This window comes from Aminobacter anthyllidis (assembly GCF_018555685.1).
Classification (GTDB): Bacteria; Pseudomonadota; Alphaproteobacteria; order Rhizobiales; family Rhizobiaceae; genus Aminobacter; species Aminobacter anthyllidis.
Genome location: NZ_JAFLWW010000001.1, coordinates 499,359 through 555,810, shown reverse-complemented (window position 1 = coordinate 555,810; position 56,452 = coordinate 499,359). Strand labels below are relative to the sequence as shown.

Genomic DNA, 56,452 nt, shown 5'->3' with positions numbered 1-56,452 from the left:
CGATATCGCGATCCGGGTCGGCAGCGCGAACGCCGAGTGCCGCCGGCAGCGTCCAACCCAACGGGCCGGCCTGGCCGCAATTGATCCAGTTGCGTGGCTTGTAGACGTGCAGGAACTGCGCGCCGGCGATCTGCGACAGGCCGATGGTGGTGACGTAGGTGGTGTCGCGTCCAAACGCCTTGTTCATTTCCTCGTAGACGCGCTGCGGCTTGAGCGGCACCTGCTCGAAATGGGTCTTGCGCTTCATCGTCTTCTTGCGCGCCTGGCACTCCTTGGCCCAGCCGGACCAGTCGCGCAGCTTGCCCGCCGTCTTCCACTCGGTGGCGACGTCGAGCAGCACCTTCAGCGCCGCACCGGCATCCGAGGTCACGCCCAGGTCAGGCGCAAAGACGCGGCCGATCTGGGTTGGCTCGATGTCGATGTGGATGAACTTGCGGCCTGCCGTGTACTTCTCGACCGAGCCGGTGTGGCGATTGGCCCAGCGGTTGCCGACGCCGAGAACGAAGTCCGAGGCCAGCATCGTCGCATTGCCGTAGCGATGCGAGGTCTGCAAGCCGCACATGCCGGCCATCAGGCGATGGTCGTCCGGGATCGAGCCCCAGCCCATCAGCGTGGGAACGACCGGAACGCCGGTGATTTCGGCGAACTCGATGAGCAGGTCCGAGGCATCGGCATTGATGATGCCGCCACCGGCAACGATAAGCGGCTTTTCCGCCTCGTTGAGCATCGACAGCGCCTTTTCGGCCTGGGCGCGCGTCATCGCCGGCTTATGGACCACGAGCGGCTCATAGGCGTCGATGTCGAATTCGATCTCGGCGAGCTGGACGTCGACAGGCAGATCGACAAGGACCGGTCCGGGACGGCCAGAGCGCATCAGGTGGAATGCCTTCTGCAGCGTCATCGGAACCAGATATGGCTCCATGACGGTGACGGCCCATTTGGTGACGGGGGCTGCGATCGCCGCGATGTCGACGGCCTGGAAATCTTCCTTGTTCAACCGTGCGCGCGGCGCCTGGCCGGTGATGCACAGGATCGGGATCGAGTCGGCCGATGCCGAATAGAGACCGGTGATCATATCGGTGCCAGCCGGACCCGAGGTGCCGATGCACAGGCCGATATTGCCGGCCTTGGTCCGCGTATAGCCTTCAGCCATATGTGACGCGCCCTCGACGTGACGGGCAAGCACGTGACGGATCGAACCGCGTGCCTTCAGCGCCGAGTAAAGCGGGTTGATGGCCGCACCCGGCACACCGAAAGCACACGAGATGCCTTCCTTCTCGAGAACGAGGACCGCTGCATCGACAGCGCGCATCCTGGCCATGGTCTTACCTCCAACTGGAAACTGATGTTGGGCAGATCGTGTCATCCCGGGTCGCATTTTGCAATTTTTTCAAAATATTTTTTCATTAGTTGATGACACCGCTTACCTCCTGATTTTACATCGCTTTTCATTTTTCGTTGCATCGCCGCCCAATATGGATGAAAAAGTTTTTTAAAAGCAATCTGGAGCGACGGCATGGCAACGATGGAAAAACGGCAGCGCGGGCGCCCTCGCGCATTCCAGCCCGCGCCGGATGCTGGATCCGTGCAATCGCTCGACCGCGCGCTTCGCATTCTCGCCATTGTCGCACACAGCGACGGCCTGTCGCTGAGCGAGATCTCGGCTGCTTCCGACCTTGCCGCCGCAACCGCCTACCGCATGCTGACGACCTTGCAGAACCACGGCATGGTCGAGTTCGATCCTGATGGCCAGTTATGGTCGATCGGGGTCGAAACCTATCGCATGGGCGCTGCCTTCCTGCGGCGGCGCAAGCTCGTCGACCGCGCCCGCACTGTCATGCAGGAACTGATGGAAAAGACCGGCGAAACCGCCAATCTCGGCGTTGCCGAGGACGATTGCGTGGTCTTCGTCAGCCAGGTCGAGACGCACCAGGCGATCCGGGCCTTCTTCCGGCCGGGAACGCGCAGTCCTTTCCATGCTTCGGGCATCGGCAAGGCAGTGCTTGCCCATCTCGACCGCGACCGCGTCAATGCCATCGTCCGCAAGGCCGGACTCGATGCCTACACGGAAAGGACGCTGTCGGAACCGGCGCTGCTTGCCCGCGACCTCGAGCAGATCCGCGCGCGCGGCTGGTCGGTGGACGACGAAGAACGCTATCCCGGCATGCGCTGCATTGCCGCCGCCGTGTTCAACGAATTCGGCGAACCCATTGGCGGGGTTTCAGTTTCCGGGCCGACGGTGCGCGTGACATCGGAACGTCTCGGCGAAATCGGTCCGATCGTCAGGGATGCCGCTGCCGAACTGACCAGAATGATCGGTGGCTCGCCTGACGGCACGGTGCCTGGCCTTTGAAAACACAAGCGGGAGAAGGGCTGCCCCCTCTCCCGCGGTGCAGGTTCGTTCTGACTACAGGCGGCAGTAGCGCAGGCGTCCATCGTAGCCGACATAGGTGTCGGTGCGCGGATCGTAGCTACGGTAGCGCGCAAAGCAGCGCTGGACGTGGCTGTCATAAGGATCGGCCGGGTAATAGGCGTCATAGTAAGGTGCGGGTGCCGGGCGATGGCCGCCGGCAATGATCGCGCCGGCAATGAACCCGCCGGCGCCGGCGAGCGCTGCAGCTTCGGCTCTGGTCAGGCCGCCGGCCGAAGACTGCTGGACAGTGCCAATGAGGCCGGTGGTGACGACGGCGGCTGCGATAAGTCCCGAAATCATCTTGCTCTTGAAAGACATGGTGCTCTCCTTCGGTTGATCTGGGAGGCGATCCATCCGCCTCATATCGATCAGTCGCGGCAAGCGCGCAAAAGGTTCACGAGGCCAGAGAACTTTTTCATCAACTGTTCGAGGCGGCCAACCCGAGTGGGCCAAACGCCTGTGCTTGACAGCCGTGCGACAACGGCTGAAGTCAAAAGCCTCATTCGCAATGACCATCGCTGGAACGATCATGAGCCTGCAGTCAGTCAAAGCCTTCTTCGCCGAACACGCCCCCGACATCGAAGTCATCGTGACGCCGACAAGCTCGGCGACGGTGGCGCTCGCCGCCGAGGCGCATGGCGTCGAGCCCGCCCAGATCGCGAAGACCATCTGCATGCGCGTCGGAGATCGGGTGATCCTGGTTGTCGCGCGCGGCGACGCGCGCATCGACAACCGCAAATGCCGCGATGCCTTCGGCGCCAAGCCACGCATGCTCGATGTCGAGCAGGTCGCGGAACTGACTGGGCATCCCGTCGGCGGCGTCTGCCCCTTCGGCCTCGCAGCGCCGCTTAAGGTCTATTGCGACGTGTCGCTGCGCACCTATGACGAAGTCGTGCCGGCGGCAGGTGCCACTAACGCTGCGGTCAGAATCGGGATTGAGCGCATGGCAACGCTCGTCGGCGCGGAATGGTGCGACATATGCCAGGATGCCGTTGGCAAATCGGACACGGAAGCGGCTGAATAGGAAGGCTGGTGCCCCCGGCAGGAATCGAACCCGCGACCTTCGGTTTACAAAACCGCTGCTCTACCAGCTGAGCTACAAGGGCATTTTGCCCCGGTTAGCATATTTTGTGGCTCAGTAAAGACAATTTCGAGCGAGTATCGCAGCATCCCCAGGGTACGCAGACGCCCCGCGCCCTAAAACTGAAGCCATGTGCCCACTATATCCAGGTTGCTGGCCGGACGAGCGGCTGCGCTGGAGGTGATGGATGATCAGGTTCGTGATTATTGCCGTGGTGGTGATCGTCGCGTGGCTGCTGTTGCTCAAGCTGTTCCGCCAGATGAAAGAGGCGCGGGTCGATTGGACCGGCGTCGCCACTATCATCGGTTTCATCGTGCTCGCCGTGTATCTCCACTACGCCACCGGCATGGGCTGACCCAGGTACCTTCAAAACGGCGCTAGGCTGCCGACATCACTGCCTTGGCAAATACCACGCGATTGCGCCCCTGCTCCTTGGCTTCATAGAGGCCGCGGTCGGCGAGGCGCATGAGCTGCGATGTCGGTTGCTGCCCGGCTGAAACGACCGCCCCGACGCTGACGGTCAGGCGATGCGGGCGTCCGTCGACTGGATGGAAGGCGATTCGTTCGACCTCGGCGCGAATCCGCTCGGCGATCGAGGCTGCCTCGTCCTGATTTGTGGCCGGCAGGAACACGCAAAACTCCTCGCCACCAACACGCCCGACCAGGTCATGCTCGCGGATCGAGGCGCGTAACGCATTCGAGATCAGCTTGAGCGCCTCATCGCCGACAAGGTGGCCAAAGGTGTCATTGATGTTCTTGAAGTTATCGGCATCGATCAAAAGCAGCGCGCCAGAATCGCATTTTCGTCGAGCCTGCTTCGACTTCTCGAAGAACGCTTCCCGGTTCAGCAGCCCGGTCATCTGGTCATGCGTCGCTTTTGCCTTCAGCTGGGTATGCGCTTCTGACAGTTCGGCCAGTGCACGTTTCAGCTTTTCGTTCTGCCAGAAGATGAGGAAACCGGCAGGAAACGCCGTCAGGATCGGCAAGACCGAATTCATCGCAAAAACGAATGCGGTAAACGGCTGGCCGGCCGAATAGCGGATCGCGAAGGAAATGATCTGGCTTGCAACAATGACGGCAATTGTGACCAGGCAGGCCCTGAACGTTATCTTCCACACAGCGACGCACCCTTGCGAATTCCGATCCTGCTCCTGCAACGGTGCATAATGCTTGAAGCTTAACGTTTCCAACCCGAGTTGATTTGCGATCGCCACGCAATCTTATGCGCATTTCCTAATATAATGCACGCCAAGAAACCGGCGTCGCTTGTCGAGCCGCACACTTGACCTCAGTAACTTCGACATCCGATTATGCGCTCGAACAGAAAACAGGCTGCCTTGGAGTAGCAAATGCTAAAACACACCTTGCTGGCATCCATCTTCACACTGACTGGCATTTCACTCGCCCAGGCGCAGACCTGCGAGAAGAACTTCAAGGTTAGCGGCATTCCGCTGGTCACGGCGGTATCCTACAAGAGCTCGCAGTCCTTTCCCAAGGTCAAGCAGGCCGAGGCGCTGAAGCGTCTGGCGCAGGCGGTCGCCGCCGAAGGCTTTTCCGGCATTACCGTCGACAAGAACCTCGGCGCCATCGACGCCCACCAGGAAACGTCCGGCAGCGGGCGGCCACAAACGCTGCGGGTTGTTGCCCGCAGCCAGGGTGGCGGCACGCTGGTCAATGCCGTGTTCAACATCCAGCCAGGGCAAGTGACGACCAACGAGGTCGTGCGCAGCGGCATATGCACGATCATTCGCGCAGCCGCCGGCTGAGGCAGCCTGTCCGGGCAGCGCGCGCTGGTCATTCCGCTCCCTTTGCTTCGGCAAAACCACATGCTACCCCGTTGCCGGCGGCCGGCAGTGGCGTTCGGACCGCCGGCGGGGAGCACATGGACGCCAAGTCGCTGACATTTTCGTTCGTATCCTCCGGAACAGTGGAGGCGGATGCCGCCGCCAAGCGGCTTTCCCAGCGCTATGGCCAGATGTCTTATGACCAGGCCGACATCGTCGTGGCGCTTGGGGGCGACGGTTTTCTTCTGCAGACGCTGCGCGAGACGATGAGCACCGGCAAGCGCGTCTACGGTATGAACCGTGGCACGGTCGGCTTCCTGATGAACGAGTATCGCGAGAACGCCCTGCCCGCACGCCTGGCCGCGGCGGTGGCCGAAACCATCCGGCCGCTGGAGATGGTGACGGTCGACGACGCCGGAACATCGAGGGAAGCGCTGGCGATCAACGAAGTTTCACTGCTGCGCCAATCCTACCAGGCGGCAAGGGTTCGCATTTCCGTCGACGGCAAGGTCCGGCTCGAAGAGCTGATCTGCGACGGCGTGATGGTGGCGACGCCGGCTGGGTCCACAGCCTACAATCTGTCGGCCCACGGCCCGATCCTGCCGCTCGACGCACCACTTCTGGCCCTGACGCCGGTCAGCCCATTCAGGCCGCGGCGCTGGCGCGGCGCGCTCCTGCCCAAGACGGCTGTGGTTCGTTTCGATATCCTGGAAGAGCAGAAGCGCCCGGTGAACGCGGTTGCCGACCATACCGAAGTCAAGTCGGTGGTGTCAGTCGAGGTCCGGGAATCCGCAACCCACACCGCAACCCTGCTGTTCGACCCCGGCCATTCCTGGAGCGAACGCATCCTGGCCGAGCAATTCAAATACTGATCATTGGGCCACAGCTGGAAGTAATCAGCTGCAATCGCCGCGCGTGTGCCAGTTTGAGTTGACAAATCGCGCACTTACGCCTATCGCGTTGCGGCATATTGCAGGCGGTTTGCGCCTGTCGTGGCCAGTGTGCCGCGCCCTTGAACGAGCAAAGACAGCCAACAAACTTGTCCGAAGACACTCAGACCGCTCCAGAAGCGTTGACCTTCGCAGACCTCGGCCTTTCGCCGAAGGTCCTTTCCGCAGTCACCGACGCGGGCTACACCCAGCCCACGCCGATCCAGGCAGGTGCGATCCCGCACGCACTGCAGGGCAAGGACGTGCTTGGCATCGCCCAGACGGGTACCGGCAAGACGGCATCCTTCGTGCTGCCGATGCTGACGCGCCTTGAAAAAGGCCGTGCCCGTGCACGCATGCCTCGCACACTGATCCTCGAACCGACGCGCGAACTCGCGGCTCAGGTCGAAGAGAACTTCATCAAGTACGGCAAGAACCACCGGCTCAACATCGCCTTGCTGATCGGTGGCGTGTCGTTTGACGAGCAGGAAAAGAAGCTTGAGCGTGGCGCCGACGTCCTGATCGCGACGCCGGGCCGCATGCTCGACCATTTCGAGCGCGGCAAGCTTCTGCTGACCGGCGTCGAGATCCTTGTCATCGACGAAGCAGACCGCATGCTGGACATGGGCTTCATTCCGGACATCGAGCGCATCTGCAAGCTGATCCCGTTCACCCGGCAGACGCTGTTCTTCTCGGCAACGATGCCACCCGAGATCACCAAGCTGACCGAGCAGTTCCTGCACGCACCGATTCGCGTCGAGGTCTCGAAGGCTGCGTCGACCAGCACCAACATCACCCAGCGCCTCGTCAAGTCCGGCCCCAAGCCGTGGGACAAGCGCGAAACGCTGCGCAACCTCATCAATGCCGAAGGCGATGCGATCAAGAACGCGATCATCTTCTGCAACCGCAAGGTCGACGTGTCGGAACTGTTCCGCTCGCTGGTCAAGCACGACTTCGATGCCGGTGCGCTGCATGGCGACATGGACCAGCGCGCGCGCATGGCAATGCTCGCCGGATTCCGCGACGGCAAACTGAAGCTGCTTGTCGCCTCCGACGTCGCCGCGCGCGGTCTCGACATTCCCGAGGTCAGCCACGTCTTCAACTACGACGTGCCGATTCACGCGGAAGACTATGTCCACCGCATCGGCCGCACCGGCCGTGCCGGGCGCCTCGGCAAGGCCTTCACCATCGTCACCAAGTCCGACACCAAGTATGTCGACGCCATCGAGCGCCTGACCGGCCTGCCGGTGGAGTGGCACGATGGCGACCTGTCGACGGTCGTTGCCAGCGAAGGCGACGACGAGGCTCCACGCCGTGGCCGTGGCGCGCCGCGCCGCGCCGGCAAGGAAAAGCATGGCCGCGAACGCGAACGCAAGCCGCGTGAGGAAGCGCCTGTCGTCCAGGCTGCAGCGCCGATAAGCGAAGCTCCGGTCGACAATGTCGTGTCCGACATCGACGAGCGCCGCGTCCGCAAGGAAGCAATCAGGAACGGCAACGCCGATCGCAAGCCGCGCGAGCATGAAGACAAGCCACGTCGCGATGACAATCGCGGCAACCGCCGCCATCAACGCGAAGAAGACGACGACCGCACGATCGGTTTCGGCGACGACCTGCCCGCGTTCATGTTGATCACCACGAACATCTGAGCGCGCTGCGCCTCAACGAAAAATGGCCCCTTTCGGGGCCATTTTCTTTTGTCGGCACCTGTCTTTCATAAGGCTGGCTCGACCGCCTCCAGATCATGGACTTACCGAGCGCTCCAAATGAAAAACGGCCCCGCAAGGGGCCGTTTCATTAGCTTGCCTGGCTACTCGCCGCTCAGGTGAGCGGCGACAGCTGGATCTCGACACGACGGTTCTGGGCACGGCCTTCCGAGGTGGCGTTGGAAGCAATCGGACGGGTCGCGCCAAAGCCGGTGACGGCAAAGCGGCGCGAATCGACGCCCTGGGCTCCGAGGTAGTTGGCCACCGACAACGCACGGCGCTGCGACAGGTCGAAATTGTGCTGGTCGCCACCGGTCGAATCGGTGTGGCCGAACACATCGACGGTGGTCTGGTTGAATTTCTTCAACACCAGGGCAACCGAGTTGAGCGTGTCGTAGAAGCCCGACTTCACCGCGTCCTGGTCGGTGGCGAAAGTGATGTTGGACGGCATGTTCAGGATGATCTGGTCGCCGGCGCGGGTGACGCTGACGCCGCTGCCCTGGAGCTGGGCGCGCAGCTCGGATTCCTGCCTGTCCATGTAGCCGCCGGCGAGACCACCGGCGAGAGCGCCGACACCGGCACCGATCAGCGCGTTGCGGCGATCATTGCCGCCGGCGAGCAGGCCAAGGCCCGCCCCGGCAAGCGCGCCGATGCCAGCACCTGCTGCGGCGTTCGAAACCTTCTGCTGACCGGTGTAAGGATCGGTCGTGCAGGCGCCAACAAACATGCTGCCTGCCAGCGCGAAAATCACTGTCTTCTTCATAAGGAATGTCCCTCTCCGTACCGCGGAACGCAACGGCGCTCCGCGCAAAGCCCTTCACCGGCCTTGTAGCATGAAATACGGCGAAAAACGGAACGGAAGCAGTGACAAGAGCGCAAACTGCCGCCCGCCCGCATGACAAATTTTACCTGTCACCAGAGGTTCTTGCCGTCGATCACCACAACCTCGATCTTGTCGAGGTCGAAGTCGTCAAACAGGCGCGAATTGACGCTGACCCTGGGATTGTCGAAATCCGGCTCACCTGTCGACCAGTCGGGCGTCCTGGTAAAGGTGCCGCAGCCGCAGATGGCGCAGAAGCCATGCTTCACCGTCTTCGATCCCCACTCATAGACCGACACGTTTTCCGGCGGACTGGTGAGCTTGAACTGTGCGGGCGTGTAATAGGCCCATAACGAGCCGCGCTTGGAACAGAACGAACAGGTGCACGAAGTCACATTCTCCGGCACCTCGGACACCTCGAACGTGGTTGCCTTGCAGTGGCAGCTTCCCTTGATGACCATGACAAATCCCTCGTATGCCTGCCGCCCCTCCGGCGGATAGCACACAGTATCCGCAGGCTCCTGACAAGCTGGCGTCAGGAGCCTCGTCAGCAGGCCTGTTCAGTACGATTTTGGTGGCACGAACAGACAGATTGTCCGGCTGTCATCGGCGCCAGCTATGGAACACCAGTGGTACTGACCGTCAGGCGAGGTGTGAATGCGGGCGTCCTGATAAGTGACGACCTCACCCGTGCCTTCGATGACATATCCTTGCGGACGTTCGCTGATCGCCTTCTTCGGCACTTCGCGGCAGTCATAGCCGGAGCAGCAGGCAAAGGGATAAGTCCAGCCTTTCGGTGCGTCGTGCGAAGAGGCGGGTGGCGTGCTGAGCGCGATCAGCACAAGCGCGGACACTGCGAGGGCGTATCGGCGCAGGCGGAGATTTCCTGGGCGCATAGCTTCATCCCCTGAGATTACCTCCCAAGCGAAGCCTGCTCCCGCATGCTTAACGAAAAGTTACCCGAAATGTTCCGACGACAAGCAACCCGGTCATCACGCTTTGGGGATGACCGGGTGATAGATGCTGGAAAAAGCTAGTCGATGTCGGCGACGGCCTGCCCTGCCCCACCCTCGATGCGCTGCGACAGCGACGCTTCCATGAAGTCGTCGAGGTCGCCGTCGAGAACGTCGGACGGGCTGGTGCTTTCGACGCCGGTACGCAGGTCCTTGACCAGCTGATAGGGCTGAAGAACGTAGGAGCGGATCTGGTGCCCCCAGCCGATGTCGCTCTTGGACGACTCGGTCGCGTTGGCTACTGCCTCACGCTTCTTCAGTTCTTCTTCGTAAAGGCGCGAGCGCAGCATTTCCCAGGCCTTGGCCTTGTTCTTGTGCTGCGACCGCTCTGCCTGGCAGGCGACCGCAATGCCGGTGGCAAGGTGCGTGATGCGGACAGCCGAGTCGGTGGTGTTGACGTGCTGGCCGCCCGAGCCGGACGAACGATAGGTATCGATACGGACATCCGATTCCGAGACGTCGATTTCGATCGCGTCGTCAACGACCGGATAGACCCAGATGCTCGAAAACGACGTGTGCCGACGGGCATTGCTGTCATAGGGCGAAATGCGGACAAGGCGGTGCACGCCCGACTCCGTCTTCAGCCAGCCATAGGCATTGTGGCCCTTGATCAGCAGCGTAGCCGACTTGATGCCCGCCTCTTCGCCGTCATGGATTTCCAGGATCTCGACCTTGAAGCGACGACGCTCGGCCCAGCGGGTGTACATGCGCAAAAGCATGTTGGCCCAGTCCTGGCTCTCGGTGCCGCCGGCCCCCGCGTGGACCTCGAGATAGGTATCGTTCTGGTCGGCTTCGCCCGACAGCAGCGACTCGATCTGGCGCGCCCGGATCTCGCCGGCCATCGCACGAATGGCGGCTTCGGCTTCGCTGATAATGTCAGCGTCGCCTTCTTCCTCGCCCATCTCGATCAGGCCAATGTTGTCTTCGAGCGCCTGGCTCAGGCCCTTGATGCCATTGATGCCGTCATCAAGCGACTGGCGCTCGCGCATCAGCTTCTGCGCTTCCTGAGGGTCGTTCCAGAGGTTGGGGTCCTCCGAACGCATGTTCAGGTAATCAAGCCGTTTTACCGCTTGATCCCAGTCAAAGATGCCTCCTCAGCAGGGTTATGCCCTGCCTGATTTCGTCGACAAAGTTCTGCGTTTCCGCGCGCATGGAGATTGCTTCTTTTTGCTTGTTTCGCGCCCGAAGGCGGCTGTTGAATCCGCGCGGAACATAGGGATGAGGTCGCGCCCTGTAAAGCAAAATGGGCAGGCGCCACCAGCCCTGCCCACTCGCCTTGCGACAGCATCGATTGCCTAGCCGGCATACGCGGCTTCGAGTTTGGCTACATTGATCTTGGTCATCTGCAACATCGCCTGCATGACGCGGCCGGCCCTGGCGGCATCGGCATCGCCGAGCAACCGGGGCAAGGCTTCAGGGATGACCTGCCATGAGAGCCCGAACTTGTCCTTGAGCCAGCCGCATTGGCTGGGCTGGCCACCTTCCGAAAGCCTGCTCCAGAAGTAGTCGACCTCGGCCTGATCCTTGCAATCCACGCTCATCGAAATCGCTTCGGTGAACTTGAACATCGGGCCGCCGTTCAAGGCCGTGAAGTGCAGCCCCTCCAATTCGAACTCAGCCACCATGACGCTGCCGGCCGGCCCAGGCCCTGCCTCGCCATAGCGGGTCATCTTGCCGATCTTGGAATTCCTGAATACCGAAGTGTAGAATCTCACCGCCTCTTCTGCCTGGTTGTCGAACCACAGGAACGGGCTGATCTTCTGCATCACTTTCTCCTCGCTGAAATTCAACCGTCGCGCATGCGCTGCGCCAGGGACGCCTGGGCGGCGGACTTCTCCCCCACCCCAAGGATGTCGCCAAGCCAGCCGACATCTAATAACCAATAGGCTATATAACTAATTGGATATTTTCAAGCACCCGAGACTGACATTCGTGCAAACAAAAAATGCGCGCGGCCAGGGCCACGCGCATTTGTCAGTCCAATCGAGGATCCGGCGAATGCCGGGTTGATCTACGATCCTAGTAGAGGCCGCCGCCACCTTCGCTGATGGCCTTGCTGGCCTGCGGCGACAGCGCTTCGCCATAACCATTGGTACCGTCTTCGCCCATGCCGATGACCCAGTAGCTGTCGGCAGGCCCGGTTCCGGGCTTGAAGGCCTCCATGATCGTACCCGGCGCACCGGCAGCCGCCTGCATGCCGGTCTTGCGGTCGATCGAAATCAGCTTCATTCCGGCGGGCACGAGGAAGTCGACCTTGGGCGTGCCTTCGAGAGCAACCGTCATGAAGTCCTTGAACACCGGCGCCGCGAGACCACCGCCAGTGGTGCCCTTGCCGAGCCCCTGCGGCTTGTCGTAGCCCATATACAGTCCGACGACGAGGTTCGGCGTGTAGCCAACGAACCAGGCGTCCTTCTCGTCGTTGGTCGTTCCGGTCTTGCCGGCAATCGGACGGTTGAGCGACAGCAACGTCGTCGCCGTGCCGCGCTGTACCACGCCTTCCAGCATCGAAGTGATCTGGTAGGCGGTCATCGGATCGAGCACCTGCTCGGAGTTGTCGACAAGATCCGGCTCGGGCTGATTGGCCCATTCGGTGGCGACGCAGCCTTCACAGCCGCGCTCGTCATGCTTGAACACCGTCTTGCCGTAGCGGTCCTGGATGCGGTCGATCAGCGACGGCTTGATCTGGCGGCCGCCATTGGCCATCACGGCATAGGCCGAGACCATGCGCATCACGGTGGTCTCGCCCGCGCCAAGCGCCATCGGCAGATACGGTGCGAGCTTGTCGTAGACGCCGAAACGCTCGGCATACTCGGCAACCGTCTTCATGCCCATGTCGTTGGCCAGGCGCACCGTCATGAGATTGCGCGAGCGCTCGATGCCGGCGCGCAAGGTCGAGGGACCGGCGGCCTTGCCGTCGTAGTTCTTCGGCGTCCAGGTGGTATTGCCCGACTGGATGGTGATCGGGCCGTCCATGATCACCGATGCCGGCGTGTAGCCATTGTCGAGTGCAGCAGCATAAACGAACGGCTTGAACGCCGAGCCGGGCTGGCGCATCGCCTGCGTGGCGCGGTTGAACTCAGACTCGGCATAAGAGAAGCCACCAACCATGGCAAGCACGCGGCCGGTATGCGGATCCATGGCAACAAGGCCGCCCGACACTTCAGGCACCTGGCGCAGCGCATAGCCGCCGCCGTCGTTCTTCTCGACGTAGATCACGTCGCCGGACTTGAGAACTTCGGAGGGCGAATTGGCTTTCAGGCGCTTGCCGTCGGCGACGTAGCGCATGGCAAAGCTCATGTCGTCCTTCGACACCGTGCTCTGCTCGCGGTCCTTGGACAGCGCGCCGGAAATCTCGCGCTTGGGCTGCAGGCCGATATCGAGTCCGGTCTTGGAGCTGTCGAGCACGACTGCCAGACGCCATTCTGGAACGTCCGCCAAGCCTTTGACCTCGCCCAGCGCCGTGCCCCAATCTTTGGAGATGTCGATGTTCTTGACCGGTCCACGATAGCCGCGCAGGCGATCATATTTCTCCAGGCCCGACTGCATGGCCTTACGCGCCATGGCCTGGAGCTTTGGGTCGAGCGTGGTCCGAATCGACAGGCCGCCCTCATAGAGTGCATCCTGCCCGTAGCGCGCGATCAGTTCGCGGCGCACTTCTTCAGTGAAGTATTCGCCGGCGAAGACGTAGGTTCCGGTCCGGCGCGGCGTCACGCCGAGCGGCTCAGCCTTGGCCTTCTCGCTCTCTTCGCGTGAAATGTAACCGTTGGCGACCATCTGCTGGATCACCCAGTTGCGCCGTTCGACGGCACGGGCGGCGTATTTGAACGGATGATAGTTGGACGGGCCTTTCGGCAGCGCCGCGAGATAGGCGGCCTCAGCCACTGTCAGCTCGTTGACCGACTTGTCGAAATAGGTCAGCGCCGCACCGGCGATGCCATAGGCGCCGAGGCCAAAGAAGATCTCGTTGAGATAGAGTTCGAGGATACGATCCTTGGAATAGGCTTGCTCGATGCGGAACGAGAGGATGGCTTCCTTTGCCTTGCGGTCCATCGTCTGTTCGTTGGAGAGCAGGAAGTTCTTGGCGACCTGCTGCGTAATGGTCGAGCCGCCTTGCGTCGGCCCCCCGGTGACATAGGCGAGCGCGGCGCGCGAAAAGCCCATGATGTCAATGCCGGGATGGTTGTAGAAATTCTTGTCTTCGGCAGAGAGGAACGCCGCCTTGACGCGATCGGGAACGGCCTGGATCGGCAAATACAACCTGCGCTCACGCGCGAATTCGCCCATCAGCGCGCCATCGGAGGCGTGGATGCGGGTCGTTACCGGCGGCTCGTACTTGGCGAGCACCTCGTAGTCGGGGAGTTCCTTGGTGAGCTGGCCGAGATAGAGCGCCACACCTGCCGCAACGACGAGCGCAAGCGTCGTGCCTATGCCAAAGAAATAGCCGATAAGACGAATCATGCCCGCTCCAGTACAAGGTCCGGAGATTCCCTAAACCAACCCGCCATCATCGCAAGCTGCAGGTATCGTCCAGATCCGCATATCGGCCACCCATGTCGCGCGGTTGTGGACAAAATACGGCAACAGCCCGCAAGCATCAAAGATTCTGGCCGAAAACACCACAAATGCCCGTTCCGTGACCTGTCGGCAATGCCCATCACGAACACGGAACAGTCCATTTCAGCCGCCGGCACCACCCCTTTCGGCGACAAAGGCAGCCACTGCCTTGGATATGCTTGTAGCGGCCTTCTCGCGCCAATCGGCGCTGCGAAGCTGCTCTTCGTCCTGGGGATTTGAGAGATAGCCGAGTTCGACCAGCACCGACGGCACGTCAGGCGCCTTGAGCACCCGGAAACCGGCCGAACGATGCGGGTTGTTGATCATGCCAACCGTCGGCGACAGCTCACCGACCAAAGAGCGCGCAAAACGGGTCGAAAACCCGTGTGTCTCGCGCCGGATCAGATCGACAAGAATGTCCGAGACCGCGTGATTTTCTTCGGCAACATCGACGCCGGCAAGCTGGTCGGAGAGGTTTTCGCGATCGGCCAGTGCCTGCGCGTCGGCGTCGGATGCCTTGTCCGACACAGTATAGACAGTCGCGCCGCGGATACCTTTCAGCCTGATCGTGTCGGCATGGATCGAGATGAACAGATCGGCTTCTTGCTGGCGGGCAATGCGAACGCGGTCGTCCAGGCGCAGAAACTCATCGCCCTGGCGGGTCAGAACGACCTTGTAGGCGCTGTTGGAGGCAAGCTTGGCCTGCAGCTCCTTGGCAAAGGCCAGCGTGACCGTCTTCTCGACCGTGCCGTTCAGCCCCTCGGCACCGCCATCGATGCCGCCATGCCCGGGATCGAGCACGATCGTGAACGGCCGATCGCCGCGATGCGCGATCTTGCCGAGCCTGTCGGTCTTGGCCGTCGTCGAGCCGGTCGTTTCTGCCTGGACGGAGAGAGCCGCATCGAACTCGCGTTCCGAGGCGGCAGCGATGTCGGCAACCAGTCGATAACCCGAGCCATCCTCATTCTTGAGGATATCGACCTTCTCGACGTTGAATGGCCCCTTCGAGGTCACGATCAGCCGCGACGCGCCCTCGCCCGACGCACCATAGCGTACACTCTTGATGAGGCCACGTGGCTTGAGGTCCTTGGCATCGAGCGCGAGTGCGGCACCAGGCAGATCGATGACAAGACGATGCGGGTTGCGCAGCAAGAGCCATTTAGGTTCCGGTTCGCGGTCGAAGTTCATGACGATGCGCATGTGAGTCGCGTCACCCGCCATCTTGTAGTCGAGCGCCTTGACCGTCTCGGCAGCGCAAGCTGGCTGGCAGGTGATGCCGGCGAACACGATCATGAACGCCAAAAACCCGAACATCATGCGGCATGCCGCGCCGCCGGGCTGGATGCCCCCGAACGGGAAGCTCTTGCCAGTCAATGCCGCAGGCCCCATCTCAGTCTTGCCGCTCCAAAAAGCAGGCGCGCAATCGTTGCACACCGTTACCAATCGCGGGCCGAATACGCGGGCCCTTCGATTAACGAGTGGTAACCAGAGAAGGTTAACCGAGTCTTTGTCGGAATGCTCCCCCCAGGGTTGCCGCACCTGCCTTTGCCGGCATCGGAAATCGGGGTTGCGCTCAACCTCGCCAAATCATAAAAGCGACATTGGATCACTGCAATCCAGGGCCCGCGCCCTCAGCGCCTTCCGCTAGGGAACCACGCGACGAGCGATGGCCCGCCTCGCAATAGAGATAGATTTCAGTGATCGCGACGAGATTCGCAGGCGCGGCCCGTGGCGGGGTAGCGACTGCGTGAGAAAAACGGCCGGACACTATTCCGCGCCGGCTCTGTAAGAGCAAAGTAGCTGGTCCGGATTCCCGGGCTTAGATTTGAAACAAGGTTCCGCAAGGTCACGCATTGGCCACAGACGCAATCATGGACAGGTCCGCAGGTAACCGCGCCATCACGGCAGCGGGCGGTACCGCCATGGCGTTTTGGCTGCGACCGGCGGACGCAAAATCATCCGGCACCCCCTCATCAGCAAACTCACGGCGGCGGACGAGTTCCCGCAGGCCGCAGCTGACGGCTGCCGGGAGGACAAATAATGCCCAACAAGATGCTGATAGACGCCTCCCACCCGGAGGAAACACGGGTTGTCGTAGTTCGCGGTAACCGTATTGAAGAATTCGATTTCGAATCACAGGACAAGAAGCAGCTCAAAGGAAACATCTACCTCGCCCGCGTAACGCGGGTTGAGCCGTCTCTTCAGGCTGCCTTTGTCGAGTATGGCGGGAACCGTCACGGTTTCCTCGCCTTTAGCGAAATCCATCCCGACTACTACCAGATCCCGGTTGCCGATCGGCAGGCGCTGCTGCGCGCCGAAGCGGAGGAAGCCGAGGACGAAGAAGACGAAGACAACGAAGGCGACGAGAGCAAGGGCCAGGATCGCAATCGCGGGCGTCGCCGTCGCCGCGGCGGGAAGAACCGCCGCAACGACGAAAACAAGCCTGAGGGCTCAGGCGACGATGACGCCACCTCCTCCGAGGATGAGGGCGAATCGATTGCCGCCAGCGATGCCTCCGATGCCGGCGCCGACGAGTCGGCTGCGGAATCATCGGCCGATGAAGACAATGGCGGCTCCGACGAGCGTGAGCCGACTTCGATTGCCGCGTCGGTCGATGCAGACGTCGTGTCCGAGCGGGCACCCGCGCCGACTGTCACCGAAAACGAAAACGGTGGCGTGATCGAGGAAGTGCATTCGGTCCACCACGACGATCACGAGATCGAGTCGGTTGGCGCCGAAGATGCGCTCGAAGAGGTGCGCAACCGCCGCAAGCCGGTTCGCCGCCACTACAAGATCCAGGAAGTGATCAAGCGCCGCCAGATCCTTCTGGTCCAGGTGGTCAAGGAAGAACGCGGCAACAAGGGCGCTGCGCTGACGACCTATCTGTCGCTCGCGGGCCGCTATTCGGTGCTGATGCCCAATACGGCGCGAGGCGGCGGCATTTCGCGCAAGATCACCAACGCCCAGGACCGCAAGCGCCTGAAGGAAGTCGTTGCCGATCTCGAGGTGCCGAAGGGCATGGGCGTCATCCTGCGCACCGCAGGTGAGAGCCGCACCAAGGCCGAGATCAAGCGCGACTACGAATATCTGATGCGCCTGTGGGAGAACGTCCGCAGCCTGACGCTGCAGTCGACGGCACCCGCACTGGTCTATGAGGAAGGCAGCCTGATCAAGCGATCGGTGCGCGACCTCTACAACAAGGACATCGACGAGGTTCTCGTTGCCGGCGAAGACGGCTACCGCGAGGCCAAGGACTTCATGCGCATGCTGATGCCCAGCCATGCCAAGGTGGTCCAGCCTTACCGCGATATCACACCTATCTTCGTGCGCAGCGGCATCGAATCGCAGCTCGAGCGGATGGTCCAGCCGCAGGTGACGCTGAAGTCGGGTGGCTACATCATCATTAACCAGACCGAAGCGCTGGTTGCCATCGACGTCAACTCCGGCCGCTCCACCAAGGAGCACTCGATCGAAGAGACGGCACTTCACACCAACCTTGAAGCCGCCGAAGAAGTCGCTCGCCAGCTCAGGCTGCGCGACCTCGCCGGCCTGATCGTCATCGACTTCATCGACATGGAGGAGAACCGCAACAATCGTGCGGTCGAAAAGAAGCTCAAGGATTGCCTGAAGAACGACCGCGCCCGCATCCAGGTCGGACGCATCTCGCATTTCGGCCTGATGGAGATGTCGCGCCAGCGCATTCGCGCCAGCGTGCTCGAATCGACGATGAAGCCCTGCCCGCATTGCGGTGGCACCGGCCATGTGCGTTCGGACTCCTCGGTTGGACTGCAGGTCGTTCGCGCCATCGAAGAGTTCCTGCTCAAGGACTCGCGCAGCCACATCACGGTCAAGACGCCGATGGCGACCGCGCTCTACGTGCTCAACCACAAGCGCTCGACGCTGGTCGATCTCGAAGCCCGCTTCGGTGTGACGATCACGCTTGAGGCAGATGACAGCGTCGGATCGCAAAACCACGCCATCTTCCGCGGCGCCATTGCCGAGAAGCCGGCGAACTTCGCCCTGCCCGTCGCGGCCCCGGCCTATGAAGAGCCCGAGGAAATCGAAGACGAGATCGTCGAAGAGGAAGAAGAAGAGACCGTCGTGGTCGAGGCACAGCCTGCCCGCGCGCCGCAGCCTGCTTCCGCCGAAGGCGAGCAGCACGACCGCAAGCGGCGCAAGCGCCGGCGGCGCCGTGGCGGCCGCGATCGCGACCGCGAGCATGGCGCTCCGCAGGATGGCGCCGTCGTTGCTGGCGAGGCCAATGAGTCCGAAGATGGAGACGAGGACGTAGCCGCCGAAGCCGTCGCTTCCGAAGACGCGAGTGAAATCGCGACCGTGGACGCGACTGCGGCCGAAGATGCTGCGGCCAAGAAGCGGCGTCGCGGCAAGCGTGGTGGCAAGCGCAACCGCAAGGAAGACGAAGAGCAGTCGGCGGAAGGTGGCGAACAGGTCGCATCCGATGACGCACCCGTCGCCGAAGCGGTGGTGGTCGAAGCTGCCGTGGACGAGCCGGAGGCTGTCGTCGAAGCCAAGCCGAAAAAGGCGCCGCGCCGCTCGGCCAAGTCCAAGAAGGCGGAAGCCGAAGCTGTCGAGGCTCCCGCCGCCGAGGCCGTTGCCGAAGTTGCCGCGCCCGAAGCCGAAGCCAAGCCCGAGAAGAAGGCGGCAAAGCCGCGTGCGCCACGCCGCAAGGCTGCCGCCGCTCCGGCCGAAGACGACGTCGTCTCCGAGGCCCCCTCAGCACCCGTCGCGCCTGCGACACCGGTGGTCACTTCGGTGGTCGAGGCCGAGGCAGCGGCCTCCAACGAAGCTAAGCCGAAAAAAGGCGGCTGGTGGCAGCGCAAGGGCTTCTTTTAATCTTCAATCCACCTAATATGTAAGACCCCGGCCAGCATCTGCTGGCCGGGGTCTTCTTTTTTTGAGATTATTTTGCTTGCCGTCCGACACCATTTGCACCGATATACGGCGCAGCAAATGATTAGACTCATAATTTGCTTTAATACTGCCCGGAGAGACGGCCGATGACGAGTGATAGCAAGATCGACATCCTAGGACTGACTGCCCATATCGTCAGCGCGTATGTAGAGAACAACAAGGTTCCTGCAACTGGCCTGCCAGAGTTGATCGCCAGCATCAACGCATCGATCCTGTCGCTAGACCAGCCCGCCGAAGAGCCCGCCGAAGCCCAGCCGCCGGCGGTGAATCCGAAGCGCTCGGTTCACCCCGACTACATCATCTGCCTGGAAGACGGGAAAAAGTTCAAGTCGCTGAAGCGCCACCTCTCGGTGCATTTCGGACTGACGCCAGAGGAATACCGCGCCAAATGGGGCCTGCCGGCCGACTATCCGATGGTCGCGCCGAACTACGCCGCCGCACGCTCGCAACTGGCCAAGTCGCTTGGTCTCGGCCGCAAGGCAGCGGCAGTGTCGTCCAAGGTGGCCGCCACGCCCGCCAAGACACGCGGTCGCGCCAAGAAGGCATAAATTAATCTGGAATTTCAACGGAACGCGCTGCGGCCTTGCCGGAGCGCGTTTTTTATTGCGCGGCGACTACATCCGCCGAATAGCGCAGTTCACGCATCGGACGCACACGCTGGGTCGTCCGGTCATAGAGCGGATGGGCCTTGTAGGCGGCAAGTGCCGCCTGGTCGGCAAACTCGGCGTAGACGACGATGTCGATCTCATCCGAATACGGGTCGACCTTGGTGTTAACAGTCACTTCGAAGACCGTGGAATGCGGAATATTGCCAAGCGCCGACAATTCCTCGCGGATCATCTCGACGTCCTGTTTCTGCCGCGCACTGAAGAACACGATGTGCCGGATCAAGCCGCGATTCCTTCTGCTGCTCTTGCTGGCGCCTTTTGGGTCGGCTTTCGGCTCGCGTCAATCGGGCAAAAGGCAGCAGCACGGATCGGGCAGCAGATCCATCAGTCCGTGACCATCCGCACGATGCGATGTACCTCCCGCACGGCTTTGGCGGTCGCATCGCCCTGGTTGTACAAAATGTCCCAGATGAGGAACAAGGCGACGCACATTATCGCGATGACATAGCGAATTTGATGCCCTCCCCACGGTTGCGCCGGAAGCCCGAGAAACGGCCTGCGCCATAGGCCCACCTTAAGCATTAGCGACATCTAATAACAAAGAAATTCGCTCTGATGCCGGATCGCATTCGATCCGGCTCTGGGGCCGCGTCTGGCATATCAGCGCTTGCCAGATGTCACTTGAAGTTCGAGGTTTTGGCGGTGAAGATCACGACAGATTCACCGCTGCACGCGGAAGTCTTGGCGGCCCAAAGCCAAGTCCTTCGCGAGCTGGCAGGAGATGCGTTCGGCGGCGCGTTTCGGGAACGGCGACAGCGGTGCACAAGATTTGGAGCAACGGGCCCGACACGCCGTACCGGGCTGCAATATTGGGACGTCGAGATGGCCCAGCGGAATTCGGACGGTTTTACGAATCATGGCGTGACGAGGCTTCACGAGGGCAACGTCGCGGACATTGCCAGGGGCTTGCCGGCGCGTGTGCGCATGGCACTGTCGGCAGCACTTCACCTGCCGCGCGGTTCGCTCAAGGTGAAGATGCCGGACGGACGCAGCATCCTGGTCGGCGGCAAGGCGCCGGGACCTGAAGCCGAGATCGTGCTGCATAATTGGAAGCTGCCCTCGCGCGCCTTTAGTGGCGGTACCATCGGGGTTGCTGAATCCTACATCGACGGCGATTGGGACAGTCCTGACGTCACCAGCTTCCTCGAGCTGTTCGTGGTCAACAGCGAGGCGGGAGAAGGTGTCGCCGGCGGCGCCAACTGGCTGCTCTCCACCATCCAGCGCATTCGCCACTGGCTCAACGACAACACACGCACCGGCTCGAAGAGGAACATTTCCGCCCATTACGATCTAGGCAACGCCTTTTATAGCCAGTGGCTCGACCCGAGCATGACCTATTCATCGGGTCTCTATGCCACTGGCGCCAATGACCTAGCAGGCGCGCAGACCGAAAAATATCGGGCGCTGGCCCGTGACACCGGCATCGGCCCCAATGACCATGTGCTGGAGATCGGGTGCGGCTGGGGCGGCTTCGCCGAGTTTGCTGCGCGCGAGATCGGCTGCAAGGTGACGGGGCTGACGATCAGCCGCGAACAGTTCGATTTTGCCCAGAAGCGCATTCACAATGCCGGGCTTTCCGACAAGGTCGAGCTCAAGCTGCAGGATTATCGCGACGAGACCGGCCGCTACGACCGCATCGCCTCGATCGAGATGTTCGAGGCTGTCGGCGAAAAATACTGGCCGGCGTTCTTCGCCAAGATGAAACAGTGCCTGCCCTCGGGCGGCACCGCAGGCCTTCAGATCATCACCATCAACGAGGCAGCCTACCCACTGTACCGCAAGCGGCCCGACTTCATCCAGCGTTACGTATTCCCAGGCGGCATGCTGCCGACACCGACTTTGCTCAAGTCGCTCGGCGCCGAGCACGGGCTCGACTACCTGCGCGAGCGTGTCTTCCCGCAGGATTATGCCCGCACGCTGGCCGAATGGCGCACCCGCTTCTGGTCGTCCTGGGAGCGTATCGTGCCGCTTGGCTTCGACGATCGCTTCAAGAAGCTCTGGGAGTTCTACCTGCACTATTGCGAGGCAGGTTTTCGCGCCGAATACATCGACGTGCGCCAAGTGGTCTACAAGGCCTGACGGGCACGTTTCTGCGACATAGCCCGAAACAACTGATGCGTTGCCTGCAAAGGCGCCGTTGCGTCATCATTTCGTCTTCAAAACGCCGAATCCTTGGCCAGTCTCGTTTCGCGGGCTGGCCTCGGAGCGAATCAAGACATGCGCAAGCGAAACATCTTCCTTCTCGTTGCTCTGGCGTCGGCCGGGGCGATCTATCTCAACAACACGTCGCTGCTTTCCAACCGTCCTGACGGCAAGCCGGTCGTCCTTGCCCATCGCGGACTGGCGCAGGAATATGACCGCACCGGACTGACCGGCGACACCTGCACCGCCGAGCGCATGCTCCCGCCGCGGCACGACTACCTCGAAAACACCATCCGCTCGATGGACGCCGCCTTCGCACGCGGTGCAGACGTGCTGGAACTCGATGTGCATCCAACCACCGACGGCAAGTTCGCGGTCTTCCACGACTGGACGGTGGATTGCCGCACCGAGGGCAGCGGCGAGACGCGCAGCCATTCGATGGCGGATCTCAAGAATCTGGATGTCGGCTACGGCTATACCGCCGATGGCGGCAAGACTTATCCCTTTCGCGGCCAGGGCGTCGGACTGATGCCGTCGCTCGACGAGGTGATGGCGCGGTTCCCCGATCGGCGCTTCCACATCAATGTCAAAAGCAACGACGCCAGGGAGGGCGAAGCACTGGCGGCCTTCCTTTCGCCCCTGCCCGCGGAGCGCCGCGCTGCCCTCACTGTCGTTGGCGGCGACAAGCCGCTGCAAGCGGTCAAGGCCGCCCTGCCCGGCATGCGGACCCTCGGCAAGAAATCGCTGACCCGCTGCCTGTTGCGCTACGCAGGGCTCGGCTGGAGCGGCTATGTGCCGGAGGACTGCAGGGGCACGACACTCGGCATTCCAATCAACATTGCCCCCTGGCTATGGGGTTGGCCGAACCGTTTCCTTGACCGCATGGAAAATGCCGGCACCAATGTCTACCTGTTCGGGCCCTATCACGGCGGCGGTTTTTCCGACGGCATCGATGATCCAGCCATGATCGAAACACTGCCCGCTGGCTATTCCGGCGGCATTTCCACCGACGCGCTCGACCTGGTCATGCCGGCCATCCAACGCCGGGCCAACTGACCAGCCCTTGCGCGAACGAAAGGGCGGCCGGGTCTCTCCAGCCGCCCCCCTGATCTTCTAAATCTCAAAGCGTGATGCGGTACTTGGCGAAACCTTCCGCGCCATCGCCCGCCGGCTCGATCTTGACCGCCTTGACCTCTGCGATGTGGTCCTTGGCCTTGGGGCCGGTTTCGAAGATCACCGAAGCGCCCGCGACCGGAGCGAACGACCAGTTGGAGTCGGCCGACGGGTTGATCGTACCCTGGTCGACGATGTAGCGCACGATCACGTCGCGGTTGGTGTCAGGGGCTTCGAAGACCAGCTTCGACGCATTGATTTCGGGGAAATTGCCACCGCCGCCGGCGCGGTAGTTGTTCGACGCAACAACGAATTTCGCTGCCAGATCAATCGGCTTGCCCTCAAACATCAGATCGACGATGCGGTTTGAAGCAGCGTCCAGTACTGCCCCCTTGGGATCATATTTCGGCGGCTGCGCCAGGTCGATCTTGTAGGTCACGCCGTCGATGACGTCGAAATTGTAGGAGGGAAAATCGGGATTGATCAGCACCTGGTCTGCCTTGCCGGGCTCCACCTTGTTGAAGATGCCGGCGGACATCTCGAGCCATTCCTTGACCTGGGCGCCGGTCACCGCCACCGCCTGCACCGTATTGGGGTAGAGGTAGAGGTCGGCGACGTTCTTGATCGCGACGGCGCCGGCCGGAACGTCGGTGTAATAGTCCGGCCCGCCGCGGCCGCCCGACTTGAAGGGTGCCGCGGCCGATAGCACCGGCAGGTCCTTGTGCTCGGTGTCCTTGAGCATGTCCTTGATGTACCAGATCTGCGCCTGGCTCACGATCTGGACCGAGGGATCGTCGGCGACGAGCGCGAAGTAGGAGTAGAGTGGTGCCGAAGTCTTGCCGACGGGCGTGCGCACATAAGCGAGCGTCGCTTCGTGCTCTTCCTTGGCCGCAGCCTCGACCGCCGCCTTGCTCTCCACAGTCGGCACCACCTTCTTGTCGACGCGCTTAGAGATAGGCCGCGCCTCGCTGGTCGAACTGACCACTTTCCAAGTCTTGCCGTCGCGCTCGAGCAGCAGGTCGATCAGGCCGAGATGCGAGCCCCAGAAGCCGCCCATCACGCCCGGCTTGCCGTTGATCGTGCCCTTGGCGTTGTCGAGACCCTCGACCTTGTCGAACTTCGGCCCGGGGAAGTCGAGATGGCTGTGGCCGGTGACGATCGCATCGATGCCCTCGACACCGGCAAGCAGGATGGAGGCGTTTTCGAGGTTTTCCGCAGCCTGCGGCGTGCCCATGCCGGAATGCGAGAGTGCAATGACGATGTCGGCGCCCTGCTCGCGGATCTCGGGCACCCAGGCCTGGGCTGCCTTGACGATGTCGCGGGTCATGGCCTTGCCGTGCAGGTGGCGCGAATCCCAAGTCATCACCTGGGGTGGCACGAAGCCGATCAGACCGATACGGATCGGATGCTCGGCACCCGAACCATCCTTCACCTTCCTGTCGAGGATCACATAGGGCTTGAGGAACAGCTCGTCCTTGGTTGCGTCGGCAGCCAGTTCGCCTTTGGTCAGGTTGGAGCAGACAACGGGGAAGTTCGCGCCGGCCAGAACCTTGAACATGTAGTCGAGGCCGTAGTTGAATTCGTGGTTGCCCAGCGTCGAGCAATCATAGCCCAGTGTGTTCATCGCCTTGATGATCGGATGGACGTCGCCATCCTTCATGCCGCGCTGATAGGCCATGTAGTCGCCCATCGGGTTACCCTGCAGGAAGTCGCCATTGTCGACGAGGATCGAGTTGGTGGCCTCAGTGCGGATGGCGTCGATGATCGAGGCGGTGCGGGCAACGCCCATCGTGTCGTTCGGCTTGTCGGCATAGTAGTCGTAGGGAAACACATGGACGTGCAGGTCCGTGGTTTCCATGATGCGAAGATGCGCCTGGTTGGCCTGCGCACGTGCCGAAAAAGGGTGGAGCATTACAAGTGCACCCGCTGCAGCCGATCCCGCCAGGAAAGAACGGCGAGAAACAGGTTGATTCACGTTGGACATTTTCATTCTCCAGGAAATGAACTGACAGTATTTAGCCGGCGTCCCAAAGATCAAATGTCGCGCCAAAATTCATGCGAGTCCAGCCGACTCGCATGACAGCCTCGCGACATCGCGTGTAGAATGGATTGGTCCAGCGCGATGCTGGCCGTTGCAGCCAGCTTTGTACTGCTTCAGAGCAGTTCCGGCCTAATCCCCATCACCGTGCGATCGACGATCTCGCGCAGGGCGAAGGATGAATTGATCTTGGTGACATGCGGCATCGCCGACAGCCATTCCTTGTGGATGCGCTCGTAGTCGGGCAGATCGCGGGCAGCGATGCGCAGGATGTAGTCGTATTCGCCGGACATCAAATGGCAAGACAGGATGTTAGGGCAGCGCTTTACCGCGACCTCGAAATCCGAAAGCGTCTTTTCGAACTGCCCCGACAGCGAGATATGCACGATCACCGTCATCTGGTGACCGAGCGCGACATTCGAAAGGCGGGCGTGATAACCGCTGATGATGCCTGACTTCTCGAGATTATCGAGGCGCCGAGAGCAGGCCGATTGCGACAACCCGATCTTCTCGGCCAATGCTGCGTTGGGCATCCGCCCATCCTTCTGTAGCGCGTCCAGAATGGCGATATCGATCCTGTCCAACGGCATTCTTCGAATTTCCTTCGATGATACAGAGGATGCACGCAAAAAATATCGAACAACCCCTGGTAGCGCAACCATTTTCGCAAACATATTCGGAACGATTCATGATTGACTTCGTCATGAGGAAGAAAGCCAAAAATGGCTGCGGAGGAGCAGGAAGATGCGCGTAGGTTGCCCCAAGGAAATCAAGAATCATGAATACCGCGTCGGGCTGACGCCCGGCTCGGTTCGCGAATATGTCGCCCACGGCCACGAGGTCCTGGTCGAAACAGGCGCGGGTGCCGGGATCGGCGCCGACGACAATGCATATCGCGCGGCGGGCGCCCAGATCGCCAAGACCGCCGAGGAGGTCTTCACCCGCTCGGACATGATCGTCAAGGTCAAGGAGCCGCAGCCCAAGGAATGGGCGCAACTGCGCGAAGGCCAGATTCTCTACACATATCTGCATCTGGCGCCGGATCCGGAGCAGACCAAGGGGCTGCTTGCCTCTGGTGTGACGGCGGTCGCCTATGAAACGGTCACGGACGAGCGCGGCGGCCTGCCGCTGCTGGCGCCGATGTCGGAAGTTGCCGGCCGCCTGGCGATTCAGGCGGGCGCGACGGCGCTGCAGAAGGCCTATGGCGGCCGTGGCGTGCTGCTCGGCGGCGTGCCGGGCGTGCTGCCGGGCAAGGTCGCGGTGATCGGCGGCGGCGTCGTCGGCCTGCATGCCGCGCGCATGGCGGCCGGGCTCGGTGCCGATGTCAGCATCATCGACCGCTCCATCCCGCGCCTGCGCCAGCTCGACGACCTGTTCGCCGGCCGTGTCCACACGCGCTACTCGACTGTCGAGGCGCTTGAGGAAGAATGCTTTTCGGCCGACCTGATCATCGGCGCGGTGCTCATCCCCGGAGCCGCGGCGCCCAAGCTGGTCAGCCGCGAGATGCTGTCAGGCATGAAGAAGGGTGCGGTGCTTGTCGATGTCGCCATCGACCAGGGCGGCTGCTTCGAAACCTCGCATGCAACGACACACGCCGACCCGACCTACGAAGTCGACGGCATCATCCATTACTGCGTCGCCAACATGCCGGGTGCCGTTCCAGTGACCTCGGCGCATGCGCTCAACAACGCCACGCTGCAATATGGCCTGGCACTCGCCGATCGCGGCCTCAAGGCGCTCGCCGACGAGCCGCATTTGCGCAACGGCCTCAACGTGCATCGCGGACGGATAACCAGCCGCCCGGTCGCGGAAGCTCTCGGCTACGAGATGACGGAAGCAAAGTCGGCACTGGCCGCCTGATTCGTCCCGTGCCGCGATCAAGCGCCCGTCGCAGCGATGCGGCGGGCTTTTTTTGTCCGTTGATCCCTCGCCTTCGCCGCCTCCCCAAAAATACTACCAAAAATAGTCTGCGCTTTGGCACGGATTTGACGGCCCGTGACATCTTAGCTGCATCAAACGCAACGCAGGCGTGCCATGACTGCTTGGGGTCGCAACAATGGGCGTTCGCAAAGACCTTCGAAATGCTTCTCCCGGGCCAACCGGGCCGCGGCGATGGCTTTCGTCGGCAAAAGCCGCTGTAGAACAGCAGGTTTTGCTGCCAAGCCATTGGCGCACGAAGACATTTCCTGGTCCCGACGTTCATGCTGGCAATCTAATTTGCCTGTGAGTGTGACATTTTAGTTGCACCGCAAGCAACCTAGGCGTGCTAGCAAAGCGACATTGGGTAAGGTTGGGGTAGTAAACTATGACATTTGGTAAGACTTGGCAGGCGCTGTTGCTTGGCGCTGTGTCGGCTGTTGCAATCAACTCGGCATCCTTTGCCGCTGATTCAGTAGCGGAAGCACCGGCGGCAGGCTTCAACTGGAGCGGTGTCTATGTCGGCTTCGGTGGTGGCGTCGGCGCGAATGTCCACGAAGTGAGTTCGCCGCTTACAGCACCGGGATTTTCCTTCAATGGCATCGGTGGCGAAGGCGTTTTCGGAGAGCTGACGGTTGGCTACGACTATCTGGTGTCGCCGCGGTTCCTGGTCGGTGGCCTGGTTGACGCGCATTTCGGTAACATCGCGACCAAGATTGACGCCGCGCCTTTCGCCGACGCGTCGATCACCGAGAAGTATGGCTTTGATGTTGGCGTTCGCGCCGGCTACCTCGTGACACCGAGCACACTGGGCTACGTCCTGGGCGGTTACGCCTGGCAGAAATCTGAACTCGAATCGAGCGGCGGTTTCGGTGGCAGTGGCAGCTTTGACTGGGACAAGGACGGCTATTTCCTTGGAGTTGGCGTCGAAACGGTGGTCGCCAGCAACTGGACGCTCAAGACTGAGTATCGCTACACGCGCTTCAGCACCGCAAACATCCTGAGCGAACTCGGCGCTCCCGACGGCATCTTGGACACGGACACGTCGCGGCACACCTTCAGCGTCGCGGCCAACTATCGCTTCGGTGCCCAGAACGGCGGCGCGGCTGCATTCGAGTCGCCTGCCTATAGCTGGACCGGCTTCTACATCGGCGGCAATGTCGGTGCCGGTGCGGCCGTTCACGAACTGGGTTTCGGCGGCGTAGCCTCCTTCAACGGCGTCGGTGGCGAAGGCGCATTCGGCGAACTCAATGTCGGTTACGACCATGAATTCGGCGGCAATTGGGTTGCAGGCGTCCAGTTGGGCGGACGTTACTCGGGTGTAACCAGCGAAATCAATTTTGGTCCTGGCAAGCTGAACCTCGACGCCGACTACGGCTTTGACCTTCTTGCCAGGGTCGGCATGAAGCTCAATGAATCGACGCTGGCCTATGTGCTTGGCGGCTACAGCTGGCAGCATTTCGATCTCGTTGCCAGCAGCGGTGGCAATAGCCAGTCGCTGATCGACTGGAATGCAGGCGGCTTCTCCGTCGGCGGCGGTCTCGAAGCGGCCGTCACCAACAATATGACGGTCAACCTCGAATACCGCTACGCGCAGTACCAGTCGGAAGATTTCGACAGCAGCGGCTTCTTTGAAGTCACGCCGTCGTCGCACACCGTCCGCGTGGGCGCGAAGTACAAGTTCAACTGAGACCGTTTCAGGCAAACGGCCCCAACCCGCCGCAGCGATGCGGCGGGTTTTTTTGTTTGCAACTCAGTCAGGTAGCGGCGCCACTTGACGTCAGAGGTTCGTCCAGCTCGATCCGGCACTGGTAGCAATTGTTCTTTGCCGAACGCATATGCACGTAGGCCACGTCAGGCCGTTGGAGCAGTTGTTCGGCGCGATCAGGGATCTCGGGCGTCGGCGTCACCGCACCCGTGCCGTAGACGATGCGATCGTCGGCGCTGTAGCCACGCAGGATGTAGTCCTTGGTTCGCGTAAACAGTTCCGGCAGTTCGCCCGCCTCCGCCGCACGGGGGCATTCCCCGGCATGCAGGAAGATCGGCCCGGTTTCTGCATAAGGCTGCAGCGCCGGAAACGGCCGGTAGGCAAGAATGAGATAACCCTCTCCGGCAGCGACATTGGTCAGGCAGTGGCGGCATGGCACTCCGTCGCCATCGGAGATCTTGCGCTCCGGCTTCATGCCATAGGCGTCTGGCTCGCCGTGCTGTAGCGCCCTTACCACTTCGGTGGGCAGAGCCTGGAAACGAATGTTCATCGCGACAATCCTCGTTGATCGATTGCCGCAAGCTATGTGGGGCGCAGGCGCGCGCCCACCCGATTTCCTACACCGACAGCGTTTCGTCCATCAGCGCGTCGAGCACCCTGACCAGGCCGGTGAATTCGCGCACCCGGCGAATGGCAAGCAGGGTGCCGGCGACATAGGGCACAGCTGAGGTGCCGGCGTCGTGACGGATAGTCAGGCGCTCTTCGGGCAATCCAAAAACCGCCTCGCAGGACAGCTGATAGGACGGCAGGCGCAGCGAATGGACCTGCACCGCCGTGCCTTCGCCCAGGGTCGCGCCTCGGGCTTCCGGATGGCCGTAGATTTCGGAGGTCGGCAAAGCCGTGGGCGCGCCGCGAATCTCGGACAGCGTCTCGGCCAGTTCGAGCGCGGTACCCGAAGGGGCGTCCGCCTTTCTGGCGCTGGCATAGTCGATGATTTCGACGTCGGGCACGTACTGCGCCGCCATCAACGCGAACTTCTTCATCAAAGTTGCCGTGATCGAATAGTTGCCGGCGGCAACGACACCGACGCCATTGGCGCGGGCGGCGGCATTGATCTCGCGATAGTCGGCTGCTCTCAGGCCCGAAGTGCCGATGACGACATGTCGACCGCGCGAAATGGCGAGCATGGCGTGATCCCTGACCGCAACCGGCTTGGTGTAGTCGACGACCACGTCGCAAGTCGCAGACAAGGCCTCAGCAAGCGTGCCGCTGATCTTCTGGCCGTTAGGCTGACCTCCCGTGGCCACACCAACGTCATGTCCAGCTGCCCGGCGTGCAACCGCGCCGGTAAGCTGCATGTCGCCTTGCGCCAGTATGGCCGGGATGAGTGCCTTGCCAACCCAGCCGGTGGCGCCGGCCATCACCACTTTGATCGTCATCTTTCGCCCTCCATATTTTGGTATACTGTATACTACATAAGAGGGCGCAAATAAAGCCCGGCTCTCGCAAGCCAGGCTCCCTGGAATTCGTATTGCGCTTGGGGCTAGCGGATGAAGGCGTCGTAGCGGCGCAGCGTGACGCGGCGATTGCGCCAGTTCTCGTTCTGGGTGGGCACCAGCAGGAATTCTTCGCCGTAACCCACTGTTTCCAGCGCATAGCGCGGGATGCCGAACTCACGCACCAGGGTCTGCTTCAGCGAAGCGGCGCGGCGCTCCGACAGTGCCTGGTTGGAGCCGAACGAGCCCACCGCGTCGGTATGGCCTTCGATCAGCACGCGGGCATCGGGATCGCGACGCAAGATGCGGTCGAGGGCATTGGCGATGTTTTCCACCTTGCCATATTGCGAATATGGCACCTCGGCCGAACCGAAGGCGAAGTTGATCGACTGGATGTCGATCGACGGCGCCATGCGGCGCAGGTCGGGCCGGCGCTTGAATTCACGCACGGTGACGCGTTGGTTGGGCTTGAGCTTCGTCGTAGGTGCTGCCTGAAGCTGGCGCTCGATCTGCGACGCCGAAGGCGTCGTCGCCTGCGCGGCAGCGAGAGAAGGCGCGGCAAGCACGGCGATCAGCGCGGCAGCAAGCGTACGGCGGTTCAACATCTTCATTCTCCTTGCATAATTCGACCGTCAGGCCGGACCTGATGCGCGGAAAATGCCAGAACCAACCTGAAGAAGCGATGAACGGGCGGTTCAGCCGGGGTTGTACGCCATCACGGCCGCATAACGCTTGCCGAACGTTCGGCGAAGGTCATTGTCCGCACCGTCTCGGTTTTCTGCGCGACCGGCGAAAAGCCCATTTTCTGGTAGAGCGGCAGGGCTGCCGGATGGTCGAGCGTGCAGGTCTGCACCGTCACCTTGTTGGGCCTGTATGACCATGCGGCGGCAATGGCAGCACCCAGGAACCAGCGGCCGATGCCCTGCCCCATGGCGTGGTCCATCATGCCGAAATAGGCGAGTTCGACCTCATCGGGCAAATGCGGCTTGATGTCCATGAAACCTGCCGGTGCGCCATCGAGATACAGCACCCTGATGTCGCGATCCTCGCGATGGAGACCGGCGGCAAGCTCATCGTCATCGAGCCTGAGACTGTTGACCCAATGCCATTTGCGGCCAACGCGGTCGGCGAGGTAGCGATAATAATGCAGCGGAATGTCGCGCGTCCTGAGAAGGGCGATCTGGCGATTGACCGGCAGCGGCGGCGTGTAAACCGGCGGCACATGCATTTCCAGGAATGTGACCGTGACCTCGATGTTTTCGCTGCGGTCGACGGCCATGTTCATGCTTTCCCCGTCACGACAGGCGTGTCGGACAAGCCGCCCCATTCGGTCCAGGAGCCGTCATAAAGCCTGACGTCGCCATGCCCGAGAGACTGCAATGCGAGCGTGATGACGGCCGCGGTGACGCCCGAGCCGCAGGAGGTGACGATAGGCTTGGAGAGGTCGAGCCCCGCCGCCTCGAGCGTTGCCTTCAGGCGATCGAGCGGCAGAAGCTCGCCATTCTCCGACAGCGTTGCCGAAGGCACACTGCGCGCGCCAGGCATGTGGCCTGAACGCAGGCCGGCACGCGGTTCCGGATCAGTGCCTGCGAAGCGCCCGGCAGAGCGTGCATCGGCAATCTGGGCGCTGCCTGTGTCGACGATTGCTCGCATCTCGGCGAGCGAAACGACCTTGGAGGCGTCATAGTCGACATGGAACACGCCGGGTGCGGTCTTGGTTGGCTCGGCGGTGACCGGGCGGCCCGCTGCCTTCCAACGATCGAACCCGCCGTCGAGAATGTAGACCTGGAACACGCCCATGATGCGGAACATCCACCAGACACGGGGGGCCGACTGGAAGCCCGGGCCATCGTAGATGACGATTGTGTCGTCGGCGGAAATGCCCATCGAGCCGGCAAAGCGTGCGAACAACGATGGCGACGGCAGCGTGTGTGGCAAGGTCGAATCCGGATCGACGACCAGGTCCTGGTCGAAAAACACCGCACCGGGAATGTGAGCCGCATCATGTTCGGCGCGTGCATCACGCTTCTGCGCCGGCATGTACCAGGAGGCGTCGACAATCGACAGTCCGGGCGTTCCCAGCCGCTTTTCCAGCCAATCCGCATCGATGACGAAGGCGCTCTTGTCGCTCATGGCAATTTCTCCGGGGTTCAGTTGGCGGGCATCGCGCCGAAGCGGATGCGGAAGCGGCGGTTCTCGCGCCCCTTCTTTTCGATCTTGCCGATATGGATCTCGCCGATTTCGCCCGTGCTGGCGACATGGGTCCCGCCACAGGGCTGGCTGTCGATCGAGGCATTGTCGCCGATGCAGACGAGCCTGATCTTGCCAGTGCCGGATGGCGGACGCACGTTCTTAGACTTCACGAGCGTCGGATTGGCGACAAGCTCGGCGTCGGAAATCCAGCTGTTGTAAATCGGATGGTTGGCGCGGACGAGTTCCATCAACTGGGCCGTCACGTCCTCCTTGGTGAAGCCAGCATCTGGAATGTCGAAATCGACCCGCGAATCCTCTTCATGCACCGACGCTCCAGTGATCGGGTATGGACAAACCACCGTCAGCAGATGGCAGGCAGCATGCATGCGCATCAACAGAAGCCGCCGCGGCCAGTCGATAGCCAGCCTCAGCCGCTCGCCGACCTCGGGTATCGCCTGATGCAGCGCCGGCACATGAATGATCTCGTCCTTGCTTTCGCCGGTGATCGTTGCAGCAACGGCGATCTGGCTGCCGTCGTCGCGCACCATCAAGCCGGTGTCGCCAGGCTGGCCGCCCGACGTGGCATAAAAGATCGTCCGGTCGAGGATGATGCCGCCGCGTTCGTTGACGCCAACGACTTTGGCCTCGGTCTCGCGCAGATAGGAATCCTCGCGAAAGACCGCCTCGGTCGAAAATGCCATCACGCCACCTGCTCGAACGGCACCGAAATGCTGGGTTCGGTCTCCATCCATTCGGGCACCGGCAGGCTCTTGCTGCGCAGGAAGTCCGGATTGAACAGCTTTGACTGATAGCGCGTTCCGAAATCGGCAAGCACCGTCACGATGGTGTGGCCGGGGCCGAGCTGGCGCGCGAGCCGGATCGCGCCGGCGATGTTGATTCCGGTCGAGCCGCCGACGCAGATGCCCTCTTCCTGAATCAGTCCGAAGACGATCGGCAGCGCCTCCTCGTCGGGGATCTGGTAGGAGAAATCGGGCGTGAAGCCGTCCAGATTGGCGGTGATGCGGCCCTGGCCGATGCCTTCGGTGATCGAACTGCCCTCGGCGTTGAGTTCGCCTGAAGTATAATAGCTGTAGAGTGCAGCGCCGAGCGGATCGGCAAGCGCGATCTTGACCGCAGCGCTCTTTGCCTTCAGCCCGATAGCCACACCGGCGAGTGTGCCACCGGTGCCGACCGCCGACACGAAACCGTCGACCTTGCCGCCAGTCTGCTGCCAGATCTCCTCGGCAGTCGTGCGGATATGGCCCTCGCGATTGGCGACATTGTCGAACTGGTTGGCCCAGATGGCGCCGTTCGGCTCGGACTTCGCCAGTTGCTCGGCCAGGCGGCCGGAAACCTTCACGTAGTTGTTCGGGTTCTTGTAGGGAACAGCCGGAACCTCGATCAGTTCGGCGCCAAGCAGGCGAAGCGCGTCCTTCTTCTCCTGGCTCTGCGTGTCGGGAATGACGATCACGGTGCGGTAGCCGAGCGCTTTGGCGACAACAGTCAGGCCGATGCCGGTATTGCCGGCAGTGCCCTCGACGATGACCCCGCCGGGCCTGAGCAGCCCGCGCTTTTCGGCATCGCGGATGATGAACAGGCCGGCGCGATCCTTGACCGATTGCCCCGGGTTCATGAACTCGGCCTTGCCGAGTATCTCGCAGCCGGTTTCCTCCGAGGCCCGCTTGAGCCGGATGAGAGGCGTGTTGCCGATGGCATCGATCACCGAGCGCATGAAGATTCCTTCCTAATTCGCCTGAGAACCCTAGAAATGTGAGCCCGCGCTTTCAAGGGATGAAATTCTCTGGACCAGTCGCATCTGCGCGTCAACGCACGCAAGCTCCCTCCCCGGTCAGCCGATGCGCCATCAACATGGCATTCCCTAAAACAGCCTTTCCATATCCATGCCACCCCGTTAGAGCTACGCGAGAAACTACTGCCCAGAGGTTTTAAGTGAGCACATACCGGGCCGACCCGGAACACGGGGTCGCGTGGATTACCGGCGGCAGCACCGGTATCGGACGTTGCGTTGCCCGATTGCTGGCAAGCCAAGGCTACACCGTTGCCGTTACAGTCCGCCCCAACGATCCGATCGATACGTTGATCGAGGAAACCCGCGGCATGGCCGGCCAAGTGCTGTCGTTTCCGTCCGACGTCACCGACGAAGCCGGCATGGCCGCTGCCGTCGCTGCCATCGAGGCACAGGCCGGCCCGATCGTGCTCGCGATCTTCAATGCCGGATCCTACATGCCCGTCACTGGCGAAAACCTGCGCATGGAAGCCTTCCGCCAAAGCTTTGCGGTCAATGTGTTCGGCGTCATCAACGGCCTGGTGCCGGTCATCGAACGGATGCGCAATCGCGGCCGTGGACATATCGTGTTCATGGGATCGATCAGCTGCTATTTCGGCTGGCCGACAACGGCTGCCTATGGCGCCACAAAGGCTGCCATCAACATCATCGCCGAGGCGCTGAAGTTCGACTTCGACAAGATGAACATCCGCACGCAGGTGATGAACCCCGGCTTCATCGACACGCCGCTAACCGAGAAGAGTGCCTATTACATGCCGGCGATGATGCCGGTCGAAGCTGCTGCCGAGCGTATCTGCAAGGCGATACGCAAGAGCGGTTTCGAGGTCACCTTCCCGCGTCGCCTGACCTGGGTCATGAAGCTGTTGTTCCTGTTGCCGCGACCGCTACGGGAAAGGGCGCTTCGCATCGCTACGCGTTGGAAGGCAGAGCCAATGATCTACCTCAGGCGCTCGAGCTTCGACTGAGCCTCCGTGGTGGCCGCGGCCTCCGGTTTTGCGTCGCGCGCCCAGAGGTAGATGACGATCGCCACCCCGAGCATCAGCACGTAGAACCAGAACAGTGCCGAATAGGCTGCGGTCGGGTCGCCCGGCACCACATTGGCCGTAACCACTGCGCCTGTTGCAAACTGCATCAGACCCACACCGCCGATAGCAAAAAAGTTCATCAGCGTCACGCCGCGCCCGATCAGGTGCGGCGGCAGGAAGGCACGCGCATGCGCCATCAGCAGGCCATAGCTGCCGCCGGTCACGCCGATGACGACGAAGACGATCGTGATGGTGGTTATGTCCGACACGACATTCAGCGCGAGGTACAGGATCGCCGCGAGGCCGATGGTGTTGCCGACGACCGCAACCCATTTCCGGGTACGAAACATCGTATCGAGCGGGCCATAGACGAAGGCACCAGCCACCATGGCGAACGCCATGAAGAACGTCACCTGCCCGATCAGCAGCGCGTCAGCACCGTAGACATCGGCAAGATAAGGGCCCGACCAAAGACCTCTTATGCCTGTCGTTGGAGCATAGTTGATCGCGGTAAGCGGAATGATCGGCCACAACACGCGCATTCGAAGCAGTTCGAGATAACCGCCAAATCCGGCATTGCCGCTTTCCATGCCCTCTGGCGATTTCGGATCGCGCACAACGACCAAGACGGCAAGTGCCGCAGCAATGGTGATCACGCCCAGTCCAGCCATGACCGGTCGCCAGCCGAACGCCTCGGCGGCTTGCGCCAACGGTGCCGCGCCGATGACGTTTCCGGCGGTGCCAAAAGCGACCATCCAGGAGGCCAGAACGGAGAATCGGGCGATGGAAAATGTGCGCGCGAAGATGAACAGCGATGACATCAACACGGGCGCGCAGCCGATCCCGATCATCGCCATGGCCACGGTGACCATCCAGGGGGCCGTAGCCGAGGCGAAAACGAAAGCCCCGCCTCCGCCACCAAGCAAAAGCAGCGTCGAGGCGGTGCGTCGTGGGCCAAATCGATCGAGCGAAACACCGATGGCAAATTGCGCCAGCGCAAAGGCGATGAAGAAGGCGCCGGAGGCGAAGGACAATTGCGCCTTGGTGGCGCCGAGTTCAGCGGTGAGTGCCGGCGTCAGCACCGCCATGAACGAGCGGTAGAATTGCGACAGCACGTAAGCGATTGCGAGCGTCGCTATTCCGGCCATGCCGTCTCCTCAAACGAAAGGGCGGCCGAAGCACCGCCCCGACCGCCCTAACCTATTCATGCCATGTCAGCAAATGGACCAGGTAGGCCCGATCTGCTGCACAGATTACGCCGCGCGCGTGTTCGGCTTGCGCGCACCGAAGCGACGCTTGCCACTCTTGGGCGCATTGCCATTCGGGCGATCGCCCTTAGGCTTGCCACCATTGTTGCCACGCGGGCGCTGACCGCTGGGCCGGCGTTCCTCGCGGTCGCCGCGATCGTTGGCCGGCACGAAGCTGCGTGGCTCACCGGCCGGACGTGCCGGATCGGGTTCGCCAAGATGGTCGGCGTCGATGGTCAGCTTCATGCGGATGATGCGTTCGACCTGCCGCAGCTTGGAGTTTTCCGAAGGATCGACCAGCGTGACGGCGATGCCGTTGGCGCCGTTACGGCCGGTACGGCCGATGCGGTGGACGTAGCTTTCAGCCTCATCAGGCAGGTCGAAGTTCACAACGTGGCTGATACCAGGCACATCGATGCCGCGTGCCGCGATATCGGTGGCGACGAGGATGCGGACCTTGCCGGCGCGGAAGCCGTTAAGCGCAGCCTGACGCGCATTCTGCGACTTGTTGCCGTGGATGACGGCAGCGGGAAAGCCGTCGCGATCCAGATCCTTCACGACACGGTCGGCGCCATGCTTGGTGCGGGCGAAGACCAGGACCGAGGTCATGGCCTCGTCGGCGAGCATCTTTGCCAGGATCTGACGCTTCTGCTTGGTGCGGGCGAGAATGATGCTCTGGCGGATTTCAGCCGCGGTCGTGCTCTGCGGCGCAACCTCGACACGAATCGGATCCTTGAGCAGGCCCTGCGCCAGTTCAGCGATCTCAGCCGGCATGGTTGCCGAAAACAGGGCGGTCTGACGGTTGCGCGCGGTCGCCTTGGCGATGCGCTTGACGTCGTTGATGAAGCCCATGTCGAGCATGCGGTCAGCCTCGTCGAGGACCAGCCACTGGGTGTCGGCCAGAACGAGGTCGCCTTCACGGACGAGGTCGGTCAGGCGGCCCGGCGTGGCAATCAGCACATCGACGCCCGGAGCGATCTTCTTGACCTGCGAAAAGCGCGACACGCCGCCGAGGACAAGCGCTGTCGAGACATGCGAGCCCTTGGCCAGAATCTTGATGGTGTCTTCGATCTGCACGGCGAGTTCACGCGTCGGTGCAAGGATCAGTGCGCGCGCCGTCTTGGGCCGGCGCTTGGTGCCAAGCGCAACAATCTTGGACAGGATCGGCAGCGAGAACGCTGCGGTCTTGCCCGAACCGGTCTGGGCGATGCCGAGGATGTCGCGTCCTGCCAGCTGCGCCGGAATGGATTCGACCTGAATCGGCTTGGGCTCGGTGAAGCCCGCAAGCTGGGTAGCCTTGAGCAGAGCGCCGGTAATGCCGAGTTTCGCGAAGCCGTTCAGCTCCGCATTGATTTCATTCGTCAATATCATCTTCTTTCGTGCGACGGCTATCCGCCACAAACAACAATGGCGGCAGGGCGCAACCTGCCGGCCTCAATCTCTCGTGAAACGACAAGGCGGCGGACGACCGTCCGCTCGGCTGCGCTGTCGTGCCCGCTGGCCTCATGCCGCGGGTCTATTCCACCGCTTTCCGTCGCGGGAAGGGTGAAAACAGACGCAACCAGTCTCTCTGAGGAGAAAGCCGTAAGCCCGGCTCAAGCGCCTATGACGCTGCATATGGATGATTTGGCAATAAATAGCAAGCCTCCTATGTTGCAACGCAACATGGAAGGACGAACATGTCGATATCGATCTGTCTCAGGCAGTGCCGACAACTTCGTTGAAAGTATCCAGGTCAACATAAAATATCCTGGTGATCGCGATGATCAGCTCGTCCCCCCAATAGCCGTGCGATTTCAAGATGCTGACTGCGGTGAGTATGTCGACCGGTTCGGTCAGACGCCTCTTCATGCTTTCCTCGACAAACTGTTCCAACGGGCTGTTCCTTCGCCAATTGCCCAAACGCAATGAACACAGGACAGAACACGCAATCAGAGGTATGGATCGCAGCTTGCGCGGAACTTGCCGATGCGGATGGCAGCTCCATCTTCGATCGTAATGACACGGGAAAAGCGGCCGACTCACAAGGCCACTTTGAGGTTAGCATAGCCTCATGAGTACGCTACCGCTGGGGAGAACCAGGTTCCGCCTCCGCCGAGGTCGCGTTGGTCGCTACGTCCAGGGCAAGGCGGACCATGTCAGTGAATAATTCCTGGCGCTCCGTTGAATCCGTATCCTCGTGGTTGACCAGGCTGTCGACCACCGTGCAGATCGACAAGGCTTTGGCACCAAACCGGGCGGCGACCGTGTACAGCGCGTTCGTCTCCATATCGACAGCCAGCGCGCCATGGGCGCGAACCCCGGCAAAACGCCCAAGTACATCGGGGTGGTAGAACACGTCGCTCGAGGCCGTCTGGCCGACATGGTGGACGAGGCCCATTTCCGCCGCTAGGCGAGCAGCCCGGCACAACAGCTCAAAATTGGCGCTCGGCGCATAGTCGTAGACACCGAAAAGCTGGCGATTAATGGCGCTGTCGCTGCTCGACGATTGCGAAATGACCAGGCTGCGCAGCTTGACGTGCTCGGCCAGCCCACCGCAGGTGCCGACGCGGATCAGCGTCTTTGCGCCATAGGTCTCAAGCAACTCATGAGCATAGATGGCGAGCGAAGGCGCACCTATGCCGGTGGTGTGCAGGCTTATCGGGGCGCCGCGATAGCGCCCGGTATATGCGAGCGCGCCACGCACCCGGTTCACGCACCGGACGTCCTGCAGGAAAGTGGCGGCGATCCATTCGGTACGCTGGGGATCGCCCGGCAATAGCACCGTCTCGGCGTAGTCGCCTCGTTTTGCCTCGTTATGCGGCGTTGTCTGCATATGTCCACCCTGACGACGCTTGCCCGTATGATGGCACGATCGCCACATACGGGAAAGCTAATAGAAGTTCGGGCAGAACTGAAACTGGCTAGAGCACAACGCCTAACCCTCAAGCACCTCTTTGACGACCGTCGCCAGTTGCTTGAGCGAGAACGGCTTGGGCAGGAAACCGAACTGGGCATCGGCCGGGAGGTTCTTGGCAAAGGCATCTTCGGCATAGCCGGAAACGAAGACGAACTTGATGTCGGGCTGGCGCTTGCGCAATTCACCCAGAAGCGTTGGCCCATCCATCTCGGGCATCACGACGTCCGACACGACGATGTCGATCTGGCCCTTGAGCTCGTCGAATATCTCGAGCGCCTCGACGCCGGACGACGCCTCGTGAACGGTGTAGCCACGCGAGGTCAGCGCCCTCACCCCGCCCATGCGCACCGCATCCTCGTCCTCGACCAGAAGTACGGTGGCTGAACCGGAAAGGTCTTTGGCGGCGTTGTTCTGTGCTGCTTCCGACTGCTTGGCGGCCGCAGCTGCTGCAGCCTCGGCGCCGGACTTCGCTTCTTCCGCCGGCACTGCCTTGGCAACGTGGCGCGGCAGGAAGATGCGGAACACGGTTCCCTTGCCGACTTCGGAGTCGCAGTAGATGAAACCGCCGGTCTGCTTGATGATGCCGTAGACCATCGACAGGCCCAGTCCGGTGCCCTTGCCGACTTCCTTGGTGGTGAAGAACGGCTCGAAGATCTTCTTCAGAACCTCGGGCGCAATGCCGCTGCCGGTGTCCTCGACCTCGACCACGACATAGTCGGCCGGCACCAGCTCGCGATAGCCATAGGCCTTGCACTCCTCGACAGGCACGTTCTTGGTGCGGATCATCAGGTCGCCACCGTCAGGCATCGCATCACGCGCATTGACGGCGAGATTGACCACCACCTGTTCGAACTGGCCGATATCGGCACGGACCGGCCAGAGATCGCGGCCATGGTCGATCTTGAGCTTGATGCTGTTGCCGACAAGGCGCGCCACGAGCGTGCGCAGATCGGCGAGCACGTCGGTGAGGCTCAGCACCTCGGGACGAAGTGTCTGCTTGCGCGAGAACGCCAGCAACTGCCTGACCAGCGAAGCGGCACGGTTGGCGTTCTGCTTGATGTTCATGATGTCGGGGAAGGACGGATCCGACGGACGATGATTGGTCAGCAACAGGTCCGACGCCATGATGATGGCGGTCAAGACGTTGTTGAAGTCATGCGCGATGCCACCGGCAAGCTGCCCCACCGCCTGCATCTTCTGGCTCTGCGCCATCTGGTTCTCGAGCGCTTTCTGCTCGGTGGTCTCGACCGCATAGACGATCGCCGACTCTTCGGCGCCCTCGGCATCCGAACCGTCGGCCACCGCATTGACGTAGAAGCGCATATGGCGCTCCTCGTTGTCGGGCATCACGGTGTCGATGGGAGCGATGTCAGCCTGGCGCTGATGCGCTTTTTCGAGCGCTGCGGCGAATGCCGCGCGATCGCGGTCGTGGATGACGGTGTCGAGCCGGACCTTGCGGTCGACAGCATCCCGGTCGACGACCGACGAAAACAGCGACAGGAACGGCGCGTTGGTGCGTAGGATGCGGCCATTGTGATCGACGCCGGCAATCGCCATCGGCGTCGAATTGAAGAAGCGCGTGAAGCGCACCTCCGAGGCACGCAATTGGCCCGATGAATCCTCGCCCTGGGTCCGGTTCAGCACGATGGTGCGTGTCGGCCCATTGACGCCTTCGCGGCTCGCCGAGACGCGATGCATGAAGCGAACCGGCAAGGCCTCGCCTGCAATTGTCGCGAGGTCGAGATCGATCACTGCGTTGCGTGTGGTTCCCGGATCGGCCTTGACCGAGCGGACGAGCGCCATGCCGTCGCCGGCGACGACCTCATCGAGCGTGATGGCGCCAGGCGTGAAGCTTGCCAGGTCGATACCGAGCCATTCGGCCAGCGTCGCGTTGACATAGGTGATGCGGCCATCCTGATCGGCGGAGAAGAACCCCGCCGGGGCATGGTCGAGGTGATCGATGGCCTGCTGCAGGTCGAGGAAGAAACGTTCCTGCTCGGCTCTCTCAGGAGAAATGTCGGCAAGTTGCCAGGCATTCAGCGGTTGGCGCTGGCTGGGCACGTTGAAGGCGCGTGCCCGCACGCGGTACCAGCGCGCGCCAGGCGCAGCACCCGGGCGAATGGATTGCGCAAGGCGGAACTCGCCGTCATTGGCCTCGCCGTCGCGCAGACCGGACGCCAGTTGCGAGATCGTTGCCGATGCTTCGGGCACATCCGACAACAGGCCCTCGACCGTCTTGAGGTCAGAGGCGGTTGTCGCGCCGGTCATGTCGGCATAGGCGCGGTTGGCGTAGACGACCCGGCCCTTGGCGTCGGTAAGGACCAGGCCTTGCGACATCGAGTCGACAAAGGCCTTGGAAAGGCCATCGGCAGGCGAGCGAGGTGAAATCTGAATGAAGCCGATGGCGGTGGCGAAGAGATAACCGACGCCGATCATCGCAAGCACGCCAAGCATGCCCATCAGGAATGGATCGCCGAGGCGTTCGCGGAAGATGCCGAAGACAATCGCCGCGCCAGTCAGCACGACGATGAAAATGATCAGCCGGGTGATGGCATCGGGGCGCGCCGCCTGATCCACGATCGGAACCGGATAGAAGTCGTTGCGCGTTTCCTTGGCCATGCCCCTGTGAGTCTCTCCGGCTCCCTCGTACGGAAGCGGTTGAATCACATTCTCCTTACCGGGAAAAGGCCTAGCCACAAAAAGGCGGTGCAAGCCCGGGGCAAGATCATGCGCTTAGCGTCAATCGTGCCTGTAATGCACGAATGGCAACTTGCCGTGCGCGACAGCTAAGAGTTAGTGTCGCCCGGGCGCGGCGACGGGGGTAAGACATGTTCGAATGGCTGGATAGCGTAGCAGGACCAGGATATGCGGCCGCAGTGCTGTGGACCTTTGCTGCACTTGTGCTGCTGGTTATCGTGCTCGTCATCGTCAAGCTGGTCCGAAGCCTGACCTTCGGCACCTTCGTTGCCGGCGGCAGGAACAGGAAGACGCGCCTTGCCGTGATGGATGCGACCGCCATCGACAGCCAGAGGCGACTTGTCCTGGTGCGCCGTGACGACATCGAGCATCTGCTGCTGATCGGCGGCCCGACCGACGTGGTGGTCGAAACGGACATCCGAATGACCGCACCGCGTCGCCCGGCACTGACCGGCACCGAAGGGACACAGCAAGCCCCCCAGGCGCCTCGTCCACAGGCCACAGCACAGCAGGTTGCTCCCCGCCCCGCAGCGCAAGCGCCTGCCAGGCCGCAACAGCAGCCAGCACCCGCGCCAATCCAGCCGCGGCCGGTGCCGCCCAAGATGCCGGTTGCCTCGCCGCCGCTGGTCACGGCGAGCCCAGATCCCAAGACCTACGTCGCGCCGACCTACTCCGCCCCGGTACGAGCGGCACCCGCTCCCACCGCGGCACCATCTCCCCGCGACCTCATCGACGACACGTTGATGAGAGAGCTAGAGGTTTCGCTGGACGACAAACCGCAAGCCAAATCGGCCAAAGTCGCCGATCCATCCCTCGATGATGAAATGGCGAAGCTGCTTGGCGAGCTTACCAGCCACAAGCGGTAAGCACCCGGCAGTCCAAAATGCGCACAAGAAAAAGGCGGCCGGAGCCGCCTTTTTCGTTTGCTGCTATTCCGCGATCAGTCGTCTCGATAGACTTTCTCGCGGCGCTCGTGACGCTCCTGAGCCTCAATCGACAGCGTGGCGATTGGACGTGCGTCCAGTCGCTTCAGCGAAATCGGCTCTCCGGTCTCCTCGCAATAGCCATATGTACCCTCGTCAATCCTCTGCAGCGCCGAGTCGATCTTTGAGATCAACTTGCGTTGACGGTCGCGCGCCCTGAGTTCAATGGCACGGTCCGTCTCGGATGATGCACGATCGGCAAGATCCGGATGGTTGGCGTTTTCCTGCTGGAGTATTTCGAGGGTTTCGCGAGCTTCGCGGAGGATGTCATTCTTCCAGGCAACCAACTTAGCTCTGAAGTAAGACTTCTGCCGCTCATTCATGAACGGCTCCTCATCGGAGGGCACGTAGCCAAGAGTAACGGTATCGTTCATTCGACTCACCCGACAACCCCGTTTTGGCGCCTGTATATTCGCGGGCCAAGCCCCACACAAGCGTATTCATCGAAAAGTTTGCGTCGCCCCCCACGTCGTGATTCGGACGTGGCAAGAGCGCAACTCTCTGCCTAAGAAACGCACAACATCATCGTCAGGTTGCAAGGTGAGTGTCGCTTGGCTACATCCTGATATGACAGTTGGCGCAGGCTCGTCGCGAGATTGAGCTTCCAGGAGCAACATTTGGGCACGCTCTACCTTCTCCGACACGCCAAGGCCGGCTGGGCGCTGCCCGGTGTCAGGGATTTCGACCGTCCGCTCGACGCCACTGGTATCGCGGACGCGGAAGCAACCGGCACCGCGATGCGCGCAAATGGTTATGTGCCGGAACTCACGCTTTGCTCCAATGCCCGGCGAGCCCGCGAAACCCTGGAAGGCCTGGCCGGCCATGCCGACACCGGCCGCGTCGTCTTCACCGACGATCTCTACAGCGCCGACGCCGCCGGCTACTTCGACAAGATCCGCGAGAATGGCCGGCATGGTTCGATCCTGGTCATCGGCCACAATCCGATGATGGAGGATCTCGCCATGGCCGTTTCAGGCGACGGCGACCAGGCGGCGCTGCATACGCTGCAGACCGGGTTTCCGACCTCGGGCCTGGCCGTCATCCGCTTCGAAGGCGAACTTTCCGGCGCCGAACTCGGCCATGGCTATCTCGAGGCGTTTCTCACGCCGGCCGATCTTTGAAGTCAGCCGCCATTTCAAATCCCTGAAACGGCACCTATATCCGGCGCGACCGCATGGGGATCGACGATTGGCGTCTCTGACCACCTTCACCGACGAGGCGCGCATTGCGCTCGACACGTTCTCCGGCCGCGCCGCGGGACTTTTCTCGCCTTCGCTGCGGCTGGGGGTGACCGGGCTGTCGCGGGCCGGCAAGACCGTATTCATCACGTCCTTCGTGCACAATCTGATCCATGGTGGCAGGCTGCCGCTGTTCGAGGCACAGAAATCGGGACGCATCTCGCGCGCCTTTCTCGAGGAACAGCCCGATGACGCCGTGCCGCGCTTCCAGTACGAGGACCATGTCGCCGCGCTCGTCGACCAGCGCATCTGGCCGGATTCCACCCGCGCCATTTCCGAACTCCGGCTGACAATAGAATTCGAGTCAGCTTCGGGCTGGAACCGTATGTTTTCAGCGGGAAAACTGTCGGTCGACCTCGTCGATTACCCCGGCGAGTGGCTGCTCGACCTGCCATTGCTCGGCAAGAGCTATGACGACTTCTCCAGGGAGGCTTTCGAACTCGCGCGCCTGCCGGTTCGTGCCGACCTGTCCGAAGCCTGGCGCGAGCTTGCTGCCACCGTGAAGCCTGAAGCGGACGCCGACGAGATGACGGCGCGGCGGCTTTTCGAGAGCTTCGCTGCCTATCTCAAGGCCTGCAAGGACGACGAGCGCGCGCTGTCGACGCTGCCGCCCGGGCGCTTCCTGATGCCCGGCGACCTTGAAGGCTCGCCGGCGCTGACATTCGCGCCGCTTGCCGGGCTCGCGCAACGCGCTCGGCCAGGCTCGCTGCATGCGATGATGGAGCGGCGCTACGAAGCCTACAAGACGCATGTGGTGAAGCCGTTCTTCCGCGAACATATCGCAAGGCTCGACCGGCAGATCGTGCTGATCGACGCGATGCAGGCGCTCAACGCCGGTCCCGGCGCCATTGCCGACCTTGAACGCGCGGTGACCGAAATCCTCGCCTGCTTCCGCCCAGGCCGGGGCAATCTCCTGACCGACCTGTTTTCGCGACGCATCGACCGCATCCTGGTCGCCGCGACCAAGGCCGATCATCTGCACCATGAGAGCCACGACCGGCTGCAGTCGATCGTGCGGCGGCTGACCGACCGCGCCGTTGCGCGGGCCAATCTCTCCGGCGCCGAGGTCGACGTGCTGGCACTTGCCGCCGTCCGCGCTACCCGCGAAGGCACCGTCAAGCAGGGTCGCGAAACGCTGCCGGTGATCATCGGAACGCCGATCGAAGGCGAGACCATCGGCAAGGAACGTTTCGACGGCAGCATTGAAACTGCCATATTTCCCGGCGACTTACCGGAAAAGGCGGATGTCGTCTTTCAGGATTTCGGCACCAATCACCGCCAGGATGCGAACGACCCGACGATCCGCTTCGTCCGCTTTCGCCCGCCCAGGCTGGAGCGTACGGCTGAAGGCGTGACGTTGTCGTTGCCGCATATCCGGCTCGACCGCGCGCTGCAGTTCCTCATCGGAGATCACCTCGCATGAGCGCTCCCCGAAAGCCCGCCGCATTTCGCATCGAAGCGGAAGCTGCCACACCGGACGTGACGCCCGCCAAGACGTCACGAGTAGAGCAACGTAAGCCACGCGCGTTGGCAACCGATGCAGTCATTGTCATGCCCGCCGAGTTCGACGTCTTCGACGAGGCCGACATCGCCGCCGCCGAACCACCCCCGGCAACCGCACCCACGCGCAAATCCCGCATCGGCGCGATCTTCCTCGCCGCGTTCGGCGTCTTGATCTCACTTGGTGTCGGGCTCTGGACCGACAAGCTGATCCGCGACCTGTTCACGCGTGCCGACTGGCTCGGCTGGCTGGCAGTGGGTGCTGCCGGCATCGCCGCGCTCGCGCTAGTCGTCATCCTCACGCGCGAACTTCTTGCGGTATTCCGGCTCGCCTCGGTCGAGCGCCTGCGCAACCGCGCGACGGACGCCATCGAGCGCAACGATCCGGGCACAGCGCGCCATGTCGTCGACGAATTGTCGAGCCTGCTGGCGTCGAAGCCTGAAACGGCCGCTGGCCGGCGTGCCTTGGCCGATCTGCGCAGCGACGTGATCGATGGCGCCGATCTCGTTCGGCTTGCCGAAACCGAGATCCTGACGCCACTGGACGCACAGGCGAAGATTCTGATCCTCGACGCCGCCAAACGGGTGTCGCTGGTGACGGCCGTCAGCCCGCGCGCGCTTGTCGACATCGCCTATGTCGTGTTCGAAGCCGGCCGCCTGATCCGGCGGCTATCCGAACTCTATGGCGGCCGTCCCGGCACGCTCGGCTTCTTCCGGCTTGCCCGCTCGGCCCTTGCCCATCTCGCCGTCACAGGTTCGATCGCCGTCGGCGACAGTTTTGTCCAGCAGCTTGTCGGCCATGGCCTTGCCGCCAGAGTGTCGGCCAAGCTCGGCGAAGGCGTTGTCAACGGCATGATGACGGCCCGCATCGGCATCGCCGCGATGGAGACGGCGCGGCCCCTGCCCTTTGCTGCGGTCAAGCGTCCAGGCATGGGCGATTTCCTTGCTGCGCTCACCACATTTGCAACCAAAGACAAGGGCTCCGAAAAGGCCAAATAGACGAAGCATTAACCATTCTTGGTCATGGTCCTTGCAGCTAATTGTTCCAGTTTCCTGCTGTCGGGTGTGCCCATGAAGCGCTTCTTGTTGTCCGCTGTCCTGCCTGCCGTGGCCGTGGTGCTGCCTTCCGTCGCGCATGCGGATACGGTCAAGGCACCCGAGCGTGACAAGAAGTTCTTCAAGACAGTCGAAGGCGAATGGGTCGGCCCCGGCGAGATCGTCGCCGGAAAATACAAGGGCACCAAGTTCACCTGCAATTTCACCGGCTCGACGCCCGACGGCAAGGTCGGCATGTCGCTCGACGGCGGATGCCGCGTCGGGGTATTCACCCAGAAGATGTCTGCCACCATCGAACAGAAGGGACGCAGCGGCTATCGCGGCAAGTTCCTGGACGGTTCCGAAGGCAAGGGCCTCGACATCATCTCCGGCAGCGTCGTCGACGGCCGCAAGGTCATCCTGTCGCTCAACCGCAACCAGCTCAACGGCGTCATGCAGGCACGCATGCCCGACGACAATCTGATGCATGTCACCGTCTCGGTACGTGTCGACAAGCAGCTGGTGCCGGTCATTGGCATGAAGCTGTCGCGTGTCGATGGCACGGCGGTCGGCGCCATCGCCAAGAACTGATTCTTCATCTCCACAAAGAAAAAGGGCGGCACTTTTGGTGCCGCCCTTTCCGTTTCAGCCTGAAGAATCAGCCCTTGATAGCCGTCAGCAGATCGTCATAGGCCTTGCAGGCCTCTTCCGAAGTCGTTGCACCGGTGTACTTCGATGCGACTTCCTGCACCTTGGCGGACAGCTCGGCAGCCTTGGCCGGATCCTTGGTGATGGCTTCCTGAAGCGCGGTCGCTACTTCCTGACCCTTCTTGGTCATAACTTCGGCGGTGCATTCCGGCGCCTTCGAGCAAGCCGAAAGACCAAGTGCGGCAACGCCGAGCACTGCGAACAGAATATTTCTCATGTCAGTCTCTCCTCGTAGCCGGCAAAAAACGCCGGCGGCAGTTCGACCCCACGGTGGTCGAAACCACGCCCGCCTTATCGTCTAGCCATGTCACACGCAATGGCAGGTTGTGAGGCCAGAGCCATGGCATCCCGATTCGGCGACAATGTTGTGGCAAGATAATTCGATGGGCAGGCCGGACTGTTCGGCAGCGCTCGAAGCACCTATCTTGGCACTTTCCCACCAAGCGGCCGTCCGCCGCACAAGCAAGGATCGACAAGGCGCATGGCAGCAGAGACAGCGGGTGTCGATCTGGTTCCAGTGGTGGCATTGCTCGCCGCGGGCGTCGTTGCGGTTCCCATTTTCAAGCGTCTCGGCCTCGGCTCTATCCTCGGCTATCTCAGTGCCGGCGTGGTCATCGGCCCGTTCGGCATCGGCATCTTCTCGGAATCGGAAACCATCCTGCATGTCGCCGAGCTCGGCGTGGTGATGTTCCTGTTCATCATCGGCCTTGAGATGCAGCCGTCGCGGCTGTGGGGGCTGCGGCGCGAAATCTTCGGCCTTGGCGCACTCCAGGTCGGCGTCTGCGCGCTGTTGTTGACGATGGTCGGACTGGCAGGAGGCTTTCTGGTTTCGCAATCCTTTGTCGCCGGTGCAGGCTTTGTGCTGACCTCGACGGCGATCGTCATGCAACTGCTTGACGAGCGCGGCGAGATGTCGACGCCCAAGGGCCAGCGCATGGTTTCGATCCTGCTGCTCGAAGATATCGCCATCGTGCCCTTGCTGGCGCTGGTGGCTTTCCTGGCCCCGGTCGCCGCCACCGACGCGGGCACCGGCTGGGCGGGGCGACTGACCGACATCGGCATCGGCATCGCATCGATTACCGGCCTGGTCATCGCCGGCCGCTACCTGCTCAACCCTTTGTTTCGCGTCCTTGCCGATTCTCGAGCCCGCGAGGTGATGACCGCCGCGGCACTGCTGGTCGTTCTGGGCGCGGCGCTCGCCATGCAGCTCGGCGGCCTCTCCATGGCGATGGGGGCATTCCTCGCCGGCGTGCTGCTGTCCGAATCGACCTTCCGCCATCAGCTCGAAGCGGACGTCGAGCCTTTCCGCGGCATCCTGCTCGGCATGTTCTTCATAGCGGTCGGCATGTCGCTCGACCTGACGGTCGTCCTGGCCAACTGGCAGATGATCGCCCTCTACGTCGTCGTCTACATGCTGATGAAGGGCATCGGCATCTATGGCGTCGCCCGCTTCCTGAAGTCCGGGCATCGCGAAGCCTTGGAACGCGCGGTGATCATGGCGCAAGGCGGCGAATTCGCCTTCGTGCTGTATTCCTCGGCCCTTGCCGTCGGCATCATCGACGGCGAGGCCAACGCGATCCTGACCGCCATCATCATCATCTCGATGGTGCTGACCCCATTGGCGATCATGGTGTTGCGTCGCTTTACGCCCCAGGTCGAACAGTCGCTCGAAGACGTTGATGTCGCAGCAGAACTCAGCGGCAGCGTGCTGGTCATCGGCTTCGGCCGGTTCGGACAGATCGCCAGCCAGCCCCTGCTTTTGCGCGGCATCGACGTTTCGATCATCGACAACGATGTCGAGATGATCCAGGCCGCCGCCGATTTCGGCTTCAAGATCTATTATGGCGACGGCACCCGCCTCGACATCCTGCATGCGGCCGGTGCGGGGCGTGCGCGCGCCGTGCTGATCTGCGTCGACAAGGCGGACGTGGCCGTCCGCATCGCCGAGCACATGCGGGCCGAGTTCCCGCTGGTGCAGGTGCTGGCGCGTGCCTATGACCGCGGCACCGCGATCCAGCTCATCCGCGCCGGCGTCGATTACCAGCTGCGAGAGACGTTCGAATCCGCGCTGCTATTCGGTGGCTCGACCCTGGAAAAGCTGGGCGAGGATCCCGACGACGTCGTCGAAGTCATCGAGGAAGTCCGCCGTCGCGATGCCGCGCGCCTGGAAATGCAGTTCGCCGGCGATATCCAGTCCGGTAGCGACTACCTCCAGGGCAACGTTCCCAATCCGGTGCCGACGCCGCTGACGCCCCCGCGCCGCACCGCCAAGGCCCTCAATGAGGAAGCGGCGGACGTGATCGCGAAGAAGACTACTCCTGCGGAACAGATCGAGAGGAATTGACAATGGTGGACAGGCAGCGTGCAACCGAAGTTGTCGCCTATTGGCGCGAGGCCGGCCCGGACAGCTGGTTCCGCAAGGACGAGATGTTCGATGATGGCTTCCGCAGCCGCTTCGGCGACCTGCACATGGCAGCTGCGAAGCGCCAGTGCGACGCCTGGGTAAACGACGCCGAAGGCGCGCTCGCGCTGATGATCCTGCTCGACCAGTTCCCGCGCAACTGCTTCCGCGGCAGCGGCCACATGTATGCCACAGATCCCCTCGCCCGCCATTTCGCGCGCCAGGCCGTGGCCAGCGGCCACGATCTCGCCACCGAAGGGCCGATCAGAGTGTTCTTCTACCTGCCGTTTTCACATTCCGAGACGCTGGCCGACCACGACATCCCGCTCGAACGCTCGACAGCGCTTGGCGGCGACTACCTCAAGCACGCCATCGGCCATCGCGACATCGTCGCCCGCTTCGGCCGCTTTCCACACCGCAACCTCATCCTCGGCCGCGAATCGACCGAACAGGAGCTGGCGTTTCTCGAAGCCGGCGGTTTCTCCGGCTAGCGCAGCGGTCTCTGGAGCAGCAAGGCCTCAAAGCTCGAGGCGCATCAGCGGTCGGCCAGGCTTGCGTTCGGCCGCGCGCGCGAACCCTGTTTTTTCGAACACCCGCGTCGAGCCGACGAACAGGCTGACCGGATTCTTGCCGTTCGATTGGTCGATCGGGCAGGCTTCAAGCACACGCGCACCCGACTGACGCGCGAATGCGATTCCCGCATCGACAAGCTGGTGTGTCAGTCCCTTGCCCCGCGCCTTGCTCCGGATGAAGAAGCACGAAATCGCCCAGACGGCAGGATCACTGGCATCACCCGAATCGAGCGGCGCCGAGCCCCTGCCCGCATTGTTGAATTCGGCCACGTCGGCGCGTGGGCCGATCTGCATCCAGCCAATCGCCTGGCCATCTGCGAAGGCAAGCAGGCCCGGCGGCGGCCCTGCCGCGATTCGCGCCTTGATGTGATCCTTGTTGCTCTCCCGCCTGATCGCCGGCGGCAGCCTGAAATAGGTGCACCAGCAGCCGTAGCAGGCGCCTTGCTTGCCGAACAAATCCTCGAAATGCGGCCATAGATCCGGCGTCAGCGGCGAAATGGCATCAGTCATGGCATGGCTCCGTGGCGCAGCCTTGTCCCGACGGGGCAGCTGACATAAAATCGCACTTGTTCTCTTTATGTTCGCAGCGAAGGCGATGCCTGTCAACGATCCCAGCCACGGTTTTTGCCGCGACTGCCTTGCCCTTCAGCGTGGGTCGGGACCGCGCTGCCATGCCTGCGGCAGCCCTCGCCTGTTGCGCCATCCCGAGCTCTACAAGCTGCATCTCGCCCATGTCGACTGCGATGCCTTTTATGCGGCAGTCGAAAAGCGCGACAATCCTGAGCTGAAGGACAAGCCGGTCATCATCGGCGGCGGCAAGCGCGGCGTGGTCTCGACCTGCTGCTACATCGCCCGCATCCATGGCGTGCGCTCGGCGATGCCGATGTTCAAGGCGCTGGAAGCCTGTCCCGAGGCGGTCGTGATCAGCCCCGACATGGAAAAATATGTCCGCGTCGGCCGCGAGGTGCGCTCGATGATGCAGGCGCTGACGCCGCTGGTCGAGCCGCTGTCGATCGACGAGGCCTTTCTCGACCTCGACGGCACCGAGCGATTGCACGGGCTGCCGCCGGCACTGGTACTCGCCCGCTTCGCAGCCACTGTCGAAAAAGACATCGGCATCACCGTCTCCGCCGGCCTGTCTTATTGCAAGTTCCTCGCCAAGGTTGCCTCAGACTTCCGCAAGCCGCGCGGCTTTTCCGTCATCGGCGAGGCAGAGGCGGTCGGTTTCCTGGCACAGCAGCCGGTGACGATGATCTGGGGCGTGGGCAAGGCCTTTGCCGCGACGCTCGAAAGCGACGGAATCCGCAGCATCGGCCAGTTGCAGCGCATGGACCGCGGCGACCTGATGCGGCGCTACGGCACGATGGGCAGCCGGCTCTACCACCTGTCGCGCGGCCAGGACGACCGCCAGGTTTCGCCCGACCAGGAAGCCAAGAGCGTGTCGGCGGAAACCACCTTCGACAGCGACCTCGCCTCATCGGCAGAACTCGTGCCGGTGTTGCGGGCGCTGTCGGAAAAGGTTTCGGCGCGGTTGAAGAAAGCGAACATCGCCGGACGAACCGTCGTGCTCAAGCTCAAGACCCAGGACTTCAAGATCAGGACACGCAACCGCCAGCTTGCCGATCCGACCCGCCTTGCCGACCGTATCTTCCAGACCGGCATGCAGCTTTTGTCGAAAGAAACCGACGGCACCAAATACCGCCTGCTCGGCATCGGCGTCAGCGACCTGTCGGACGACGAGCGCGCCGACCCGCCAGATCTCGTCGACGTCCAGTCACGCAAGCGCGCCCTAGCCGAAGGCGCCATCGACCTTCTTCGTGGCAAGTTCGGCAAGAAGGCCGTCGAAACCGGCTACACCTTCGGCAAGGGTCGCAACGCCAATCCACCGGAGCCGCTGGACGATTAGCTTCCGACGTGACGATTCAGCCCGTTTTCACGCCGCCTTCTGAACCGAGGTCACGTTGCCCATGTTGTCGACAACGCACGTGTAGCGTTGGCCAGATGCGTTGAGGTCGACCTGGTACCTGGTCGCGTCCAGCTGCGACGAGCCGACCGGCAGCACCTTGTTGGCATCGACGCCGGCGGATGTTGCCGCCGCGCTGGCACAGGTCAGCTGCAGGTCGGCGGGCGCGGTCTGCATGGTGGTCCGCGCCATGTTCTGTGGTTCGGGGGCGGTCGAGGAACAGCCGGCAACCGCAAGGCCGGTGAGCAAGCCCATTTCGGCAAGAAAAGCTGTTCGCATGATTTTCCCCTCGTTGCGTTTGTTGTTCTTGGGCAGCGACGCTCATACCCCCTTGTAGAGCGCAGCCCCCTGCATCAGCACCACGACCTTGGCGCCAACCTGGACCTGCGAATGCAGGTCGACGATGTCGTCATTGTTCATCCGTATGCAGCCCGATGACACGTCGAGGCCGATCGTCCACGGTTCAGGCGTGCCATGGATGCGATAGATCGTGTCCTGGTCGCCCTGGTAGAGATAAAGCGCACGCGCGCCGAGGGGATTGTCGGGACCGCCGGGCATGCCGCCAGCAAATTTGGCGGCGTTGGGATCGCGTGCCACCATCTCGGCCGGCGGCGTCCAGGTCGGCCATTCCGCCATGCGCCCGACACGCACGATGCCAGCCCAGCCAAAACCGTCGCGGCCGACGCCGATGCCGTAGCGCACGGCCTTGAGCCCGGGCAAGACGAGATAGAGGAAGTGCTGGTTACCGTCGATGATGATGGTTCCAGGCTTTTCAGCGGTGCGGAACGTCACGATCTGGCGGCGGAACGCGTCTGGCACCTGGCCGTGGGCGGCATAATACTGGCGCGCCTTCTTGCGATCGTAGTTGATCCATTTATGCGTCTTGGGATCGAAGATCTGCGTTGTCGAGCCGGTCTGCGCCAGTGCCGCTCCGAGCCCCGCAGCCATGAAAAGGAACGCAACCCAACCGAGCCGTCTGCGTGGACGCGCCGTCCCTGCCATGCGCACTACCCCTCTCTAGCCCTCGTGGGCATCACTTCATCCAAGCCTTCACGCGATCTTCGTGGCTCGCCACCCATTGCTCCGCAAACGTCGCCGGATCCTGCCTTTCGACCTCAAGCGCGTAGCTCATGGCCGTTACTTCGTCGGCACTGAAATCGATGTTGTCGAGAAATTTGGCCACTTGCGGCAGACGCTTGGACAAGGAGGTTGCATAAGCGACGCTGAAACTCGACGGTTTCCAGGCGACGGGCGCATCAGACTTCGACAGCCACATCGGATCGTCCGCCGGCAAGACCACGTTCCACTTTGCACCGTCGAAGGCCGGCTCGCTCAGCTGCTTGATCCGATGCAGTTCGAACACGTGATGCGGGCTGTAGCAGTAAAAGACGATCGGCTTGTCGGTTGCCACTGCGGCATCCACCGCCGACATGCCGACTTCCTCCGGCATTTCGAGCAGCGTCATCGTTGCGGCATAACCGTAGCTCTTGGCGCGAATGCGCTCGATGTCGGTGGACGACCAGCCCTGGGCGCCGATCCAGATCTCGCCCTTGCCATCGCCGTCGGTGTCAAACGCCTTGGTCTTGGCCGGGTCCTTCAGGTCGGCGACGTCGTGAATGCCATAGTCGTCATAGGTCTTTTGGGTGACGCACAGCCCTTGCGTCGCCGATACGCTGCGTGGGCTCAGGTGAACGGTGCCGCGCTCGGTCACGTATTTCTGGACAACCGAGTCGAGATTCGGCCGCCAGACTTCGGGGTGGACATCGACCTTGCCTGAATCCAGGCCGGTGAAGGCGATCAAGGTCCCCATTTCCTCGACCTCGACATCGATCTTGAGTGATTTCTCGAGCGCGACCTTGATGATGTTGGCCGATGCCTGGCCGGATGGCCAATTGGGCATGGCCACAACCAGATCGGCGGCATGTGCCTGGAGGATACCTCCGAAAAGCACAGCCGTAACGCAGACACCTCGCAACATGGCCTTCATATTGACCGCCAGCCTCGCTTCCGCTGAGGGCAGGATTTATTCTTATCGATGCCAAGTCAAGCCAAGCCGCGTACTGCCGTCCAGGCTCGAAATATTTGCAGGCGTCAGGTCGGCTCGCCTTCTATGATACTGATGCGCGGGCCGGCATCGATCACTCTTGTCAACCTGAAGCCAGATGCGGCGAAGAGCTTGGCGAACTCATCTTTGGTCCTTTCCTGCCCGCCGGGCACCGCCAGCATGTTGAGATCGGCGAACTTGGCGCGTGCGCCCTCGTTGGGCGGCGCCAAAACCGCCTCGAGCACGACCAACGTGCCGTCAGGCCTGATGGCGCGGCGGCAGCTTTTCAGCACGGCAATCGAGCGCTCGTCATCCCAGTCGTGCAATATCCATTTCATCACATGCGCGTCGGCACCATCTGGCAGCGCGGCGAAGAAGTCTCCGCCGACCACACGGCAGCGATCGGCCACAGACGCTGCCTGGAGCACGGCCCCCGCTCCTTCGACAACCAGCGGCTGGTCGAACAGGATGCCGCGCTGTGACGGATTGCGAGCCAGGATCGCCGCCAAAAGCGCCCCTTGGCCGCCTCCGACATCCATCACGACGTCGAACCTGCCAAAGTCATAGGCGGCAAGCACCGCCGCGGCCACCACAGGCACGAAGGACGACATTGCCCGATCGAAGATCAACGACTCCTCGGGATGGTCGAGGCGATACTGCCAGACACCCGTCCCGTGGGCATGGGCAAACGCATTCTCTCCCGTGCGCACGCTGTGGAGCAGTTCGCCCCAGGCGTCGCGGTAATAGGCGCGTCCAACCATCCGGGCCCAAGGAGCGACGGAATGCTCGGCATCGGAGCGCAGGCCGGCACCGAGCGCGGTGAGTGAAAATTGGCGCGCCTCACCTTCATGCAGCACACCGACCGAGGCCAGGGCGCGCAACAACCGGTAAAGCGATTGCGGATGTGCGTCGGCCGCCAGAGCAAGCTCGTCGCTCGAGCGCGCACCGTCCGCGAGGTGGTCGGCTATGCCAAGCGTTGTGGCCACGCAGATTGCCTGGGACACCTGGTACCCATTCACCATCTGCATGAGGTCTGCGACGGCGGCTTTCTCGTCCATGACGATGCCCTGATTGGCGCGCGAGCAAACTCTAAAGTACCAGCAGGGGTTGCTGGCGACAACGTACCGCCATTCGAGTCGAGAAAAATCTTTGACGTGTCGATTCCACTGTTCTCCACTCGTCGTGTTGGCAGATCGAAGGTCAGGCAGTGGTTGCCGGCCTCGCAATCTGGGAGACGAAGATGCGTTTCATGATCGTGGTCAAAGCCAGCAAGGATTCGGAAGCCGGCGCCATGCCGCCACAAGAGATGTTGACCGCCATGGCCGACTATCACGAGGAATTGGCCAAAGCCGGCGTGCTGCTCGACGGCAACGGCCTGCATCCGACATCGAAAGGCTGGCGGATCACCTGGTCGGGCGGCAAGAAGAAGATCGTCGATGGCCCCTTCACCGAGACCAAGGAACTGATCGCCGGCTACACCATCATCCAGGTCAAGACGCGCGAGGAGGCCATCGAATGGGCCAATCGCTTCCCCAACCCCCAGATCGACGACGGCGAGATCGAAATCCGGCAGATGTACGAACTGGAGGATTTTGGCGAGAGCGAAGCCATCGAGCGTTTTCGTGAGATAGGCGTGGCGACGAGCAAGTAGATGAACGCAGCAGGCAGGCGCCATCAACCCGGGCCACCCTTGCCGGCCCGGGACGATGGTGATGTGATCGGGCTGGTGAAAAGCCGCGAAACGCATCGCGCCATCGAGACCGTCTTCCGGATAGAGCGCGCCAGGATCATCGCCGTGTTGACCCGCTTCGCGCGCGACGTCGGGCTGG

55 protein-coding genes and 1 tRNA gene (2 of these 56 only partly in view) are annotated in these 56,452 nt (G+C 62.1%); 23 read left to right on the top strand and 33 right to left on the bottom strand.

The features are described from left to right. Positions 1-1,321 carry the 5' portion of a glyoxylate carboligase gene (gene gcl, locus J1C56_RS03020; protein ID WP_214385868.1) on the bottom strand. Its footprint begins 461 nt before the window's first position, so only the first 1,321 of its 1,782 coding nucleotides appear in the window; its start codon is at positions 1,319-1,321; the stop codon falls past the left edge of the window. A gap of 195 nt (positions 1,322-1,516) precedes the next feature. Here gcl and bhcR point away from each other — a divergent pair, with 195 nt between their 5' ends. Further along, positions 1,517-2,353 carry an HTH-type transcriptional regulator BhcR gene (gene bhcR, locus J1C56_RS03015; protein ID WP_214385866.1) on the top strand — a complete coding sequence of 279 codons (837 nt, stop codon included), beginning with the start codon at positions 1,517-1,519 and terminating at the stop codon, positions 2,351-2,353. Positions 2,354-2,407: 54 nt separating this feature from the next. On the opposite strand, the gene J1C56_RS03010 is transcribed toward bhcR, so the two are convergent. After that, complete coding sequence (locus J1C56_RS03010; protein WP_214385864.1) at positions 2,408-2,731, bottom strand: BA14K family protein; 324 nt, start codon at positions 2,729-2,731, stop codon at positions 2,408-2,410. 211 nt (positions 2,732-2,942) lie between these two features. Between J1C56_RS03010 and J1C56_RS03005 the strand changes: the two genes are divergently transcribed. Further along, positions 2,943-3,437 (top strand): YbaK/EbsC family protein, encoded by a 495-nt coding sequence (locus J1C56_RS03005; RefSeq protein ID WP_214385862.1) that lies wholly within the window; start codon positions 2,943-2,945, stop codon positions 3,435-3,437. A 6-nt stretch (positions 3,438-3,443) separates the two neighbouring features. Here J1C56_RS03005 and J1C56_RS03000 read toward each other — a convergent pair. Continuing rightward, a tRNA-Thr gene (locus tag J1C56_RS03000) sits at positions 3,444-3,519 on the bottom strand. Positions 3,520-3,681: 162 nt separating this feature from the next. On the opposite strand from J1C56_RS03000, the gene J1C56_RS02995 reads away from it, so the two are divergent. After that, positions 3,682-3,849, top strand: a complete 168-nt coding sequence (locus tag J1C56_RS02995; RefSeq protein WP_214385860.1) for a hypothetical protein — start codon at positions 3,682-3,684, stop codon at positions 3,847-3,849. A 22-nt stretch (positions 3,850-3,871) separates the two neighbouring features. Here the strand turns inward: J1C56_RS02995 and J1C56_RS02990 are convergent, their stop codons facing one another. Continuing rightward, the gene (locus J1C56_RS02990) at positions 3,872-4,708 is read right to left on the bottom strand and encodes a GGDEF domain-containing protein (protein WP_338001393.1); all 837 of its coding nucleotides are present in this window, start codon (positions 4,706-4,708) and stop codon (positions 3,872-3,874) included. A gap of 135 nt (positions 4,709-4,843) precedes the next feature. Here J1C56_RS02990 and J1C56_RS02985 point away from each other — a divergent pair, with 135 nt between their 5' ends. The 3 genes from J1C56_RS02985 to J1C56_RS02975 all read left to right on the top strand — a co-directional run bounded on the left by J1C56_RS02985 (position 4,844) and on the right by J1C56_RS02975 (position 7,853). Next, positions 4,844-5,260 carry a hypothetical protein gene (locus J1C56_RS02985; RefSeq protein ID WP_214385859.1) on the top strand — a complete coding sequence of 139 codons (417 nt, stop codon included), beginning with the start codon at positions 4,844-4,846 and terminating at the stop codon, positions 5,258-5,260. A gap of 116 nt (positions 5,261-5,376) precedes the next feature. Beyond that, entirely contained in the window at positions 5,377-6,150 is a 774-nt protein-coding gene (locus tag J1C56_RS02980; protein ID WP_214385857.1) for an NAD kinase, read from the top strand. 167 nt (positions 6,151-6,317) lie between these two features. Further along, complete coding sequence (locus J1C56_RS02975) at positions 6,318-7,853, top strand: DEAD/DEAH box helicase (RefSeq protein WP_214385855.1); 1,536 nt, start codon at positions 6,318-6,320, stop codon at positions 7,851-7,853. A 172-nt stretch (positions 7,854-8,025) separates the two neighbouring features. Here J1C56_RS02975 and J1C56_RS02970 read toward each other — a convergent pair whose 3' ends face one another. The 7 genes from J1C56_RS02970 to J1C56_RS02940 all read right to left on the bottom strand — a co-directional run bounded on the left by J1C56_RS02970 (position 8,026) and on the right by J1C56_RS02940 (position 15,686). Then, positions 8,026-8,673, bottom strand: coding sequence for a YiaD family glycine zipper/OmpA-like lipoprotein (locus tag J1C56_RS02970; protein ID WP_214385853.1), 648 nt, complete (start codon positions 8,671-8,673; stop codon positions 8,026-8,028). 149 nt (positions 8,674-8,822) lie between these two features. After that, entirely contained in the window at positions 8,823-9,191 is a 369-nt protein-coding gene (locus J1C56_RS02965) for a GFA family protein (RefSeq protein WP_214385851.1), read from the bottom strand. A gap of 99 nt (positions 9,192-9,290) precedes the next feature. Beyond that, positions 9,291-9,626 (bottom strand): cupin domain-containing protein, encoded by a 336-nt coding sequence (locus J1C56_RS02960; protein ID WP_246591084.1) that lies wholly within the window; start codon positions 9,624-9,626, stop codon positions 9,291-9,293. Between the two features lie 137 nt (positions 9,627-9,763). After that, a protein-coding gene (gene prfB, locus J1C56_RS02955) for a peptide chain release factor 2 (RefSeq protein ID WP_214385849.1) occupies positions 9,764-10,895 on the bottom strand; the annotation gives its coding sequence in 2 pieces (ribosomal slippage) (positions 9,764-10,828 and positions 10,830-10,895; 1,131 coding nt in all). Positions 10,896-11,038: 143 nt separating this feature from the next. Then, positions 11,039-11,509: a VOC family protein gene (locus tag J1C56_RS02950; RefSeq protein ID WP_214385847.1), complete on the bottom strand. Its 471-nt coding sequence runs from the start codon at positions 11,507-11,509 to the stop codon at positions 11,039-11,041. Between the two features lie 253 nt (positions 11,510-11,762). Further along, positions 11,763-14,201 carry a penicillin-binding protein 1A gene (locus tag J1C56_RS02945; protein WP_214385845.1) on the bottom strand — a complete coding sequence of 813 codons (2,439 nt, stop codon included), beginning with the start codon at positions 14,199-14,201 and terminating at the stop codon, positions 11,763-11,765. Between the two features lie 219 nt (positions 14,202-14,420). Beyond that, positions 14,421-15,686: an N-acetylmuramoyl-L-alanine amidase gene (locus tag J1C56_RS02940; RefSeq protein ID WP_214385843.1), complete on the bottom strand. Its 1,266-nt coding sequence runs from the start codon at positions 15,684-15,686 to the stop codon at positions 14,421-14,423. A gap of 651 nt (positions 15,687-16,337) precedes the next feature. Here J1C56_RS02940 and J1C56_RS02935 point away from each other — a divergent pair. Together J1C56_RS02935 and J1C56_RS02930 are read left to right on the top strand one after the other, a co-directional pair. Further along, positions 16,338-19,151: an Rne/Rng family ribonuclease gene (locus J1C56_RS02935; RefSeq protein WP_214385841.1), complete on the top strand. Its 2,814-nt coding sequence runs from the start codon at positions 16,338-16,340 to the stop codon at positions 19,149-19,151. A gap of 164 nt (positions 19,152-19,315) precedes the next feature. Then, entirely contained in the window at positions 19,316-19,777 is a 462-nt protein-coding gene (locus tag J1C56_RS02930) for a Ros/MucR family transcriptional regulator (protein ID WP_214385839.1), read from the top strand. A gap of 52 nt (positions 19,778-19,829) precedes the next feature. On the opposite strand, the gene J1C56_RS02925 is transcribed toward J1C56_RS02930, so the two are convergent. After that, positions 19,830-20,120 carry a Dabb family protein gene (locus tag J1C56_RS02925; RefSeq protein WP_214385837.1) on the bottom strand — a complete coding sequence of 97 codons (291 nt, stop codon included), beginning with the start codon at positions 20,118-20,120 and terminating at the stop codon, positions 19,830-19,832. Positions 20,121-20,719: 599 nt separating this feature from the next. Here J1C56_RS02925 and J1C56_RS02920 point away from each other — a divergent pair. Beyond that, positions 20,720-21,976 carry an SAM-dependent methyltransferase gene (locus tag J1C56_RS02920; RefSeq protein WP_214385835.1) on the top strand — a complete coding sequence of 419 codons (1,257 nt, stop codon included), beginning with the start codon at positions 20,720-20,722 and terminating at the stop codon, positions 21,974-21,976. Positions 21,977-22,114: 138 nt separating this feature from the next. Next, positions 22,115-23,095: a glycerophosphodiester phosphodiesterase family protein gene (locus J1C56_RS02915; RefSeq protein WP_214385833.1), complete on the top strand. Its 981-nt coding sequence runs from the start codon at positions 22,115-22,117 to the stop codon at positions 23,093-23,095. Positions 23,096-23,159: 64 nt separating this feature from the next. On the opposite strand, the gene J1C56_RS02910 is transcribed toward J1C56_RS02915, so the two are convergent. Both J1C56_RS02910 and J1C56_RS02905 read right to left on the bottom strand, forming a co-directional pair. Then, positions 23,160-25,136, bottom strand: coding sequence for a bifunctional 2',3'-cyclic-nucleotide 2'-phosphodiesterase/3'-nucleotidase (locus tag J1C56_RS02910; protein ID WP_214385831.1), 1,977 nt, complete (start codon positions 25,134-25,136; stop codon positions 23,160-23,162). Between the two features lie 170 nt (positions 25,137-25,306). Beyond that, the gene (locus tag J1C56_RS02905; RefSeq protein WP_214385829.1) at positions 25,307-25,780 is read right to left on the bottom strand and encodes an Lrp/AsnC family transcriptional regulator; all 474 of its coding nucleotides are present in this window, start codon (positions 25,778-25,780) and stop codon (positions 25,307-25,309) included. 154 nt (positions 25,781-25,934) lie between these two features. Between J1C56_RS02905 and ald the strand changes: the two genes are divergently transcribed. Both ald and J1C56_RS02895 read left to right on the top strand, forming a co-directional pair. Beyond that, entirely contained in the window at positions 25,935-27,050 is a 1,116-nt protein-coding gene (gene ald / locus J1C56_RS02900) for an alanine dehydrogenase (protein ID WP_214385827.1), read from the top strand. A gap of 445 nt (positions 27,051-27,495) precedes the next feature. After that, positions 27,496-28,797 carry an outer membrane protein gene (locus J1C56_RS02895; RefSeq protein ID WP_214385825.1) on the top strand — a complete coding sequence of 434 codons (1,302 nt, stop codon included), beginning with the start codon at positions 27,496-27,498 and terminating at the stop codon, positions 28,795-28,797. A gap of 67 nt (positions 28,798-28,864) precedes the next feature. Here the strand turns inward: J1C56_RS02895 and J1C56_RS02890 are convergent, their stop codons facing one another. The 7 genes from J1C56_RS02890 to J1C56_RS02860 form a co-directional block, all read right to left on the bottom strand. Then, the gene (locus J1C56_RS02890; RefSeq protein WP_214385823.1) at positions 28,865-29,365 is read right to left on the bottom strand and encodes a DUF1203 domain-containing protein; all 501 of its coding nucleotides are present in this window, start codon (positions 29,363-29,365) and stop codon (positions 28,865-28,867) included. A 67-nt stretch (positions 29,366-29,432) separates the two neighbouring features. Next, positions 29,433-30,254 carry a 4-hydroxy-tetrahydrodipicolinate reductase gene (dapB, locus tag J1C56_RS02885; RefSeq protein ID WP_214385821.1) on the bottom strand — a complete coding sequence of 274 codons (822 nt, stop codon included), beginning with the start codon at positions 30,252-30,254 and terminating at the stop codon, positions 29,433-29,435. A gap of 104 nt (positions 30,255-30,358) precedes the next feature. Further along, entirely contained in the window at positions 30,359-30,916 is a 558-nt protein-coding gene (locus J1C56_RS02880) for an OmpA family protein (RefSeq protein ID WP_184774267.1), read from the bottom strand. 110 nt (positions 30,917-31,026) lie between these two features. Continuing rightward, complete coding sequence (locus J1C56_RS02875; RefSeq protein WP_214386652.1) at positions 31,027-31,590, bottom strand: GNAT family N-acetyltransferase; 564 nt, start codon at positions 31,588-31,590, stop codon at positions 31,027-31,029. 2 nt (positions 31,591-31,592) lie between these two features. Next, positions 31,593-32,444 carry a 3-mercaptopyruvate sulfurtransferase gene (gene sseA, locus J1C56_RS02870; RefSeq protein ID WP_214385819.1) on the bottom strand — a complete coding sequence of 284 codons (852 nt, stop codon included), beginning with the start codon at positions 32,442-32,444 and terminating at the stop codon, positions 31,593-31,595. A gap of 17 nt (positions 32,445-32,461) precedes the next feature. After that, complete coding sequence (locus tag J1C56_RS02865) at positions 32,462-33,205, bottom strand: alanyl-tRNA editing protein (RefSeq protein WP_214385816.1); 744 nt, start codon at positions 33,203-33,205, stop codon at positions 32,462-32,464. Continuing rightward, the gene (locus J1C56_RS02860; RefSeq protein WP_214385814.1) at positions 33,205-34,236 is read right to left on the bottom strand and encodes a cysteine synthase A; all 1,032 of its coding nucleotides are present in this window, start codon (positions 34,234-34,236) and stop codon (positions 33,205-33,207) included. Before J1C56_RS02860 ends, J1C56_RS02865 begins: the two co-directional genes overlap by 1 nt. A 218-nt stretch (positions 34,237-34,454) precedes the next feature. Here J1C56_RS02860 and J1C56_RS02855 point away from each other — a divergent pair, with 218 nt between their 5' ends. Beyond that, positions 34,455-35,276 (top strand): SDR family NAD(P)-dependent oxidoreductase, encoded by an 822-nt coding sequence (locus tag J1C56_RS02855; RefSeq protein ID WP_214385812.1) that lies wholly within the window; start codon positions 34,455-34,457, stop codon positions 35,274-35,276. On the opposite strand, the gene J1C56_RS02850 is transcribed toward J1C56_RS02855, so the two are convergent. The 5 genes from J1C56_RS02850 to cckA form a co-directional block, all read right to left on the bottom strand. Next, complete coding sequence (locus tag J1C56_RS02850) at positions 35,249-36,484, bottom strand: MFS transporter (protein ID WP_214385810.1); 1,236 nt, start codon at positions 36,482-36,484, stop codon at positions 35,249-35,251. The genes J1C56_RS02855 and J1C56_RS02850 overlap by 28 nt on opposite strands. A gap of 105 nt (positions 36,485-36,589) precedes the next feature. After that, positions 36,590-37,948, bottom strand: a complete 1,359-nt coding sequence (locus J1C56_RS02845; RefSeq protein ID WP_280223140.1) for a DEAD/DEAH box helicase — start codon at positions 37,946-37,948, stop codon at positions 36,590-36,592. Between the two features lie 333 nt (positions 37,949-38,281). Then, the gene (locus tag J1C56_RS02840; RefSeq protein ID WP_214385806.1) at positions 38,282-38,458 is read right to left on the bottom strand and encodes a hypothetical protein; all 177 of its coding nucleotides are present in this window, start codon (positions 38,456-38,458) and stop codon (positions 38,282-38,284) included. A 187-nt stretch (positions 38,459-38,645) separates the two neighbouring features. Beyond that, a complete protein-coding gene (gene deoD / locus J1C56_RS02835) occupies positions 38,646-39,398 on the bottom strand; it encodes a purine-nucleoside phosphorylase (protein ID WP_214385804.1) in 753 nt (250 codons plus the stop codon). Between the two features lie 102 nt (positions 39,399-39,500). Next, positions 39,501-42,101: a cell cycle histidine kinase CckA gene (cckA, locus tag J1C56_RS02830; protein ID WP_214385802.1), complete on the bottom strand. Its 2,601-nt coding sequence runs from the start codon at positions 42,099-42,101 to the stop codon at positions 39,501-39,503. 209 nt (positions 42,102-42,310) lie between these two features. On the opposite strand from cckA, the gene J1C56_RS02825 reads away from it, so the two are divergent. After that, a complete protein-coding gene (locus J1C56_RS02825) occupies positions 42,311-43,045 on the top strand; it encodes a flagellar biosynthetic protein FliO (RefSeq protein ID WP_214385800.1) in 735 nt (244 codons plus the stop codon). Between the two features lie 74 nt (positions 43,046-43,119). On the opposite strand, the gene dksA is transcribed toward J1C56_RS02825, so the two are convergent. Continuing rightward, positions 43,120-43,536, bottom strand: coding sequence for an RNA polymerase-binding protein DksA (gene dksA, locus J1C56_RS02820; protein ID WP_067961780.1), 417 nt, complete (start codon positions 43,534-43,536; stop codon positions 43,120-43,122). 243 nt (positions 43,537-43,779) lie between these two features. Here dksA and J1C56_RS02815 point away from each other — a divergent pair, with 243 nt between their 5' ends. The 4 genes from J1C56_RS02815 to J1C56_RS02800 all read left to right on the top strand — a co-directional run bounded on the left by J1C56_RS02815 (position 43,780) and on the right by J1C56_RS02800 (position 47,526). Next, a complete protein-coding gene (locus J1C56_RS02815; protein ID WP_214385798.1) occupies positions 43,780-44,283 on the top strand; it encodes a SixA phosphatase family protein in 504 nt (167 codons plus the stop codon). A 67-nt stretch (positions 44,284-44,350) separates the two neighbouring features. Continuing rightward, positions 44,351-45,823: a YcjX family GTP-binding protein gene (locus J1C56_RS02810; protein WP_214385796.1), complete on the top strand. Its 1,473-nt coding sequence runs from the start codon at positions 44,351-44,353 to the stop codon at positions 45,821-45,823. Further along, the gene (locus J1C56_RS02805; protein WP_214385794.1) at positions 45,820-46,899 is read left to right on the top strand and encodes a YcjF family protein; all 1,080 of its coding nucleotides are present in this window, start codon (positions 45,820-45,822) and stop codon (positions 46,897-46,899) included. The genes J1C56_RS02810 and J1C56_RS02805 overlap by 4 nt, the downstream gene beginning before the upstream one ends. Before the next feature lie 72 nt (positions 46,900-46,971). Then, positions 46,972-47,526, top strand: a complete 555-nt coding sequence (locus J1C56_RS02800; RefSeq protein WP_214385792.1) for a hypothetical protein — start codon at positions 46,972-46,974, stop codon at positions 47,524-47,526. 67 nt (positions 47,527-47,593) lie between these two features. Here the strand turns inward: J1C56_RS02800 and J1C56_RS02795 are convergent, their stop codons facing one another. Continuing rightward, complete coding sequence (locus J1C56_RS02795) at positions 47,594-47,860, bottom strand: hypothetical protein (RefSeq protein ID WP_214385790.1); 267 nt, start codon at positions 47,858-47,860, stop codon at positions 47,594-47,596. 264 nt (positions 47,861-48,124) lie between these two features. Between J1C56_RS02795 and J1C56_RS02790 the strand changes: the two genes are divergently transcribed. Beyond that, positions 48,125-49,987: a monovalent cation:proton antiporter-2 (CPA2) family protein gene (locus J1C56_RS02790; protein WP_214385788.1), complete on the top strand. Its 1,863-nt coding sequence runs from the start codon at positions 48,125-48,127 to the stop codon at positions 49,985-49,987. Positions 49,988-49,989: 2 nt separating this feature from the next. Beyond that, complete coding sequence (locus J1C56_RS02785; RefSeq protein ID WP_214385786.1) at positions 49,990-50,535, top strand: DUF924 family protein; 546 nt, start codon at positions 49,990-49,992, stop codon at positions 50,533-50,535. A 27-nt stretch (positions 50,536-50,562) separates the two neighbouring features. On the opposite strand, the gene J1C56_RS02780 is transcribed toward J1C56_RS02785, so the two are convergent. Beyond that, a complete protein-coding gene (locus tag J1C56_RS02780; RefSeq protein ID WP_214385784.1) occupies positions 50,563-51,126 on the bottom strand; it encodes a GNAT family N-acetyltransferase in 564 nt (187 codons plus the stop codon). Positions 51,127-51,193: 67 nt separating this feature from the next. Between J1C56_RS02780 and J1C56_RS02775 the strand changes: the two genes are divergently transcribed. After that, entirely contained in the window at positions 51,194-52,522 is a 1,329-nt protein-coding gene (locus J1C56_RS02775) for a DNA polymerase IV (RefSeq protein ID WP_214385782.1), read from the top strand. A 27-nt stretch (positions 52,523-52,549) separates the two neighbouring features. Here J1C56_RS02775 and J1C56_RS02770 read toward each other — a convergent pair whose 3' ends face one another. The 4 genes from J1C56_RS02770 to J1C56_RS02755 all read right to left on the bottom strand — a co-directional run bounded on the left by J1C56_RS02770 (position 52,550) and on the right by J1C56_RS02755 (position 55,849). Further along, positions 52,550-52,858 carry a hypothetical protein gene (locus tag J1C56_RS02770; protein WP_246591082.1) on the bottom strand — a complete coding sequence of 103 codons (309 nt, stop codon included), beginning with the start codon at positions 52,856-52,858 and terminating at the stop codon, positions 52,550-52,552. Positions 52,859-52,900: 42 nt separating this feature from the next. Beyond that, positions 52,901-53,527, bottom strand: a complete 627-nt coding sequence (locus J1C56_RS02765; RefSeq protein WP_246591080.1) for a L,D-transpeptidase — start codon at positions 53,525-53,527, stop codon at positions 52,901-52,903. Between the two features lie 85 nt (positions 53,528-53,612). Next, positions 53,613-54,566: an ABC transporter substrate-binding protein gene (locus J1C56_RS02760; protein ID WP_214385778.1), complete on the bottom strand. Its 954-nt coding sequence runs from the start codon at positions 54,564-54,566 to the stop codon at positions 53,613-53,615. A 104-nt stretch (positions 54,567-54,670) separates the two neighbouring features. Continuing rightward, on the bottom strand, positions 54,671-55,849 hold the full coding sequence (locus tag J1C56_RS02755) for an acetylserotonin O-methyltransferase (protein WP_246591077.1): 1,179 nt from the start codon (positions 55,847-55,849) through the stop codon (positions 54,671-54,673). Between the two features lie 14 nt (positions 55,850-55,863). On the opposite strand from J1C56_RS02755, the gene J1C56_RS02750 reads away from it, so the two are divergent. Continuing rightward, positions 55,864-56,274, top strand: coding sequence for a YciI family protein (locus J1C56_RS02750; RefSeq protein WP_214385776.1), 411 nt, complete (start codon positions 55,864-55,866; stop codon positions 56,272-56,274). Continuing rightward, positions 56,275-56,452 carry the start of an RNA polymerase sigma factor gene (locus J1C56_RS02745; RefSeq protein ID WP_214385774.1) on the top strand. The gene runs 1,154 nt beyond the window's last position, so only the first 178 of its 1,332 coding nucleotides appear in the window; its start codon is at positions 56,275-56,277; its stop codon lies off the right edge, out of view.

Excerpts from the sequence above, each read along its gene's own strand:
- bhcR (WP_214385866.1), top strand. The coding sequence starts at position 1,517 with ATGGCAACGATGGAAAAACGGCAGCGCGGGCGCCCTCGCGCATTCCAG.
- J1C56_RS03010 (WP_214385864.1), bottom strand. The coding sequence starts at position 2,731 with ATGTCTTTCAAGAGCAAGATGATTTCGGGACTTATCGCAGCCGCCGTC.
- J1C56_RS03005 (WP_214385862.1), top strand. The coding sequence starts at position 2,943 with ATGAGCCTGCAGTCAGTCAAAGCCTTCTTCGCCGAACACGCCCCCGAC.
- J1C56_RS02995 (WP_214385860.1), top strand. The coding sequence starts at position 3,682 with ATGATCAGGTTCGTGATTATTGCCGTGGTGGTGATCGTCGCGTGGCTG.
- J1C56_RS02985 (WP_214385859.1), top strand. The coding sequence starts at position 4,844 with ATGCTAAAACACACCTTGCTGGCATCCATCTTCACACTGACTGGCATT.
- J1C56_RS02980 (WP_214385857.1), top strand. The coding sequence starts at position 5,377 with ATGGACGCCAAGTCGCTGACATTTTCGTTCGTATCCTCCGGAACAGTG.
- J1C56_RS02970 (WP_214385853.1), bottom strand. The coding sequence starts at position 8,673 with ATGAAGAAGACAGTGATTTTCGCGCTGGCAGGCAGCATGTTTGTTGGC.
- J1C56_RS02965 (WP_214385851.1), bottom strand. The coding sequence starts at position 9,191 with ATGGTCATCAAGGGAAGCTGCCACTGCAAGGCAACCACGTTCGAGGTG.
- J1C56_RS02960 (WP_246591084.1), bottom strand. The coding sequence starts at position 9,626 with ATGCGCCCAGGAAATCTCCGCCTGCGCCGATACGCCCTCGCAGTGTCC.
- J1C56_RS02950 (WP_214385847.1), bottom strand. The coding sequence starts at position 11,509 with ATGCAGAAGATCAGCCCGTTCCTGTGGTTCGACAACCAGGCAGAAGAG.
- J1C56_RS02945 (WP_214385845.1), bottom strand. The coding sequence starts at position 14,201 with ATGATTCGTCTTATCGGCTATTTCTTTGGCATAGGCACGACGCTTGCG.
- J1C56_RS02940 (WP_214385843.1), bottom strand. The coding sequence starts at position 15,686 with ATGGGGCCTGCGGCATTGACTGGCAAGAGCTTCCCGTTCGGGGGCATC.
- J1C56_RS02935 (WP_214385841.1), top strand. The coding sequence starts at position 16,338 with ATGCCCAACAAGATGCTGATAGACGCCTCCCACCCGGAGGAAACACGG.
- J1C56_RS02930 (WP_214385839.1), top strand. The coding sequence starts at position 19,316 with ATGACGAGTGATAGCAAGATCGACATCCTAGGACTGACTGCCCATATC.
- J1C56_RS02920 (WP_214385835.1), top strand. The coding sequence starts at position 20,720 with ATGGCCCAGCGGAATTCGGACGGTTTTACGAATCATGGCGTGACGAGG.
- J1C56_RS02915 (WP_214385833.1), top strand. The coding sequence starts at position 22,115 with ATGCGCAAGCGAAACATCTTCCTTCTCGTTGCTCTGGCGTCGGCCGGG.
- J1C56_RS02910 (WP_214385831.1), bottom strand. The coding sequence starts at position 25,136 with ATGTCCAACGTGAATCAACCTGTTTCTCGCCGTTCTTTCCTGGCGGGA.
- J1C56_RS02905 (WP_214385829.1), bottom strand. The coding sequence starts at position 25,780 with ATGCCGTTGGACAGGATCGATATCGCCATTCTGGACGCGCTACAGAAG.
- ald (WP_214385827.1), top strand. The coding sequence starts at position 25,935 with ATGCGCGTAGGTTGCCCCAAGGAAATCAAGAATCATGAATACCGCGTC.
- J1C56_RS02895 (WP_214385825.1), top strand. The coding sequence starts at position 27,496 with ATGACATTTGGTAAGACTTGGCAGGCGCTGTTGCTTGGCGCTGTGTCG.
- J1C56_RS02890 (WP_214385823.1), bottom strand. The coding sequence starts at position 29,365 with ATGAACATTCGTTTCCAGGCTCTGCCCACCGAAGTGGTAAGGGCGCTA.
- dapB (WP_214385821.1), bottom strand. The coding sequence starts at position 30,254 with ATGACGATCAAAGTGGTGATGGCCGGCGCCACCGGCTGGGTTGGCAAG.
- J1C56_RS02880 (WP_184774267.1), bottom strand. The coding sequence starts at position 30,916 with ATGTTGAACCGCCGTACGCTTGCTGCCGCGCTGATCGCCGTGCTTGCC.
- J1C56_RS02875 (WP_214386652.1), bottom strand. The coding sequence starts at position 31,590 with ATGGCCGTCGACCGCAGCGAAAACATCGAGGTCACGGTCACATTCCTG.
- sseA (WP_214385819.1), bottom strand. The coding sequence starts at position 32,444 with ATGAGCGACAAGAGCGCCTTCGTCATCGATGCGGATTGGCTGGAAAAG.
- J1C56_RS02865 (WP_214385816.1), bottom strand. The coding sequence starts at position 33,205 with ATGGCATTTTCGACCGAGGCGGTCTTTCGCGAGGATTCCTATCTGCGC.
- J1C56_RS02860 (WP_214385814.1), bottom strand. The coding sequence starts at position 34,236 with ATGCGCTCGGTGATCGATGCCATCGGCAACACGCCTCTCATCCGGCTC.
- J1C56_RS02850 (WP_214385810.1), bottom strand. The coding sequence starts at position 36,484 with ATGGCCGGAATAGCGACGCTCGCAATCGCTTACGTGCTGTCGCAATTC.
- deoD (WP_214385804.1), bottom strand. The coding sequence starts at position 39,398 with ATGCAGACAACGCCGCATAACGAGGCAAAACGAGGCGACTACGCCGAG.
- cckA (WP_214385802.1), bottom strand. The coding sequence starts at position 42,101 with ATGGCCAAGGAAACGCGCAACGACTTCTATCCGGTTCCGATCGTGGAT.
- J1C56_RS02825 (WP_214385800.1), top strand. The coding sequence starts at position 42,311 with ATGTTCGAATGGCTGGATAGCGTAGCAGGACCAGGATATGCGGCCGCA.
- dksA (WP_067961780.1), bottom strand. The coding sequence starts at position 43,536 with ATGAACGATACCGTTACTCTTGGCTACGTGCCCTCCGATGAGGAGCCG.
- J1C56_RS02805 (WP_214385794.1), top strand. The coding sequence starts at position 45,820 with ATGAGCGCTCCCCGAAAGCCCGCCGCATTTCGCATCGAAGCGGAAGCT.
- J1C56_RS02800 (WP_214385792.1), top strand. The coding sequence starts at position 46,972 with ATGAAGCGCTTCTTGTTGTCCGCTGTCCTGCCTGCCGTGGCCGTGGTG.
- J1C56_RS02795 (WP_214385790.1), bottom strand. The coding sequence starts at position 47,860 with ATGAGAAATATTCTGTTCGCAGTGCTCGGCGTTGCCGCACTTGGTCTT.
- J1C56_RS02790 (WP_214385788.1), top strand. The coding sequence starts at position 48,125 with ATGGCAGCAGAGACAGCGGGTGTCGATCTGGTTCCAGTGGTGGCATTG.
- J1C56_RS02785 (WP_214385786.1), top strand. The coding sequence starts at position 49,990 with ATGGTGGACAGGCAGCGTGCAACCGAAGTTGTCGCCTATTGGCGCGAG.
- J1C56_RS02780 (WP_214385784.1), bottom strand. The coding sequence starts at position 51,126 with ATGACTGATGCCATTTCGCCGCTGACGCCGGATCTATGGCCGCATTTC.
- J1C56_RS02775 (WP_214385782.1), top strand. The coding sequence starts at position 51,194 with ATGTTCGCAGCGAAGGCGATGCCTGTCAACGATCCCAGCCACGGTTTT.
- J1C56_RS02770 (WP_246591082.1), bottom strand. The coding sequence starts at position 52,858 with ATGCGAACAGCTTTTCTTGCCGAAATGGGCTTGCTCACCGGCCTTGCG.
- J1C56_RS02765 (WP_246591080.1), bottom strand. The coding sequence starts at position 53,527 with ATGGCTGCGGGGCTCGGAGCGGCACTGGCGCAGACCGGCTCGACAACG.
- J1C56_RS02760 (WP_214385778.1), bottom strand. The coding sequence starts at position 54,566 with ATGAAGGCCATGTTGCGAGGTGTCTGCGTTACGGCTGTGCTTTTCGGA.
- J1C56_RS02750 (WP_214385776.1), top strand. The coding sequence starts at position 55,864 with ATGCGTTTCATGATCGTGGTCAAAGCCAGCAAGGATTCGGAAGCCGGC.